Source organism: Dialister micraerophilus (assembly GCF_947090205.1).
Lineage (GTDB): Bacteria > Bacillota > Negativicutes > Veillonellales > Dialisteraceae > Dialister > Dialister micraerophilus.
The window spans coordinates 1-50,626 of record NZ_CAMUNF010000011.1 but is presented as its reverse complement, the minus strand read 5'-3'; the positions used below and the strand labels follow the sequence as shown (position 1 = coordinate 50,626).

The following is a 50,626-nucleotide window of genomic DNA, read 5'->3' as shown; positions in this document are numbered from 1 at the left end:
AAACAAAAACTTGAAAATTGGACTATATTTTTATGGAACAGATAAGAATAAACGGGCTTCCCGTTGCACCTAAAATATATGATCCGAGCAGTTTCAGTTTAGGAGAAAGTTTTGTGTCGGAAATTATCTCAAGTAAAGCTGACATGACACCCGAACTGATAATAATGCAATATGGAATAAATAATCCTTTGGCTAAAACAGTAGTAAAAGTAGGCGGAGTAACTCTACTTATGACAGGATATGAAATGTATCAAGATTATTATAAATATGACGGTTGGAACTTAGGTAAAGCTTGGGTTGCAGATGCTGTTCCTATAGGTGGAGCTATATTGGGTGACGGTATTGGTAATGCTTTGTTACCCGGTGTAGGTGCTGGTGCAGGGGCTTTTATTGGAAGTATAAACGGAGAATATTTTAAATTTCAAATAAAAGATGATATCCCGACTATAAAAGAAGAAAAAGCACGAGAAATATATGAAGGTGAAATAAGATGATAGATTTATTTCATAGGATTATACAAATAAATGATGTACGTATATGGTGCTTTTTTATAGGAATTTGGGTATTTATTTATCTGCTATTTACATATTTTTTAAAACAAAAAGAAAATAAATTAATTAAAGTGATTTTAATAGGTATACCTTCCGTTTTAATGATTTTAAGCTGTGTTATTGCATTTTTAGAAATGATAAATTCAATCAATTCTAACTTAAGCTTATTTAGCGCTATATGTTTCGAATTGGCAGGAATTACCGGAACAATATCGTTTAGGCTTCAAATGACTAAATATTCAAATATTTTTGTAAAAAAAGAATCTGATTATAAACGCTTAAGAGAAACATTTATATGTTGTTTTCTAGGAACAATAATTAGTATAATACCTATTATTTTATTGGGTTTATGTTTGAAAGATTAAAAGCCAAGTAATCTTATAGTAAAGAAATACACATAAACTCAAACAAAAACATAAATATAATAAGCAAAGAAAACACAACAACAAGAGAAACAAAAACGAAAAACGAAAACAAACAAATCGGAGCTGCAGTCGGAATACAAGGCATACAAGGAATAAATTTAAGTTACATGCAAAACAAAGGAAACTAAAAAGAGATAATACAAACACATACAATGTGCGAATAAAACACAAAACAACAAAAGAAACACAAAATAGTATAAATATAGGAATAGGAATCGACATACACAATGATGAAATATGATGTTTTGCGGCGTAAGGGTTTTGAATTGTTTAATACGTACCTTTCATCATAACTTTTTTTAAAAGAGATATTTACTACAGGTGTTTAAGTAAAAAATCGAAATAAGGATTTCTCCATATTCCGATTTTTTTATATTTTTAATTTTATTTACTTTCGAAGAATGCTTTGTATGCCAAGTATGTTCCGTAAATGTCCGCTTTTTCTACCAAATCGAACGGTGCGTGCATTGAGAGCATTGAAGTTCCGCAGTCTACTACTTCGGCGCCCCAGTTTGCTATCATGAATGCGATTGTTCCGCCGCCGCCTTGGTCTACTTTGCCGAGTTCGCCGATTTGCCAGCATACTCCCGCTTCGTTGAATATTGTTCTTATTTTGTGTAAAAATTCCGCATTTGCATCGTTACTTCCGGCTTTGCCTCGTGATCCTGTGTACTTTGTTACGCTTATTCCGTATCCGAGAAGTGCCGAGTTGGATTTTTCAGATACTTCGGGGAACATCGGATCCATGCAGCTGTTTACGTCTGCCGAGAGCATTTCACTGTTTTCCATTGTTTCGTAAAATTCCAAAAGGCTTCCTTGTCCTTGAAGTGCAAGCATTTTCATTACGAATTTTACAAAATATGAAGATTCCATTCCTGTGTTTCCGTAGGATCCTATTTCTTCTTTGTCGGTGAGCAGTGCGATTTGTGTGTATTCGCCTGCATTTGCGGCAAGTATTGCTTCCATATTGGAGAATGAGCATGCACGATCGTCTTGACCGTATGATGCGAGCATGGATTTGTCAAATCCTACGTCACGACTCTTCATTGCCGGTACGAGTTCAAGTTCTGCGGTTGCAAAATCTTCTTCTTCGATTCCGTATGTATCTTTGAGCAATTTCATGATTGCTTCTTTCGGTGTTTCACCGTCTTGTGAGTGTGTACCGATAAGTGCTTGTAATTGTTCTCCGGTTATTCCTTGTGCCATGGTTTTTTTCATTTGTTCTTGTGCCATGTGCGGAAGTAAGTCACTTATATAGAATACCGGATCGTTTTCATTCATTCCGATTGAAATTTCCACTTTCTTACCGGATTTTGTAAATACTACTCCGATAAGTGCAAGAGGAATACATGTCCATTGATATTTTTTTATTCCTCCGTAATAGTGTGTTCTGAAGTATACAAGTCCGTCTTGTTCATTTACGGGATTGGGTTTTAAATCCAGACGTGGAGAATCGATGTGAGATCCTACAATTTTTGTTCCTTCGTGTACCGGTTTTTTACCGATTACGGATAAAATTACGGATTTACCTTTTTGATTCCAATATACTTTGTCGCCGGCTTTGAGTGTTTTCATGTCGTATAGGGGTTTAAATCCGGCTTCTTTTGCACGTCTTATAATTTCCTCAGTTGCTAAACGTTCGGTGCGTGCGGTGTCCAAAAATTGTTTATATTTTTCACAAAGGTCAATTGCTGCTTGACGTTCTTTTTCGTTCATTCTTTGCCAAACTGTTTTTTTTCTGCTGTATGTTTCTTTCATTGCGTATCCTCCCTTTTCATTATGTACTTAGTATATATCTTTTCTTTTGTATTGTATACAATTTTCACTGATTTTCGGATTTTTATTGAATTATGACAACTTTTTCATGAGTTTTCTTATCATTTCTTCGTTTATCGCTCCGGGGATTATTTCTTTTACTTTACCTTCACTGTCGATAAATACGGATGTCGGGTATGCTTGTATGCTCATTTTTTTCGAAAGTTCACCGTCTTCGTCAAGAAGTACCGGTAAATTTTCAAATGTGTTTTTGTTGTACCATTGAATAAATTCTTCTTTTGTTTTTTCTCCATTTATACCGGGTGATACTACCGACAGAACAACAATATCTTCGCTGTTTTTTGCCATTGCATCGGTTTCCGGCAGTGTTTTGATACAAATTCCGCACCAGCTTGCCCAAAATTTTATATATACTTTTTTACCACGATAATCGGAAAGTTTGTATGTTTTTCCGTTAACGTCTTTAAGTTCAAAGTCCAACGGTTCGTCGTATACGGTACTTGTCGCTTCATCTTTATTTTCTACATCGTCAGATATAATTCCGCAGCCCGAGATTACACATATCATAAACATGGCGGCAAAAATCATCATTATGCTTTTTATTGTTTTATTCATGTTTTCTCCTTTTACGAAATGAGTGCGGTAAATGAGTTTATTTGTCCGCTTATAAGTAAAATTCCCATAAAAATAATTATCGCTCCGCCGATTTTTTTCAAAAGTACCATATGTTTTTTTATTGATGTAAAATAGTTCATACACCATGATGCCGCAAGTGTAATAATCATAAACGGTACTGCCATTCCTAATGCATATACGCCTGTAAGTATGAGTCCGTATATTGCCGATCCGTTTTGAGTTGCAGCTATTGCAAGTACGGATGCAAGTACGGGTCCTACGCATGGTGTCCAGCCGAAGCTGAATGTAAGCCCCAATAAAAATGAGCTTAGAATTCCGGTTTTTTCACTTTTTCTTGCCGTCATTGTTTTTTGTCGTTGAAGTATGCCGATATTTATGAGTTCCGTTTGATGTATTCCCAAAAGAATTACTATGAATCCCGTTATATATCGTGTATACGGATGATGTATCCATTTGCCCAAGACTCCGGCTCCCAATCCGAAGCTCAAAAAGACGGCGGACAGTCCCAGTATGAAAAATAGCGTTTTCAGTATCGAGTATATATTTACACTTTTTTCATGTTTTTCCGTTTCATCTGTAAGTTTTCCTATGTATACAGGAATCAAAGGAAATACGCATGGTGAAAAAAATGACAGTATTCCCGATATGAAAACCGTTCCGACAAATATGTCGTAATTTCCGTTCATGGTTCCTCCACTGTTTTACGAATTATTTCTTGCTTTTCAGAAGGTATTCGTAGCCTTCTTTTTCCATGTCTTTTTTCGGAATGAAACGAAGTGCGGCACTGTTTATACAGTATCTTTTGCCTCCGAGTTCGCTCGGCCCGTCATCAAATACATGTCCCAAGTGTGCATCTCCGCTTCTGCTTCTTACTTCCGTTCTGTGCATTCCGTAACTGTAGTCTTCGTGTTTTTTTATTACTTCGTCTGCAACCGGTTTTGAAAATGCCGGCCATCCGCAGCCTGAATCGAATTTGTCTTCTGATGAAAAAAGCGGTTCGCCTGTTGTTATGTCTACGTAAATACCTTCTTCGAATTTATCGAAAAATTCATTTTCAAATGCTCTTTCGGTTTTATTTTCACGAGTTACTTCATATTGGACAGGTGTAAGTTCTTTTTTCAGTTCTTGATCACTCTTTTTTGTGTACATTCCTTCATCTATTAAAGGTTCGTATGCTTTTGCTATGTTTATGTGACAGTAACCGTTAGGATTTTTTTCCAGATATTTTTGATGGTATTCCTCGGCTAAAATATAATTTTTCAACGGTTCAATTTTTACGAGTATTTTCCTTTCGTAATTTTTTTGTTTTTCGTCAAAAAATTTTTTTATCACTTGCGCATCCGCTTCATCTACATAAAAAATTCCGCTTCTGTATTGCGCTCCGTAGTCGTTTCCTTGTCTGTTGTATGTGGTCGGATTTACTACTCTCAAGTAAAAGAGCAGTATTTGACGAAGTGTAATTTCATTTTCATCATATATTACATGTATTGTTTCGGCATGTCCCGTCACAGCTACTTTTTCATAGTCAGTTTCATTTGTTTTTCCGTTTGCGTATCCGCAGTCTACATGTTTTATTCCATGAATTCTTGTAAAATATGCTTCCATTCCCCAGAAGCATCCTCCTGCCAAGTATATTTCTTTCATTTGTGCCTCCTATATCGAGATTTATATATATTATACTCATATTTGTTTATTTTACAAATTAATAAACAATGTTTTTATTTTTTTAACATATTTTTGCGTAAAAAAAAGACCCTGCTGTATAAGCAAGGTCTAATTTTAATTTCGGATTGCTTTCAAACGTACTATTGCACGTTGGAGTGCAAGTTTTGCACGTTCGATGTCCGTACCGGCTTTGCGTGCTTTAATTCTTTCTTGAGCTCTTTTTTGTGCTTCTATTGCACGAGCTTCGTCGATATTTTCAGCAAGTTCTGCCAGCGGTGCGATAATCGTTACTTTGTTATCTTTGTTTTCAAGAAAACCGCCGAATACCGCAACTTTCTGCTCTTTATTTCCTGTATGGATACGTACTGCGCACATATCCAATGCGGATGCTAAAGGCAGGTGATTTTTCATTATTGCAAATTCTCCGTCCGATGCACGAGCTACTACCATTGTTACGCCGTCGGCTACATATATCGGGCCATCCGGTGAAATGATTTCAACGTGCATTGGAGATGTAAGGGTATCAGCCATGGCTTATTCCCCTTTCTTCATCGATGCAGCCTTTTCAATTGCTTCGTCAATGGTACCTACCATGTAGAAGGCACCTTCCGGCAAGTCGTCATGCTGTCCTGAGAGTATTTCTTTGAAACCTCTGATGGTTTCTTTCAAAGGTACATAACGTCCCGGAGAACCTGTAAATTGTTCCGCTACGAAGAAAGGTTGTGAGAGGAATCTCTGAATCTTTCTTGCACGTGCAACGATGACTTTGTCTTCGTCGGACAATTCTTCCATTCCCAAAATTGCAATGATGTCTTGCAATTCTTTGTATCTCTGAAGTATTGCCTGAACTCCACGTGCTACTTCGTAGTGTTCTTCACCCAAGGTATTGGGGTCGAGTATACGGCTTGTGGAGTCGAGAGGATCCACTGCCGGATAAATTCCCAATTCTGCAATTGAACGGTTCAATACCGTTGTTGCGTCCAAGTGTGTAAATACTCCGGCCGGTGCCGGGTCTGTCAAGTCGTCTGCCGGCACGTATACCGCCTGAACGGATGTAATGGATCCGTCTTTTGTGGATGTAATACGTTCTTGCAGTTCACCTATGTCGGTTGCGAGTGTAGGCTGGTAACCTACGGCTGACGGCATACGTCCGAGCAATGCAGATACTTCTGAACCTGCTTGTACGAAACGGAATATGTTGTCAATGAAGAGCAACACGTCCTGTCCTTGTTTGTCACGGAAGTATTCAGACATTGTAAGTCCTGTCAGTGCAACACGCATACGTGCTCCCGGCGGTTCGTTCATCTGTCCGTATACCAGTGCGGCTTTGGACAATACGCCGGATTCTTTCATTTCACCCCAAAGGTCGTTACCTTCACGGGTACGTTCACCTACTCCGCAGAATACTGAGCATCCTGAGTGTTCGGTTGCAACGTTGTGAATTAATTCCTGAATTAAGACCGTTTTACCTACGCCGGCACCGCCGAACAGACCGATCTTACCACCTTTTGCGTATGGTGCAATCAAGTCTACGACTTTTATACCGGTTTCGAAAATTTCAGCCGCCGGTGCCTGATCTTTAAATGCAGGCGCAGCGCGGTGAATCGGCCAATAATCAGACGCTTTTACTTCTTCAGTACCGTTGTCTACGGTTTGTCCCAATACGTTGAATATACGTCCGAGACATCCGTCACCTACCGGTACTGCAATTGCGCGTCCTGTATCTACGGCTTTCATTCCTCTGACCATGCCGTCGGTGGAACTCATTGCTACCGCACGAACGACACCGTCGCCCAAGTGCTGCATGGTTTCACAGATGACATCAACAGGAACATTGCCGTTTTCATCTTTTACGTGAATTGCGTTATAGATGGCAGGGAGTTCCTGATCGTCCTTAAAAGCAATATCGACAACTGCGCCGATTACTTGAACGACCTTACCCACCTGCCCCTCATGTTCATTTGCCATGAAGAAGCATTCCTCCTTCTTTTATTTAGTGCAGATTATTCAAGAGCTGCCGCACCGCCGACGATTTCGGAAATTTCGTTGGTAACTTGTGCCTGACGTGCTTTGTTGTACGTAAGGTTGAGTTCCGAGATTTTTTCCGCTGCATTGTCGGTAGCTGCGGACATTGCCGCCATACGGCTGCCCAGTTCGGATGCCGCTGATTGCAGCATCGCATTATAAACTTGCACTTGGATATACTGGGGAAGCAGTTTGGATAATACTTCCGAAGCGTTCGGAAGGAAAATATATGGTTCTTCTTCCTGAACTTCTTCCATTTCAATATTTTCCGGTGCTGCCGCCTCATGATCTTTCGGAACTTCTATAGGAAGCAAGCGAGAAACCATGACCTTCTGGCGAAGAGCCGTATAGAATTTAGTATAAATAATGTATACCTCATCTACTTCTTCATCTGAGAATTGCTGAATCATTTGTTCAGAAAGTTCTATAGAATTGGAAGCTTGAGGTTTGTCTGAAAAGCCGAAGTGGTAAGAATCCGTCTTGTATCCACGGAAATTCAGGTATTTTTTAGCCTGTTTTCCGCATACAAAGAGTTTGTATGTAGACGGATCTTTGCCGGAGATCTCCTGGATAGTGCGTTTCATAACGTTAGAGTTATAAGCGCCCGCCAATCCTTTGTCACCGCAAATTACCAAGTAACCAACTTTCTTGGATTCACGTACGTCTAGCAAAGGACTGTCGAAATCCGGGGTCGCCGAAGAAGCACGGCGCATAAGCTCTCCGATCTTTTCAGCATATGGAAGGGAGCCTTTTGCTTTTTCTTCTGCTTTACGCAGACGTGCAGCAGCTACCATCTTCATTGCTTTCGTAATCTGTTGGATGTTGGTGACAGATTTAATGCGCCCTTTTATATCACGCGTACTCTCCACTCAGATCACCCCTCTACCGTTTCAGACTGCTTTGCTGATTTTATTGCATTGTAACGTTCTTTGAATTCTGCAATTGCTTTACGCAAGTTTTCTTCCGTTGCTTCGATGAGTTTCTTTTCCGTGCGGATAGATTCTCCTACTTCCGGATGGTTTGTATGCATAAAGTCGAGTAATTGCTTTTCAAAGTTTACAACTTCATCAACTTCAATATCATCGAGATATCCTTTAACACCTACATATATAGCCATAACCTGGTCTTCTACCGGATATGGGTTATATTGCGGCTGTTTAAGAATTTCCGTTGTTCTTTGACCACGGTCGATTTGTGCCTTTGTTGCGGCATCAAGGTCGGAACCGAACTGCGCAAATGCAGCCAATTCACGGAATTGTGCCAAGTCAAGACGAAGTGTACCGGCAACTTTCTTCATCGCTTTGATTTGTGCGGATCCACCTACACGGGATACAGACAAACCTACGTTGATAGCCGGACGTACACCTGAGTAGAATAATCCTGTTTCAAGGAATATCTGACCGTCGGTAATAGAAATAACGTTTGTAGGAATATAAGCACCTACGTCACCTGCCAATGTTTCGATAATCGGAAGTGCAGTAATGGAGCCGCCGCCCAATTCTTCGGACAAACGTGCAGCACGTTCCAACAATCTTGAGTGCAGGTAGAATACGTCACCCGGATAAGCTTCACGTCCCGGCGGACGACGAAGCAAGAGTGACATGGCACGATATGCAACAGCGTGCTTGGACAAGTCATCATAAATTATGAGAACGTCTTTGCCCTGGTGCATGAAGTGTTCCGCGATGGAAACACCTGAATACGGTGCCAAGTATTGCATCGGAGAACCTTCCGCAGCACCTGCGTGTACGATTACGGAGTAGTCCATTGCTCCTGCTTCTTTGAGTCTTTCATACACACGAACTACGTTGGAGTTCTTCTGTCCGATGGATACATATACACAAATTACATTTTGACCTTTCTGGTTCAAAATGGTGTCGATCGCAATAGCTGTTTTACCTGTACCGCGATCGCCTATGATAAGTTCACGCTGGCCTCTGCCAATCGGAACCATCGAGTCAATACATTTAAGACCTGTTTGCAGCGGTACATTAACCGGCTGTCTTTCGGCAATGCCCGGTGCTTTAATTTCAATGTCACGATAAGCATCAGTTTTGATATCGCCTTTTCCGTCGATAGGCTGACCCAGGGAGTTGACAACACGGCCGATAACCGCATTGCCTACCGGCACCTGCATCAAGCGATCGGTTCTTTTTACCGTATCGCCTTCTTTAATGGTTTCGTGTTTACCTAAAAGAACGGCACCTACGTTGCTTTCTTCCAAGTTTAACGCCATACCATATACGCCATTCGGCAGCTCGAGCAATTCGCCGGCCATACAGTTTTCCAATCCATAAATATGGGTAATACCGTCACCGACTTCCAGAACTGTACCTATTTCATCAACATTGAGGTCTACTTTGTAGTTTTCAATCTGTTTTTTAATCACAGATATGATTTCATCTGAACTGATTTTCATTTCCTATAAGTCACCTCAACCTCACTGTATCATCATCGCTTTAAGTGCATTCAGCTGTCTAACTACAGAACCGTCAATCAATCGGTCCCCAATCTGAATTGTGAAACCTCCGATAAGTGCCGCATCAACTTTTTGCTTCAAAATGATTTTGCAACCGAGCTGTGCTCCAAGTTTTTCTTTAATCATTTCCGCCTGTTCGTCTGTCAATGGAACGGCAGTTGTAACAATTGCCTCTTCCATTCCCAATCCGTGGCATGCCAAATTGTTATATATTTCCACCATATCACCGAAAAGATTCATATGTTCTTTATCAATGACTACATAGCAGAAATTCAGCACCAACGTTGAAACTTTGTCTGTAAATAGACTTTCTATAGTATTTTTCTTGATATTCTTTGCAAGAATAGGATGAGTCAGCAAATTTGAAAGTTCCGCGTTTTCCTTTAAGGTATCCGCAATCAATTTCAAATCGTTGCCGATCGATTCCAAACTCTGCGTTTCAGCGGCAATGTCATAGATAGCACGTCCGTACTTTTTTGCAAGGATTACGTTCTTATCCATAATCATTTACCCGATTTGACCGCACCCAATTTTGTGATGCTGTCTTCTATAATCCGGCCATTTTCTTCCGGAGTCATATTTTTGCTGATGATCTTCGCAGCAATATCGCAAGAAAGAACGGCAACCTGTGCTTTCAGATCATCAAGAGCATCCTTGCGTTCCCTTTCAATCTGTTTCGTTGCGTTTTCTTTTTCCTGCTCTATAGCGATATGAGCGGCCTCAATCTGTTCTTCAGCTTTGACTTTCGCTTCTTTTACCGCCTGAGTTACAATTTCCTGCGCTTTCGCCTGTGCGTTCCGGAGCTGTTCTTCATAACTGTCTTTCAACTTTGCCGCATCGGCTTTAGATGCAGCAGCTGAATCCAAGTCGTTTTGAATACGTTGCTTACGCGCATCCAATACCTTAATTATCGGCTTGTATGCAAAATGCCCCAAAATAGCGACGAGAATAATAAAGTTGAGGATCTGAATCAGCAGTGTACCATTAAGTTCTACCAATGAGCTCCCCTCCTTAGGCTAACAAATAAAATTGAATTAGCCGAGGAACGGGTTGGCGAATACAAGAACGATAGCGATAACTACTGCGATAATCGGAATAGATTCTACCAAACCGATAGCAACGAGCATGTTTGTGAAGAGCTGGCCTGCCAATTCCGGCTGACGAGTCATTCCGTCGATAGCACGTACTGCTACGCGGGAGTCACAAAAAGATGCAGAAGCTGCTGCCACACAAGCAATAATGGTAGCTGCAATAAGAGAAAACTGAACAACAATTGTCTGATCCATGATAATAATTCCTCCTGAGAATTAAACTTTTTTCTATTTTTACCGGATTTCGGCCGGCACCGTATTTCCTTTTACCGAAGGTACGGTTCGCGGTTTACTCGACACTCGATTTCAAATAAATCGACACGAGGGTGGTAAATATGTAAGACTGAATCAACCCCACGAAAAGGCTGAATGCAATCCAGATAATAGGTACTAACCACGGCGCCATGAAACACAAAATTTCAAGCAGAATTTCACCTGCCAAAATATTTCCGAACAGACGCATTGCCAATGTAATAGGCTTTGATATCTCTTCAACTACATTGATAACTACAAAGAACGGCATCGGTTGGAAAAAATGTTTAATCCAATGTCCAAATCCGCTGTTTTTAATTTTGAAGAAATGAACGAACAGCGATGATCCTATAGCCAGTCCCAATGTCGTATTTACATCGTTTGTAGGTGATGCCGTTAAATGTTCTGTCGGCAACAATCCTATTTCGTTTGCTACGAATATAAACATGAATAATGTAAGAAGTACATAAACTACTTGTCTGTAGTTTTTTCCCACATTCTTTTCAAACTGGTCACAGAGTGCTTCAATGACAAATTCTACCGCATTTTGAATTCCGCTCGGAACCAATGCTCTTCCTCTACTTGCCATAAAGACAACAATGAAAACTATAATAGCTGTAAGCCATGTAGTAAAGAGAGTGTCCAAATTGACACCCATACCCAAAAATTGTGCAACAACGTGTGTACCCGTATGAAGATGCATAATCTCACCTCCTCCCTCTTACGAGAATGTCAAGAAAAGATTTATTTCTTAATAACATTGACCGCACGTTCAAATAATGACGCCAGCGGCAATGAAAGTAAGCCACCTATAAGACCGATTACGTTAAGCGGTGTATAAATTACAACTACCGCCGCTATTACAATCTCAAGTATAAATCTCAATCCGGCATAACCTGCAATTTTTTTACCTATTGCGGTCGGTTCTGCATCTTTCGATACCCATTTAAAGTATCGAATTCTCAATACATAGAAAAAAGCAGCATGGAAAAATGATCCTATTGCCCATGCAAGACCGGCTTTCCAACCCCATATAACTGTAATTAATGCAGTCCCGATAATAAGCATGCCGGTAAGCCAAATAATCATTCGCTTTGCATACATAGGGAAAGTCTGATCATACATCATTTGTCATTTCTTCTCCAACATCTGCTTTATTAATGATAATAGTCCTAAAATCGCACCGAAAACCGTTCCGAGCATTACGCCGAACGGTCCTGATGCCAAATATTTATCACAAGTATCTCCGAGCCAAAATCCTATAGCTATAAAAATCAAAAGTGTTATTCCCGCTGCCGCTGCAGATGCAACGATATGTACAGGATTGAATTCGGATTTTTTACCGCTTTCTTTTTTAACTTTTTGTTTCATAACCGTACCTATATTTGCAACTCGGCCGATAAATGCAACTTATACAAATTAAAGGTTGTACGCAAACGGCATACAACTTCAATAAATAAGCATAACACCACTTACACATTCCTTATTGTATCATAAGAAATCTTACTTTGCTATAAATAAAGACGGTTTTTTATTACTTATTTTTTCTATATACAAGAGAGTTTGTGCAATTCTTTGTGACGACTTTCCGTCTCCGTAGGGATTTACAGCTTCCGACATTTTGCGGTATTCATCTTCCAAGGTCAATAATTTATACGCTTCATTGTATATTTTATCTTCATCGGTTCCCACGAGCTTTACGGTACCGGCATTTATTGCTTCCGGTCGTTCGGTCGTATCACGAAGTACAAGTACGGGTTTACCCAAACTCGGCGCTTCTTCCTGTATTCCTCCCGAATCCGTCAAAACTATGTCGCATCTTGACATAAGGTTGGTAAACGGTTCATATTCCATAGGTTCAACGAGGTGTATCTGAGGTATTCCCAAAAGTTCCTCTCTTACAGATTTTCTTACCAAAGGATTTCTGTGTACGGGAAATACTACTTCCGTATCCGGTACATCTTTCACGAGTCTTTTCAATGCACGATATACATGGTGCATCGGTGCGCCCAAGTTTTCTCTTCTATGTGTAGTCACAAGTATTACACGCTTGTGTTCTTCTATGTTTTGTATTTCTTTATCTTCAAATTCGTAATCTTTTTTCACCGTATGAAAAAGTGCGTCTATTACCGTATTTCCTACAACGAAAACGGTATCGGGATTCTTGCCTTCACGAAGAAGGTTGGATTGTGCAACTTCAGTGGGTGCAAAGTGTATGTTTGCAACAACTCCTGTCAATCTTCTATTTGCTTCTTCAGGAAACGGAGATCTCAAATTACCCGTACGAAGTCCGGCTTCCACGTGTGCAACTTTTATTCCTTTGTAAAATGCTGCAAGTGCGGCGGAAAACGTTGTAGTCGTATCTCCATGTACGAGTACATAATCAGGTTTTTCTTTTTCAAGAACTTCTTCAAGTCCGCAAAGCACACGTGAAGTTATATCGTACAAAGATTGACTTTTTTTCATTATGTCCAAATCGTAATCTACCGGCAAGTTAAATAAATCTACCACTTGGTCGAGCATTTCACGATGCTGTGCGGTTAAACATACTTTTACATCGAATTCTTCGTGTTTCAAAAGTTCTTTCACTACCGGTGCCATTTTTATAGCTTCCGGACGTGTGCCGAATATTGTCATAACCTTCACGACTTTTTTCCTCCGTTCGTTTCACATTCCTTTTTTTGATTTCTTTTACCGCTCATTACTCCCAATTTTTTTACCCATATAAGGAATAGAATTAGAGCAATCAACGCAAGCAATACACCTATCCACAAACTTAAATGTATAACGAGTAATGCAAAGCATGAGAAGAATGCCGTAAGCGCATACATTATCAAAACAACTTGTTTTTGACTCAAACCTTGCGCAAGCAATCTGTGGTGCAAATGATTTTTATCCGGTGAAAAAATCGGTACTCCGGACAATTTACGTCTTACAATCGCAAGAAGTGTATCCATAATAGGCACCGTAAGTGCTATAAGCGGTACCAAAAGTACTGCCATGGCGGCAGTTTTCACCGCTCCTATTACCGACACCGCAGCAATAACGTATCCCAAGAACATGGAGCCGGTATCACCCATAAATATTTTTGCGGGATTGAAATTGTACTGCAAAAACGCTATACAAGATCCCGACATTGCAATCATTGCCGCCGCCGGTATCCATTGTCCCATTTGAAATGCCATCAGTGCAATTGCAATGGATGCGATAGATGCGACTCCGGCAGCCAAACCGTCCAGTCCGTCAATCAAATTTACCGTATTTACAAATCCCACTATCCAAAATATGGTAAGAGGAACCGAAATAAATTCGGATAAATATATCATTCCGAAGTAAGGAAGTACCAACCATTTTATACTTACACCGAAAACACATACCAATACTGCCGCAGATATTATTTGTCCGGCCAACTTTACTTTTGCCGGCAATGAAAATTTATCATCCGATATACCCACAAGCACCAAAACGGTAGAACCTATAAGAATTCCCGTCATTTCATAAGTCAATCCTATGGTTGAAACAACGGAAACGACAAATCCTGCATATATCGCCAATCCGCCCAAACGCGGTATCAAACCATGATGAACTTTTCTGGCATTCGGCTTATCTACTGCTCCCCACTTTACTGCAAGAGTCTTGACTAACGGTGTCAATACAAATGTAACCGCAAGTGCAGTAATGAAGGTCCACACATATGCCAAAATAACACCTCCAAAAAGTTTATGTATTTAAGTTTACGTCTTTATACTACCATACAAAATAAAAAGGGACATATATATTTTACATTACTCATGTTATTATACAATTATTGTCTACTTGTATCAAAGAAATATTAAGATTTATAATCGACTTATGACATAAGTCCATGATGATTTATAATGTAAATGGTATTATATTAATAAAACATATAGAAAGAGCTTTAATTTTGAAAGAAGGAGCTTCAACTTTGAATTTTATAAAAAAACATCCATATATATGCTTGGGATTATTTTCACTTATAATTTTTTTACTCGGAAGTTACAATCTTCCCATAACCGATACGGTTGAGTCGAATTATGCTCAAACTGCAAAAGAAATGCTTATTGCAAAAGATTGGATATCACCGCAAATTTACGGAAGATATTGGTATGACAAACCGATTTTTTACTATTGGGAATTGATGATTTCATTTTCCGTCTTCGGTTTTACGGAAATTGCGGCACGTATACCCGGAGCCGTTTTCGGTATGATCGGAGTGCTTTTCACCTATGACTTCACCTCAAAAGTTTACAGTCAAAAAACAGGATTTCTTGCATCACTTATTTTAATTTCGTCTTTTGAAATGTGGCTTTTAACTCATTCGGTACTTACCGATGTAACGCTGTTTTTGTTTATGAGTATGTCGGTAGCGTATTTTTACTTAGGTTATACACGAAACAAAAATTATTATTACTTGTGCTACATTACCGCTGCACTTTCAACTTTGACAAAAGGTCCTGTCGGACTTGCACTTCCGGGACTTGCCTGTGTAATCTTCCTTTTGTACAAAAAAGATATTAAAGAACTTCTCAAGGTAAAACTCATCTTCGGAATAATTCTTTTCTTGATTATTACATCAAGTTGGTACGGAACAATGTACGGTATACACGGAAACGATTTTCTGCTTAATTTCTTCGGAGTTCATAATTACCTTCGTGCGACGGTTTCCGAGCATCCTGCACAAAATGTATGGTACTTCTACATACTTATGTTCTTTGTCGGATTTGCACCTTGGAGCTTTTTCCTTGTATACAAAATGTACAAAAAATATAAAGAAAAAACTCTTTCTTTCAAAAAATCTGACAGTTTATTTCAGCTTTTGATAATTTATTCCGTTGTTGTTTTTGCATTTTTCCAATGTATAGCTACAAAGTATACGACTTATACATTCCCGATGTTGTTTGCACTTTCCATAATGACGGCAAAATTATACACTTCGAATTTCAAAAAAATAATAAATGTCTCCGTTGTTTTTTCCGTAATTTATACTTTACTTTTAATTTTTGCTGCACCGCCTTACATGGCCATGAACGCCGGCAAAGAAACGGGAGAATTTCTGAAGTTTGAGGCTTCATCCGAAAAACCTGTTTACTTTTATGAAAATTACAGTACAAGTATGGTTTTTTACAGTGACAGAAAAATATATTCCACTGTCGAGGATAACGAGTTTGAAGATGTAAAACCCGGAAAATTGGATTGGAACGCAAAAAATGTTATGCCTCTTATAAAAAAGAGTACGGCATTAAACGACAAAGATTGCTACATAATCACGAAAAATAAAAAAATCGATAAATTTAAAAATGAAATAAGTAAAATAAAGGGTGCGAATATACAAATTGTAAAAAGTGATGCAAGTTATACAATTTGGCACAAAACACAGAAATAAAAAAAGAGATGACTTTGCAAAATGATACCTTATCGAATATGACGGTATATCAAATCGCATTGTCATCTTTTTTCATTATTTCATGATTTCATTTTTTCATATGTTTCATAATCCCGATAAACTCTCTTGTCTATAGGATCGTAGTGCAAATCGGTTTCTTTCATAAATTCTATTATTTTGTACATGTTTACATGTATGTTATAGTAATCGGCCAAAAGACGATGAAGTTCTTCAAGGGAAATATATTTTCTTGCCGAAAGCAGTACGGAAAGCATGTCCGACATTCTTATCTTTTCACGTCCTCTGTAAAACAGACGTGTTTTACCCATTCTTCTGCACGAGAAATGTTCATAATCTTCCGCAAGTATGGATACATAGAACCAATATCCGAATCCCGCATCGTCAATTTTGTGCGTAAATCCGTCTTTACGAAGTGATGTTACGGTGAAAAATTCTCCCGGTTTTACTTTTTCCGCTACCGCATTGCAATAGTCTTTCAATGTGTCTTTTGTTATTCCTTTTTCTTCCAATTTCCTTATATTTATGTATTTATGCGGTTCAAATTCAATTATTTCATATTTTGCACAAAGGTCATAAAGTGTCGATATAAATGTCACGCAATTTCTTATGTGTCTGTTCAAATTGCCGATGTCTATTATATCGTCTTTCGTAAGCATGTGTTTAAAATAACTCAATGCCGAATCGTATGTATTTTTTATAATGTAACCCGTATATACTTTAAATCCCAACGTTTTTAATGTATACGGATTTATCGCAGATATACTTTTATACGGAAATTGAGATTTGTATATTTGTTTTACTTCGAGTATCGCATAGCAATCTTGAGTAAGAAGTTCTTTCATCTTTTCAAATTCTTCATGAGGTAAATTGTCTGCCGACAATGTATAAACACCGTCATAAAAATAATCGTCAAAGTTCTTCATGTAACTTCCTATTACCGTTTCAGCTTTTACACCGTATTGCTTTTCATACATTTTTGCAAAATCTTTTACCGAAATCGGTGCATATTGCAAAAGCATTTCCAATACTTGATTGTCGGTATTCGGATTTCCGAATTCCATTGTGGGCATTCTTCCGAATTTTATATATGTATTTTCTTTCGGGATTATCTTTTTGAGTAAATTATGAAATTCGTATTCATCATGTATATCGTATCTTCCCATGAGTTTAGGATAGTCGTTTATAAATTTCAAAGTCGACAATTCCACGTCTTCGTATTGCTCCAAATCCAATGTGTCGAATAAATCTTCATAATCTTGTCCGGCTATATCGTAATATCTGAAGCTCTTTCCCTGATTCCATAAAACGTAATTGCATTCACTCAATTGATTTATATATGCTCTGTCCTCTATCCAAAGTGCCGTTTCGTTATCTATACCGTTTTCCTTTAAAAAATTCATGTATATTTCACGAAATTTGTCAAACCTCGTTTGTTCTTTGCAATACTTTTTCACTACGTACTTGACAAGTTCCGGACGATTTTTTCTTATTGCGGTCGCACCTATTCTTACATAATCTTTGTAAATTACGGGTTCGAGCATTTTTTTCATTTGCGAAGGTATGTTTTCGTCAAAAAGAATTTCTTCGTCCAGTTCTTTTTTGTCACCGTTTTTTACTCCGCATATGGTTTTCAAGTACATATACGTTTCTACCGGTTCGGAAAACGCTTCACAAAATTCGTCTTCGTTTATATGGTAATTTTCGTAAAGGTAAATATATTTGTTTTCTTTTACATCCGGAAAACCTGAAATTACCTTGCTTACTATTTGTCTTACACGTTCTCGTGTAAGATCGAATTCTTTTGCAACATCCTCAAGCGTTTTTCCGGAGAAACGGCTACGCACTATTTCTTTTGTCCTCTGTTTCGGTATTTTATCCAAAATTTCCGAAAAGGAAGGTAAATAAAGACATATTTTCCCTTTTTCAAAGCAAATTATTTTTCCTTTTTCCATATTTTTCAAAATATCTTCCATAATTTCCGTTTTTTGCAGACATTCCGGAATTATTTCAAATATTTCGCTTTTACTTGCATAATGATTTCTTTTCAGGAAAAATATTATTTTGCCGTTCAGAAACATTTTTATCGGCTCATATTCGATAAGCGATTTCAAAAATGTTTTTTCATCGTATCTGTTTGTGATGAATATGTGCAGAAGTTGCAATACTGCTACATTTTTATTTCTATTTACATACGGTACAAGTTCTTCAATTATACGGTTTAAAATTTTGTAATTTTTGAGAAGGAATTTCGCTTCTTCCGAGGTGGCTTTATCGTATAAATCTCTCGATTCCAAGGTTTTGTAAAAGAAGTCCCACATACTTTTATATTTCGCTATTCCCAGTGAATATATTTCAGATATGGATTTGTCCCACAATTGGGTATAAAGAAATATATTTTTTTCGCAGAGTTTTTCTTTCATCTCGTCATCGAAGTCGCCGGCGCTTATAAGTAAATTTTCTTTCCTTATATTTTCATCTTTTTCAGATCTGCACTTCGTTTTTTCTTTTATGTCCAACGTGCCTTTGTCTATAAGTATAAATTTGGAATTATCGCCCGTTTCAAGTTCTTTGAGAACTCTTTCCACTTCTTCCACACTGAGGCGTCCCATTCCGTAGATCATATTTAAATCATTGCTTTTGGCATATTCAATTAAACTTCCTATTGTATGAACTTCCGCTCGTCTTAAACAGTTGTTTGTTCTTGTTGAAAGCTCCAATACATCTATAAAATCATCTTTTGTTATGAATTTCATTTCCATTCTCCAAATAATTTTATTTCCGTTCTGCGAATAATTACTTTACCGTATATTTATTCATCTTTATAATAGAACTTTAACTAAATTACGTCAAGAATGTAAATATTTCATTTTTCAGGTAAAGAAAAAACGACCCCGAGGGTCGTTTTTTTCACTAGGAGTGTAAAAAATAAAGGGAGTTAGAAAGGAGTGAGATTTATGATTGGGATTTCATAATCTCTTAACGGATTTTGTCCGTCTTTCTCTAAAAGCGTGGTTTTCCATCGCTTCCGAATTCATTATAACAGATTTAAGTGTATTTGAAAAGTCTTTTTCAAAATATTTTTTAATAATAAATGAAATTTTAATTTTATTTATGTTTTCAAGTTGTTTAAGCTTTTATTTTAGCTTGTACCTAAATGTGTTTTATTTCATTTTTTCGAATGCGTCTTGCGCAGCTTCAAGGAATTGTTTGTAGGATATTGTTGCGCCGGATATTCCGTCCACTTTTGAAATTTCCTGTTTCTGCAAAAGTGCTTGTGCGTATTCACCGTTTGCTTTTACTGCCGCTTGCGCTTTGTTGTAAAATGCTTTGTTTTCTATTTCTCCGTTTGTTTTTCCGTAGTCTTCACCTTTTACGGTTCCGTCTTTTTGTATTCCTTCAAATTGCACATCGGCTATTTTGTGATCTTTTATGGTTACTGTGAGTTTTCCTATTCCGCCTCTGTTGTCCGGTGAGCTGGTTCCCGTATATGTTCCGTCTTTTGCTTTTTCGAGTATTTCTTTTGTATTGTTCAATACATTTTTTTCATTTTCGTTTTCAGGTTTTGCGGAGTCGTTGTTTCCGCATCCTGCGCTTGCAATTGCAAGTGCGCTTGCCATCAACAAAAGTGTGTATTTTTTCATTCGTTTTCTCTCGCTTTCCTCATATGTCCATGTTCGATTATTACTTTGTGTTTTGCCGCTCTTCCTACTTCGTCGGAGTGTGTAACGGTAATAATCGTATGTCCTTCGGCATTGAGTTCACGGAATATTTCCATTACAAGTTCCTGATTTTTTTCATCAAGGTTTCCTGTAGGTTCGTCCGCCAAAAGCAATACGGGGTAATTTATCAATGCTCTTGCTATACATACACGTTGTTGTTCTCCTCCGGAGAGTTCTCGCGGTAAGTGGTCGGCTCTGTCTTTGAGTCCTACTCTTTCGAGTACTTCCAACGCTTCCTGTTTGTCGGGTACGCTGTGATAGTATTGTGCAACCATCAGATTTTCAACTGCTGTAAGGTAGGGTATAAGGTGAAATTGTTGAAATACCATTCCTATTTTGTCTCGTCTTATACGTGTAAGTTCGTCCGTTGTAACGTCACGCAGATTTATTCCGTCAAGTATTACTTCTCCCGATGTTGCTCTGTCCATGCAACCTATTATGTTCATAAGAGTTGTTTTTCCCGATCCTGACGGTCCCATGATTGCAAGCCAGTCGCCTTTTTCAACTGTCAAGTTTACTTCTTTAAGTGCCGGCACTTTCCCTCCATATAGCATGGATACGTCTTTTAATTGTAATAAACTCATATTTTCTCCTTATTCGCCTCGTAAAACTATCGCCGGTTCTATTTTTACCGCAGTTCTTACCGGTATAAGACTTGCCAGTGATGTAATCAATATGGAAATTATTATTGAAAATATTGCCACGCTGAATGAAAATCCTATTTCTCTTCCGAATACGTTCATTCCTACCGCTTGTGCAAATATATATCCGCATGCGGTTCCTACTATTCCTCCGAAGAGTCCGAGCATTCCGCTTTCGCCCAAAAATTCAAATGCTATATTTTTGTTGCTTGCTCCGAGTGCTTTTTTCAGTCCGATTTCTTTTCTTCTTTCGGATACCACTTCCGTCATTGTAGTGCCTACGCATACCAATGTAAGGAGCAATACGACAAGTGTTACCAAAAGTACCAATGCTTGCAATTTTGCCAGCACCGCAGCTTCCGATCCTGCAATTTGTTTGACTATTTGTGATTGTACTTCTTTGTCTTGCGAGTGAAGTTTGTTTTCAAATGCTTGCAGTTTGCTTTCGTCCGCCACTACAGATACTTGTACAACGCTTACTTGTCCTTCTTTTTCCGTCATTTGTTGAAGTATCGAAAGGTCGACATATGCAAATTGTTCTTCTTTACCGCCCGTTCTTACTATTCCGCTTACGGTAAATTTTTCTTCCACGTTTCCGTCATGTGTGCTTACTATTAAAGTGTCTCCGATTTTTGAACGGTATTTTTGTGCTATGTCGTTTCCGAGAAGCATTTCTTTGCTGCCTTTTTTAGGCATTTTACCTTCTATTTGCCAGTACGGACTGACTTTCTTCAAAACGTCGAAGTCCGTTCCGCCCGTAAGTACGGGACTTTCATTTATTTTAAGTCTTTCGTATAGGAACGGTGATGCTCCTACAAGTTCTTTTTTGTCCAAGAGTTTATATATTTCAGCAAGTTTGCTTTGATCGAATGTCTTTTTTCCGTCTGCCGGTATTAAAAGCAGGTTCGCACCGTAAGCACGAAATTCCCTTCCCATTTGTTCGGGTACTTCTTTGTATACCGTCATCATTCCGGATATTATTGTCGCTCCGATTGCAACTGCAAGGAGTGCAATGAACATACGTAATTTTCTTCGCATCAATGCATTAGTTACCAAAACCAAGTACATTTTAAGTTTCTTTATATTCATTTCATCACCTGCCATGCAATACATTTGCCGGACGTAATTTGAGTATCATACGGATTGCGGGCAAACTTCCCAATAAAATCATAAATACAAGAAGTAAAAATAAAATAGGAATGACTCCGCGATTTACAGCGATTGCGGAGTTGAATACCGCATGTCCGATAATTTGTGCAAATCCCAGTCCTACTATGTATCCGACAACTGCACCTATAAGTCCCGCTATAAAAATTTCCGTCAGTACATAGATTGCAACAGCTCTGTCGGTAGCTCCGAGTGCTTTCAAAAGTCCGAGTTCACGACTTCTTTCCATAATGTTTGCGCTTACAAGGTTTGATACTCCCATTGTTGCGGAAAGAAGTGAAAGTATGGTAATCAGCAACATGAGCATTTCGGTTTTGTTCAATATTTTACCTTCGGATTCCGCTATTTGTCGTACGGGTCTTGCTACCGAGTCGGGTATTACTTCTTCTATTTGGAAAGCTATGGATCCTACGTATGCCGTACAGTACCACACTTCGTATTCTTTCAGCGACAGACTTTTCGGGTTTGCCGCAGCTTTTCTTGCCAAATCGTTTTCCGGTGTGGTTATCGCACTTACCGTTATGGAGTCCACTTTTCCTTCAAGTCCCAACATTTTTTGTACTGCAGGAAGTTGTGCGACAATTTCTCCGTCTTCTTCGCCTCCGCCGTTTACTATTCCTACGACTTTCAATTTTTCTTCTCCGCCTTTTCCTTGGCATGAAAGTTCGTCACCGTTTTTAATATTCATTTTATCGGCGAGTTTTTTCCCGACAAGTACTTCGGAGGGATTGTTTTCGCTCGGCCAACTTCCGGATACTTGCCACCATGATTTCATATATTGTTCACCTGTGGAAAATATATCATCGGTAGGAAGTACCATGTTGTGGTCGAACCATGTTCCCGTAACGGAAACTTCATTATTTCCTTTGAGTGTTACTTTCCCGTTAAGATGCGGAGAAAGTGCCACAATATTATTTGCCCAGAAAATCGTTTTCAAACTTCCTATTGCCGAATCGGGCAAGTATTCTTTCGGTGCTTTTTCATCGTCAAGTCCGTATATGTCTTTGAGTATAGATGAATTTTTGGGTGTTACGGTAATGTTTGCGCCGAATGCTTTGAGTTCCTGATTTACTTTACTTCCTACGTCAAACATTACATTAAGCATCGCTGTAGCAAGCGATATACCCAGTGCAACCGTCAATGCCACGAAAAGAAGTTGTCTTCCCTGTCTTAACATGGCATTTTTCACCATTTGCCAAAACACTGTTTTCTCCTTTCTTTAACGGAAGTATTTTTCACCTTCGTCCAATAAATTTTGCTCTATTTGTAAATTACCGTCATTTACCGAGTATTTAAGAGGAATGGGGTTACATCCGCCCTTCATTCCTATTGTGGACTTGTTCATAACTACGTCACAGAGTTTACATACTATTTGTCCTTCACGTTCAATGTAACCGGTAGCTCCGCAAATTTCACATGCGTCAAATCCCACACCGTATGCCGAGCCGCCTTTCAGTACAACGATAAATCTTACCGCCGTACCTTTTTGAGTGTGATATGCAAATCTGTGCAAGTGTCCGTCATTTACTTTGCTTAGCGGTATCGACACGACATTGTTTACGGCTGTTACGTTTACTGCCGGAACAAGTTCTTCTTTTTTGTGCGCATACATATTTCCGACACTTGAAATCAAAATCATTGCGACAAGGTATACAACCATCGCCTTACCCCATCTCTTCTTATGTATGTCGGATGCAATGACTTTTCTATATTGTGCCGGATTTTCATTATCTTTACGTGCCGGCCTTTTTTGAAGAAAGAGTGCAAAAGGTACTGCAAATGCAACTGCAAAAACTATAAATACAAATTGCGATTGATGATCTATGAGCGGACCCATTATGTTTATGAGTTTTTGCAAAGGAAGTATGTTTCTTGCCATCAATATTTGTACTATGTATACAATTTGCTGGAAAAGAAGTGCCGCCGTTTGAATTGCAAATACGACATAGAGTCTTTTACTTCTCAAGGAACGTGCAGAACGATAAACAAAAATCGAACCCATCCATGCAAATAAAAGTCCTACAACCGCTCCCAAAATTTTTATTGCGGTTTCAATTGAAACAATTACTTCGGCAGTGGTTACAGTCGTCACCGGCACAATCAAAATTTCCATTCCGTAATACAGGAAAAGTGATACGACCGTAAGCATTATGGAATTTCTGAATAATTCCTTTCTTAATTCACTTACAGTTTCCGATCTCAAAAATTGCAGCAGCAGTACTTCACCGCAAATTGCCGTAAATGCCGTTATTCCTTCAAAAACTTCACGACTTACGGCAGTTCTCGTGCCTTGTTTTACCGCCATAATGAAAATCGAACCCCAAAATCCCCAGTATGCAGCTTTTTTAAAGTAACGTACAAATCGACCTTTTTCACGATTGTCAAGCATTGCCGCCAATACGGAAAGCGGTATCAGAAGTGCTATACCGTGTTCCATGACAGGTATTAATTGTCTCAAAAACAATTGCAACATTTGCATTCGAGGTTTCCTTTCAAATAAATAACCGACCGAGGGTTTCCCCGCCGGTCGGCTGAATTTCAATTCGGAAAAAACGTTTTCTCCGTCCGGCAAAAATTACCAGTGACGCGGAACGTAGTTAAATACCCACTTCATAACTACCGGTTCTTTCCAAAAATGTCCTTCTACTCCTGTTTCTTTGTCTACATGGAGCAAGTAATTTTGTCTTTCAGGACTGTCGATTGTAAATTCACAGTCGTATGTTCCGGCACCCAACATTTTCACGTTTGCACCGTAGTGCGGACCGTCATCTGCACTCATCGGCATGAATACACCTTCAATCGATTCTCCTGTTTCCTGTTTCGTCATTTTGTAATGAACCGTAAGGTACGGTATCCATTCACCTACACCGAAGCCGCATTCATTGCCTTCCGTTGCGTGAATATCGGTTTCTATATGTATATCGGCTTTGTCCGGCGGAAGTTGAGATGTTGCCGGTTCCATTTGTACCGGTTGGAAGTAAACAAGTGCTACCTTGAAATGATTTTCGGGGCTTTCTTGTTCATCTCCGATAGGATATTCCTGAAAACCTGCAGCCATAACGGATGCACCTGTCATAGTAAGAGCAGTTGCCATTGCGGCAGCCAATAATTTCTTGTACATTTTAAACCTCCTGTTACATCATTTTTTGATGTAAAATTAAATATTTTTATTACGACGTTTTCTTACAAAATGCGTAATAAGACCTGAAAGTAATATAACAATCTGTATACCCACGGTTTCATAAGTCGGATACAAACCCAACCAGTCTGCATTCGGGAAATACTCCCATGCTATAACAGATTGCGGTATAATGCCGGCTTCCTGTAATTCGCTTACTCCTCCACCGGCAAATGCTACGGCCATGATGAACATCAAAAGGCTCGTAACTATAAAGAACGGTCGCAAAGGTATACGTACCAAACCTTTACGGATTACAGCAAATATAATCAAAAGCAGAATACATCCCGTACCGAATCCGAACCAAATCATTTCGGTATCTCCGCTCGAGTTGTTGAATAGTGCCTGATAGAACAGAATTACTTCGGCACCTTCACGATACACTGCAAGGAATGCTGCAATACCCAATGCTCTTGCATGTTTGGAAGTTATACTGTGATTAATCATATTTTCAATGTATTTCTTCCATTCTCTCGCTTCGGATTTTCCGCTCATCCATATACTTACGGACAAGAGTACGCATACGGCCACGAGTGCCGTTATACCTTCGATAAGTTCCTGATTTGCTCCTGCGGCAAACTTATCCATAAGTTCCGAGAATATATAGGCGGTTATAAAACTTGCAACCACAGCACCTATGGCATAATTATATACCATTCCCATGTACTTCGTATTTCCGGATTTCTGAAGGTAGGCGATAATTGCGACAAGCATCAAAATCGCTTCCATACCTTCACGTAAAAGCAGAAGTAATGACGTAAAGAACGATGCCCAACGTCCTCCTGCGACATTTTTGTTTTCAAGAGTGATCACATCGGATTTAATCATTGTGAGCAAAGTTTCGGCTTCACTCTTTACCGATGCTTCACCTTGGTCTTCTCTTATAGCTTTTTTCAATTTTGAAAATTGATATTCGGTCAAATTCGCATTTTTTGATGCAATTGTGGAACGTATCGCTTTTTCAAGTCCGTCTTTTTCATATACTCCGTAGTAAGTGTCGTTGACGGTTTTTTTCGAACCTTCAAGGTCACCCGATGCATATTGCTCTACGGAAGTGTGTATCATACTGTCTATATGATCATATATTTGTTCCCAATCTTGAGATGCTCTTGACGAGAAAGGCACTAAAACCAATGATGCCGCAAAAATTACGGCAAACAATATTTTCTTTATCAAGTCGCACATCCTTTCCATATTTAATCGGAGTATTTACGTTCATTTATTTGCCTTGCTATATTCGGTCTGTTAAATGAAATTGAAATAACTCTCGTAACTTCCATAGGCTCACCGTTTTCATCAAGTGCCGGCTTGAATCTCCATTTTCTTGCCGCCGACATTGCTATTTCATCATAACTGCGTTTACCTGATGTAACTGCAACACTTGTTTTGTGAATCAGTCCGTCTTTACCGATTGTCGCAAATACACGTATACGTCCCTTGAACGGAACAAGATTGTTCGGCGGATAAAAATCTTCTATAAGTTTCGGAGGTGTACCTATTTGAGGTTTTCCGCCTCCACGACCGTTTCCGCCGCTGCCGCCTCCTTCAGTGCCTTTTCCTATAATAATTACACTTGAAACTTTCTTTGTCGAGTCTTTTTTGGCTTGTTTTACCTGCTCTTCAAGCTGAGCAATGGCATCGGCTTCGTTATCCGCAATAATAGGACTTGTTTCGGTATCTTCGGCATTCTCTTCGGAAGAATCCAATACTTCGTCATCGGACTCGTCATAATTCATGGCGTCGCCCGTATTGTCTTCTGAAGTAGTGCTTTCACCTATTTCCTTGTTTATGGCTTTATCATCCTCATTTTGAGGTGCTCCGACTCCCGTTCCGTCACCGGAACCCGTACCTTCACCTTCACCGTTTCCCCATCCGGGGCCTTCATATCCTGTCGGAAGATCTTCAAGCATTATTGCATCATCCGAAACTTTGGCAGATGAAAAATCCAAAAGCGGTACGACAAATGTCAGAACCGACCACAATATAAAATGCACAATGAGCGAAACTATAAAGCATAATCGCCAATTTGCCGAATATTTCATTTCTTATCAGCCTTCACTTCCGTTGCGAGTGAAATATGCTTGGCCCCCGATTGTTTCAAAGCATCAAGCACTTTCGTCACATCATCGTAATTCGTACTCTTGTCGGCACGAAGCACAAATACAACTTCAGGATTTTCGGAAATATTTTTCTTCATACGTTGAACCACATCTTGGGACGGAGAGGTGTCTTTATCATAATAAACTTCTCCGTTGTCCAGTACCGTTACGGGGATAACTTCGGGTTTCGTTTCACGTTTCGATGCGGACGCTTGAGGCAAATTTACCGACATTGTATTAAGTTCGGTCATATACATTGTCGCCATCATGAAGAACACGAGAAGAAAAAGCATAATATCTATCATCGGAACGATAATTATCGACGGTTCTTTCACTTTGTGAAAATTACGTTTACCAAACATGATTAACCTCTCTTTCTTACTTCAGAAAGAAGAACGGCTCCTGTTTTTTCCATTATCGTAAGTGCATTATCCATGCGTGAAGCAAAATACGTGTGAACTGCAAGTGAAAAAACGGCAACGATCAATCCGAAAGCCGTAGCTGTAAGCGCTTCACCTATACCTCCGGTAATCGCCATAGGCTGTCCGGCTTGCAAATTGAAAATCTGAAATGAGTTTATCATACCGAAAATTGTACCCAAAAGTCCGAGCAAAGGTGAAAGTGTGACAATTGCGGAAAGATAATTCAAGTTTCTTCTGAACTGTGCAGCCAAAGCGGTGTATGTACGATCCAAAGCAAGTTCCGCATCATACCCGTTCAAAACTGCTTTTGCGGTTTCATTCATCATAATAACCGCTACATTGTTGTATATAAGTGAACTTTGCATAATTTCTTCCCAAGATTTGCCGGAAAGAATTTTCTCCAAATTGTCGGTATAAGGTACAATACCTTTCAAAGCTTTTCTATAAAACATAAAACGTTCCGCCAAAATCGCTATCGTGCATATAGATGCAAGAAGCAACAAGTACATGACGAAACCGCCTTTTTGAAATAATTCTATAATTTCCACTTACTACACCCCTTTTATAAATCAAGTAATATTTTTTCCGAATTATCGGAAATCACATTACAGTAATCATACAGATTTTTCGTAACAAAAACTTCAAACTTTTCAGTTATCAAAATCGCTTCCATCCCCTTGCATTTTTTAAGCATTCTTTTTGAAAAGTCCAATCCTCCGGCAAGCAGCGCAGAAGATGTCAAGGAAAAATCGTAATTTCCGTCATATACCAATGTCGCACTTAAAAGCTGCACTCTTTTTTCGTTGTTTACTGAAAAAATATGACTTTGAAATAAATCGTCATTCTTTATAAAACGTCTGTAATCTCCGGAAGTTTCAACCGTATTCCAAGATGCAAGAACAACGGAAGCAATCAAATTATTTCTTCTGCGCGGATGTTGTATACCTATACGCCAATCGCTTCCGTCCGGTTTTTTCCCTACGGTCGAAATATCGCCTCCGCAATCAATTATAATTCCTTCAAGCTTCTTTTTTCTGCAAAAATTTGCAGCTTGATGAATTGCATACTCTTTTGCAATACCGCCCAAATCAAGCGACATGCCTTTATTCTCAAGAAATACGGAATTTCCGTCAATCAGTATATTGCGATAATCTACAAGGCTCCATGCCTTTTGTATTTCTTTTTCGGTCGGAACATATTCACCTTCACTTCCTATATTCCACAAAGATGACATTGCACCGATTGAAGGATCGAAAACTCCGTTTGTAAATTCTGCAACTTGCATGGATTTTTTTATAATGTTCATGCAAGTTTGTGAAACTTTTACGGAGCGAATGCCGGAATTTTCATTTATTCGTGAAATTTCGCTTTCTTTCAAAAATCTGCTGCACACAGCTTCAATATCTCCGAAAATTTTTCGTATGTGCAACGATACATCGCAAGGGATTTCATTTTCGGATCTTACTTGCAAAAATGTCCCCATCGCTTCACCGGATTCTACGTGCAATATTGCCTCCCGAAAATAGTTGTCCTTTTATCTATCCGATTTTTGATAATATTTTGATAACATTTTTATAAAACTAAAATATGTGCTTTAGTTATTTTACAAAACAAAAAAAACCATGTCAATAATGATTATCATTTAGACTATCAATTACGAAAATTGTTTAATAATTCAATTATGTTAGAATAAAAAAGAAAGGAGTTTCATATGCTTACAGCTTACGAGTCTATCGAAAAACTTACAAAGCAAAATACCGAAATAAAAAAATCTTTATTCATTGCACAAATCGCTCCCGTAAACAGTGAAAAGGAAGCGCAAGATTTCATACTTTCAGTTAAAAAAGATATGCGTGACGCCACTCACAATTGTTCGGCTTATCGTATCGGGATAAAACAAATTGCGGAACGTTCAAGCGATGACGGCGAACCTCAAGGTACCGCCGGCCATCCGATGCTTCACGTTTTACAGGCAAACAATCTTACAAATGTGGTTGCAACCGTCACAAGGTATTTCGGAGGAATAAAACTCGGTGCCGGAGGATTGACACGTGCTTACTCATCTTCACTTGCAAATGCACTCAATGACTCGAAAATTATACGATTTACTCCGCATCAAAAAATTATTCTTACCGTAAACTACACTTTTGTAGGTGCGTTTGAAAATTACATAAAAGATACGGACATTATAGTCACCGACAGACTGTTTACAGATAAAGTGAAAATTTCTATGTTGTGTTTGACGGAAAATTCGGATAAACATATTGAATTTTTCACAAATATGACAAGCGGAACCGCAATTATCGAAACTCCAAGCGAAGAATACGTAAAACTTCCGTTATAATGTTTCCTTTCACAATATTAATATAGACAAATAAAAAAGACCGGATGAATTTAAGGGGGATTAACTGAAATTCAATCCGATCTTTTTTTATTTAATTACTTTACACTGTAAAGTCCTTTTGTTCCTTCTTTGAGGTTTATAATAACGCTCTTTGTCTGTGAGTATGCACTCATAATCATCTTGTGTGTTTCACGACCTATTCCCGAACGCTTGTATCCGCCGAACGGTGCACCTGCCGGAATGTCGTTGTATGTATTTACCCATACACGTCCTGTGTGTACTCCACGAGATACTTTCATTGCGGTTTGCAAGTTGGTTGTAAATACTCCGCCGCCCAAGCCGTAGTCGCTGTCATTTGCAAGTGCTATAACTTCATCTACAGTCTTAAACTTCTGTACAACTACTACCGGTCCGAATATTTCTTCCTGACATACACGATCGCTGTTGCTTGATGCCGTCAAAATTGTCGGACGAACGAAGTAACCTTTGTCACATCCGTTTTCCATGTATCTTTCTCCGCCGGTGATAAGCTTGCAGCCTTCTTCAACTCCGACTTTTACGTAGTCAAGAACTTTCTGCATTTGCCTTTCATATATAGCCGAACCCATTTCGGTACTCATATCGAGCGGACTTCCGATTTTTACTTTTTCAAACGCCGTCTTCAAACGGGCAAGGAATTCGTCATAAATACCTTCCTGAACGAATACACGGGATCCTGCGCAGCAGACCTGTCCCTGATTGAAAAGTATACCGATTTGTACACCTTCAACAGCCTGATCTATATCGCAGTCATTGAAAATCATGTTTGCAGATTTTCCGCCGAGTTCCAATGTTGCCGGAATAAGTTTGTCGCAAGCTGCTTTGTATACCTTGTAACCTACCTGAGTAGATCCTGTAAATGCGAGCTTGTCAAATCCGTCATGTTCCAAAATCCACTGTCCGGACTTGTTGCCTGCACCTGTAATTACATTCAATACACCCTTCGGAAGTACGTCTTTAATCAAACGTACAAGTTCAAGAAGTGACAATGATGTGTGTGAGGACGGTTTCAAAACTACCGTATTTCCTGCCGCCAATGCCGGAGCAAGTTTCCATGCCGCCATAAGGAAGGGGAAGTTCCACGGAATAATCTGACCTACAACACCAATCGGTTCCTTCAATACAAGTGACATTGTATTGTCATCAATCATTGTTGCAGTTCCTTCTTCTGCACGTATAACGCCTGCAAAGTAACGGAAGTGATCTGCACTCATCGGTATATCTACCGTACTTGTTTCTCTGATCGGCTTACCGTTGTCCAAAGTTTCAACCATTGCGAGATGCTTTGCGTTCGCATCGATAATATCTGCAATCTTGAGTAATAAATTCTGTCTTTCAATCGGAGATGTCTTTGACCATGAAGGTAATGCCTTGTGTGCTGCAGCTACCGCAAGATCCACGTCTTCCTTGGTAGCTTCGGCAATTTCCGCAAGCATTTCTCCCGTAGCCGGACTGTATGACTTGAACAATCCGCCGTCGGAAGCATCTTTCCATTCACCGTCAATAAACAAACCGTACTGTTTCTGAAGATTTACCTTTTCCATAGTTTCCATCCTTTCGGAAATATATTTAAAAAAATTATTATATAATTTTAGCTCGCTTATTTCTCAAGCAAACAAAGTATATCACAAAATATTTTTATATTCAAGTATCTTGATTTACTTTTTTTCTATAACTTTTTGTAATCTTATAATTAAAATGCTTTTGATGTGCCGTTTTGTATAAATTACTCCGTTAAAATTATGCCTTACTTATTTAAAATAATATTATTTTAAATCGTTTTATAGTTGTCGGTACTACATTGTTGTATTTACATACCGAATACGGAAAACATACAAAAATTTGTAAGCAAAGTTATCATTCCTCATGTAAAGCAGTTTCGGTAAGAGCTGCAATCCTTCAGTAAATGCAAATTCAGATAGAGCCATAAAAGGTATAAATGAAATTCTTTATAAATAATAAATGCACTTCCAAAAATCGGACACGATCTTCAAAAGTGCTTTATATCAAAATCAAAAATTTATAAAAATATTTATTTCCGAAAAATTAAACTTTTCAAAATTGCCAAATTTTAAGTAACGCAAATTCGGTCACTTAATTTCAAAAAATCAAATCAAGCAAAAGGAGACCGGCTTTATTCGCCCGTCTCCTTTTGTATCAGACATATCTGTATTAAAATTTATAAGTTAAATCTATACCCCATGTATTTTTGATAGGAAGTACTTTGTCAACACCGGGATAAAACTTAGTCTTATAAGTTTCACCGTCAAAATTCAAGTATGCTTGGAGTTCTACATTTTTCATAGGTACATACTGTACTCGTGCCATCCAGAATTTTGCTCCACCCATCGTTGCCAATCCTATTACAAACGGTGTACCGTTCGGATGATTACTGCCGATGATATAGGATAACGGCGGTGCATCATAGTAATGCAATCCTAATTTGTATGAACCGACTTCATTCAAATTTATATTACCGTAATCGATTCCTGCATGCTTAAAGGTTGATAAACCTTCTCTTAACAGCTTGGGACTGTCCACTTTGACCCAATCTCCACTTACAGACAGACGATCTGAAAGAGCTATATCGGTGAAAAATCCGCGTGCAGTTATCGGATATTTTCTTGATAAAAACCCTTGAGGTATCGTAACATCACCGTCTACGTAAAAAGCACCTGCAGTCACATTATTGAAATGCGCCTTTGCTTCTGCAAAAGATTGTTTTACGGGATAGGCTACTTGAGTCATTCTTCCTTTTCCCACTTTCAATCCGAACTTCCCGTTGTCATAGGATGTTACTATACCTTTAAAATCGCTGTCGTACCATGCACCCGTACCCAAGGTTAATTGTGTACTGCCCACATCTACCAAAGTATCTTTTGTAGGTGCATATTCGATGTGCATACGATTTACGCCTGTATGCTGTGTACCCGCCGGGTAAAATTCACCGCCGACCGGATCTTCATATCCTATAAAATCATATTCATGAAGCAAACTTGCTTTTACATGAGTACGGTCATTCACTTTTGCATCCGCATTCAGTCTTAAACGAACGGACATCGGATCCGCTTTATAAACTTCACCGTCTCCACTTGCAAAAAATCCAAAAGCATTCACAGAAAACGGTGTCAAAAATTCTTCATGTGCATAACGAAAACGCACATCACCCGACCATGCAACATTTCCTACCTTCTTTTCAACATTGGAAACACGTACGCCCAGATTTGAAAGTTCCTGAGAATATTCATTTGCCAATTTTGTTACCGTTGCTTTTTGGCTTTCATTGAGCTGATTTTCTTGTGCCAACAGACGTGCAACAATCTGTGCCATTTCAAATCTTGTTAAATGATTGTTACCTTTAAATGTACCGTCTGAATAACCTTCTATAACGCCTTGCTTAGACAGTTCCGATACCGCCTGATATGCCCAACTTGATTCCTTCACATCGACAAACGGGTTGGCGGCATAAGCGGATGCTCCCGCAGATAAAGCAATAACGGCCAACATACTTGCAATTTTCTTCATATATCTAATCTCCTTTAACTCAAAATTTCCCTTTAGTCTTTACTTGTAATTCGAATATTATGAATATAACATATTAATAACGTAATTTCAATAATATTAACATTTTTTATAAAAAAATAATTTTTTTCTGTAAAATTTATAATTTTTCTGTTTCATTTCATAATATTTAAACCGATATTTATTTTTGCAGCATAAAAAGCACAGAGTCCGGGAGGTCGCCCGACCATGTGCTTTCTACACAGTGTTTTACTACAAGGAGTATTAAATTATTGTGTAATATAATGCGTTTATATATTACCCGGCAATTTATTTTGCCTTTTCCACAAAAATTGCCGAAACATGGAAAAGGTTTATTTTTCTTGATGAATACGCACGTAAATGCTCCCGTAAGTACGCCGGCATTCATCAAGATTTCGGCAACAAAAAAACATCCACTTAAATTCAATCCGAATTTATAGTGCATGCCTACAATCACTACTTTTCTTCTGTTTTTACTTCGATTGCCGTTTCATGCTTTTTTATGTACTGCCTTTTTATCGCCTTCATATTTTACTACTTTACTACGCTTTATGTTGTATAAAACATTATCATACTTGTTATTTATTGTCAATTATATTTCTCATTTTATGAGATTGATTTTATTTATAGCATTCTCTAATTTAAATTTATAATAAATTAAAAAGAGTCTTTGACGATATGCCCTGTTTGTGACAAGGCATATCATGCAACAGACTCTTTTCTTTAGAACCATTCGGTGTGGAATGTACCTTTTTTATCGTTTCTTTCGTAGGTGTGTGCACCGAAGTAGTCTCTTTGTGCTTGTATAAGTGATGCACCTGATTGTGATTTTCTGTATGCATCGAAGTATTGAAGTGCCGAGCTAAGTGCCGGAACTGCAACTCCCGACAGTACTGCTGTCGATACGATGCGTCCCCAGCCTGCTCTTGATTCTTTCAACGCTTTTGCAAAGTAGTCGGTGAAAAGCAAGTTTTCTATTTCTTTTTGCTTTTCATATGCTTCGGTTACGCGATCTAAAAATCCTGCACGTATTATGCAACCGTTTCTCCATATTTTGGCAATGTTACCGAGTTTTACGTCCCAGTCGTATGTTTTACTTGCTTGCGCTATGAGATTGAATCCTTGTGCGTATGCACAAATTTTCGCTCCGTAGAGTGCATTTTCCAAATCGTCTATAATTTGTTTTTTGTCTATATCCGTTTTCGGCAAGTTTACCGTTTCGTAAATTTTTGCAAGTGCCGTTCTTTCTTCTTTGTTGCTTGACATTATTCTTGCAAATACCGCTTCGGTTATGGTAGGTGCCGCCGTACCCAATTCGAGTGCCGAAAGGCTTGTCCATTTGCCTGTGCCTTTTTGCATTGCTTTGTCGAGTATGACGTCTACCATCGGTTTACCCGTTTCATCATCTTTTTTACGGAGTATTTGAGATGTGATTTCTACAAGGTAGGATGAAAGTTTTCCTTTATTCCATTTTTCCCATGTATTTGCCATCTCATCGGTTGTCATGCAAAGGATTTCTTTCATGAACATATATACGTCGGCAATCATTTGCATGTCTGCGTATTCTATTCCGTTATGTACGGTTTTTACGTAGTGTCCTGCACCGTCTTTTCCTATGTAGTCCACACAGGGTTCACCATTTGCTTTTGCCGATATGGCTTCCAAAATCGGTTTGAGTTCGTTGTAAGCTTTACGGTTTGCACCGGGCATGAGGCTCGGTCCGTTCAATGCTCCTTCTTCTCCGCCGGATACTCCCATTCCTACGTATTCGATACCTTTTTCCGAAAGGTATTTTTCACGTCTTTGCGTGTCTTTGTAGTAGGAATTTCCTCCGTCTATAATTATGTCGCCTTTTTCTATGAGCGGAAGAATTTGTTCGATTGTTTTGTCGACAGCTTCTCCGGCTTTGATCATGAGAAGTATTTTACGCGGCTTTTCGAGTTTTCCTACAAGCTCTTCCAATGTTTCCGCACTTACAAGGTGAGGATTGTTTCCGAATTCTTTCATGAAGTTTTCGGTTTTTGCGTATGTACGGTTGTACACACAAGTTGTAAATCCGTTTCTTGCTGCATTACGTGCTAAATTGGCTCCCATTACCGCCAATCCGATAAGTCCGAGTTTTGCTTTTTGCGTCATTTATTATTCCTTCGTTTATTATTCTTTTACTGCTGCATTCCATGCTTCCAAAAGTCTTCCGCGATTGTCGCCGGACCACTGGAAGTCGTACTTCATTAACTTAGCATCTTTGAATTTCATTGCTTCTTCCGGCGGATTTGCATCCGGATTTGTCAAGAACTGGTAGGAGTTGTTGTGCTGTCCGATTTCCTGTGCTTTCTTTGTCAGACACCAGTCAACGAACTTCTTGGCATTTTCCATGTTCGGTGCGTTCTTTATAATTGCTACTGCGCCCAATTCGTATGCAGTTCCTTCTTCAGGTAATGAAAGTCTTACGTTTGTATTTCCTTCTTTCATCAAACGGATACCGTTGTGAATGTATGTAATTCCGATTGCAGCTTCTCCCAATGCGGCACTTCTTGCCGGAGCGGCTCCCGCCTTGGTGTACTGCTTGATTTGCTTGTTCAACTTAGCGAGATATTCCATACCTTTTTCTTCGCCCATGTTCTGAACGATTGCAGATACGATTACGTATCCTGTGGATGCCGATCCCGGGTTACCCATTACGATTTGTCCCTTGAATTCGGGTTTCAAAAGGTCGTCCCATGATTTCGGTTCTTGAAGGTTGTGTTCATCGAAGTATCTTCCGTCAAGAATAAATCCCAAGTATCCTTGGTAAATACCGGTCCAGTATCCGTCAGCATCTTTGAACTCGGGTTTTATTTTTTCCGCATTCGGTGATTTGTATGCCTCAAGAAGTCCTTCTTTCTTTGCCATGATGAATGAGTCGGCACTTCCGCCGTACCATACATCGGCTTGAGGATTGTCTTTTTCTGCACGGATACGGCTCAATGTTTCTCCGCCGCTCATACGTACGAAGTTTACATGTATACCTGTATCTTTTTCAAATTCTTCAGCAACTACTTTTGCCGACTGTTCGACAACGCCCATATAAATGGTTACTTCTTTGCTGTTGTTTGCTTTTGCAGCTTCTTTTTCACTGCCGCAGCCTGAAAAACTCAACGCCACCGCACCTGCCAATACAGCTGCAATTGTCGTTTTCAAAAAACGATTCATACTTTTCCTCCTTTGGAAAATAGAGACTTTAGTCTCGAAAATTGAATATAGAATACTAGCTTTCAGCTATTTATTCACTGCATGCAAGGCTTCTCTGTGTATCTTAAGCCATACTTTGTCGCCAACTTCGTATATTTTCTTTCCTATAGGATTGTAAGCTTCAGCTTCCAGTTCATAGTCGCCCGCTTTTACTACGTATTCCTGCAACGCTCCCATGTATGTGGATGTGATTACTTCACCTTCAATATCTCCGCTGTCGGCAAGCTCAATCGCTTCAGGTCTTATTACTATGTCTACAGTATCATTTACTTTTACATCGTCTGCGGAACAGTGTACCGAAAATTTGCTTCCCAGTACATCCACTTCCAATTCTTCATCACAGACTTTTTCAACTTTTGCCGGTATGAAGTTCGCATTTCCTATGAAGTCCGCCACAAACTTTGTTTTCGGATAATGGTAGATTTCACGAGGTGTACCGCATTGTTCGATTTTACCTTTATTCATTATTATTATCATGTCCGACAAGCTCATCGCTTCAGATTGGTCGTGTGTTACGTATATACTTGTAATTCCTATACGTTGTTGTATTTTTCTTATTTCTTTACGCATGTAAATACGCAATTTGGCATCAAGGTTTGAAAGCGGTTCGTCAAACAGCAACATTGCCGGTTCCATTACAAGCGCACGTGCAAGTGCTACACGTTGCTGCTGACCGCCGGATAATTGATTGGGAAATCTGTGTTCCAATCCTTTCAATCCTACGAGTTCGAGCATTCCCAATACTTTTTCTTTTATAAGTTTCTTGTCCATTTTCTTGTTGACAAGTCCGTATGCCACGTTTCCGAATACGTCATAGTGCGGAAAAAGTGCATAACTTTGAAATACCATTGATGAATCACGTTTGTCGGGTGTCATTTCATTTATTCTTTTGCCGTCCAAAAGTATTTCTCCGTCCGTTATAGTTTCAAATCCGGCAACCATACGCAATGTAGTGGTTTTTCCGCAGCCGGAAGGTCCCAAAAGGGTTACGAATTGTCCGGCGGATATATTTACATTTATGTGATCTACGGCAAGAAATGTGCCTTTTCCGTCAGGACTTTCATATTTTTTTGTCAAGTTTTTCAACTGTATATCTACCTGTTTTGTCATGTTCTCTCCTTAAAAACTTGCCGGTTCCGTTTCCGGTGTTACTTGCTTGGAACCTAAGCGGCTCAAAATCAATTGTATAAAGAGTACGGCAATGTATACTATCAAAATAAGCAATGTGGAGAATGCGGATGCAACTCCGAATTGGTTGTCTTCTACCTGGTCAAGTACAAGAACCGTCAAAAGACTGTATTTTGCCGATACCAAGAATATTACCGCACTGATACTTGTCATACTTCTGATAAATGAGTAAACAAGTCCGCTGAAGAATGCACTCTTTATCAACGGAAGTGTGACGGTTGTAAATACACGTGTGGAATTACTTCCCAAGTCCGCTGCCGCTTCTTCTATGCTCGGATCTATTTGCTGAAGGCTGGATACTCCGGCACGTATACCGATAGGAAGCGATCTTACTACAAATGCTGCTATCAAAATTGCAGCAGTACCTGTAAGCTGCAACGGTTCTTCATTGAATGTCAGTATATATCCTATACCGATAACTGTACCCGGTACGGCAATACTCAAAAGTGATGCGAAGTTTATGAACATTCGTCCGATAAATTTTTTACGTACTACAAGGTATGCAACTATCATTCCTAAAATACCTGCAATAGGTGTTGCGACAATTGCAAGCCATGTCGTATCTTGGAACGCACTCTTACCTACACTCAACGCATATTTGTAATGGTTTAAAGTAAATGAATAATCCACTCCCCACATTTTTACAAACGATGCGACCGGTATAAGTACGTATATAGCTATAACGATTGCCGATACCAAGAAACAAAATCCGGCTATCGGGTACACTACGTGAGGATCTGAAATCATTGTACGTTCACGTGATGCTTTACCCGTAACGGTTACATATGTTTTCTTTTCAATCCAATACTTGGATAAAACGAAGAGTACCATTGCAATATCCAAAAGCATTACCGCAACTGCCGCTCCGCCTTGTACGTCATAGCTTCCGATGGTCTGCAAGTAAACTTGTGTCGCCAATGTCGAGAAGTTTCCGCCGATTGCCATAGGGTTTGCAAAGTCGGCGATAGATTTTATAAATACAAGCAAAAACGCATTTGCAATACCGGGACTTACAAGAGGTACGGTAACCGTTTTGAATGTACGCCATTTGGAAGAACCCAAATCTCTTGCGGCATCTTCAATTGACGAGTCTATTGAACGAAGCATACCCGCAAGAAGAAGAAATGCTATCGGGAAGAATGAAATGGTCTGTACGAATATCAAACCTTTCAATCCGTAAATGTTCGTATTGCTCCAACCTAAAAGATTGTATGTAATAAGTCCACGACTTCCGAAAAGCATTATAATCGACAATGCAACCGAAAACGGCGGTGATACCATCGGCATCATCGCTATCAAACTGAAAAGTCTTTTACCGCCCATTTTCAGATGCGATGTGCAATATGCAAAAAGAAATCCTATTGCAGTTGCAAGCACGCTTACTATTACTGCAAGAAACAGAGTATTTATGAGAGCGGTATATGTCGCACTCATTGTGAAAATATTCTTGTATGCGGTAATAGATACATTTCCGCTTGTATCTACAAAACTTTGTTTTACCACTTCAAGAAGCGGCCAAACTACAAATACGCACAGTCCTATAATAACCGCTACGGTTACTATGGCTATCACAGGATCGCGAAATGTATTTTTCGTGATTTTTATTTGATTTGACAAATAAGATGAAACGCGATTCAAAAGAAAACCCCCTAAAACATTTTATCCAATATTTTTAACATAACTCTCTTACTTTTGACTTTACAATTATACCATTAAAAGGTTAATAAGTATACCATATCTATTAAATTGAATAATTGTCACAAAGCACATCAAATTATACTTTTTTTACTTGTAAATATCATTTAGGGTAATAAAAAGGGACTTTTTTATCGTATTTTTTGCTTTGTTTTCAAAAACTTTCGAGGTTGTTTTATTTTGTGTATCGTGAAAATTTCCCGATAAAAAACATAAGTATATACTTATTCATCAATTGTCGACTTAAAAGGGTTATTTTGCAGGTTTCATTTGTTATAAAACTTTTTTCTATACACTTATATTTTTGTTTTCAAATATGTTTTCAATCATTTCACTTCATAATTTATTTCATAAAAATACCCTCTCTACCGATTTGTTCGGTAAAGAGGGTTGATTTATTCGCTGTCTTCTTGCGAGTTTTTTCCCGCTATTCTATCAAGAAGTTTTTCTCCGGCTTGTTTTACATTTGATTTTGCTTTATCTGCCGTTTGTTGCAATTTTTGTTTTTTGTCTTTTTCTTTCTCTTTCTTTTCTTTTTCGTCCTTTTCCTTTTGCGACATGTATTGAGTCTGCTGTCTTATACTGTCGGAGATTTCAAATCCTTTTGAAGGATAAATTCCTTCCGCAACTCTCATGTAATCTTTCCAGATAACCGCCGGTATGGTTCCTCCCGTATATCCCGCATTTGTCGATGTATCGTCACCTATCCATACGACCGTTAAAAGATGGGGAGTGTATCCTGCAAACCATGCATCGTGTTCATCGTCCGTTGTACCTGTTTTTCCTGCAGCCGCTCCTCCGATGTATGCACCGCCGCCGGTACCTTTCGTTATTACCTGCTCGAGCATGCTTGTGAGTTTGTCCGCAGTTGTTTGGTCAAGTACATGTTTTCCTTGCGGTTTTTCGGAGTGATCTTCGAGTGTATTTCCGTTTTTGTCTACAACTTTTATAATTGCTCTCGGTTCTACAAGTACACCGTCATTTGCAAATACGCTGTATGCCTTTGCCATGTCGATTACCGAAACACCGTTTGTAAGTCCGCCGATGGATGCTGCAAGGTTGTTGTCCGAGTATTTTCCGTCTTTTACAAGTGTGGATATTCCGCACGATTCTGCAAGTTTCAGAATTTTACTCATTCCGACTTTATTTGCAAGGTCGATTGTAGGTAAGTTCATCGAGTGTACAAGGGCTTCTATCATGCTGACTTTTCCGCCGTATGTTCCGTCGTAATTCTTCGGTACCCATCCGCCGGCATATTCTTTCTTTTCGTTGCTGAGTATGGTTGACGGACTTAATCCGCTGTCCAATGCCGCAGCATATACGAAAGGTTTGAATGCCGATCCCGGTTGACGTATCATCTGCACCGCACGGTTGAAGTGGTCTTCGCCTCTTCCGCCTACCATCGCTTTTACGTATCCTGTGCCTACTTCCAGTGAGAGTAATGCCGCCTGAGGCTGACTTACTCCGTTTTTGTCTTTTGCTCCCGGAGGCAAGTCATTTCTTACTGCCGATTCTGCAGCTTCCTGCATATCCAAATCAAGCGTTGTGTAAATCTGAAGTCCTTCTTTGTAAATCGCTTCGGAATCGTACTTGTCGCTTATTTCCTGAATTACATAATTTACGAAGTAAGGCGCTTTATTTACATCGCTCTTTACTTTGGAAGGTTTCATGAGTCCTACATCCGCAACTTTTGCAGCTTCGGCCTGTTCTTCGGTAATGTATCCGTACTTCGCCATTTGGTCAAGTACTACCGCCTGTCTTGACTTCGCCGCTTCAAGACTTCTGAACGGAGAGTAGTAATTCGGACTGTTGGGCAATCCTGCAAGCATCGCACATTGTGCAAGAGTCAAATCTTTCGCATCTTTGCCGAAGTATACTTTCGATGCGGTCTCTATACCGTAGCAACCTTGTCCGAAATATATTTGATTCATGTACATTTCAAGTATTTTCTGTTTGTCATACTTGCTTTCTATTTCAAATGCAAGGAACACTTCCAATATTTTTCTCTTAATTGTTTGTTCCTGACTTAAAAACGCATTTCTTGCAAGCTGCTGAGTTATCGTACTTCCGCCCTGTCCCGTCGCTTGTCCATGTATGATATTGCTGAAAAGCGCTCTCAATATTCCTCTGGGATCTATTCCGTGATGTTCATAAAATCTCACGTCTTCAGCGGCAATAAACGCATTTTGCAAATTTTCCGGTACTTCCGTAATAGGTACCGGTATACGGTTTTCCTCGGCATGTACGGTTGCAATCAATCTACCTTTTACATCATATATTCTCGAGGAAATATTCGGTGTCATATTCGATTCGACATCAGGCAATCCTCTTAGTGAAAATGCAAGTCCTGCACCTATACCTGCCAATGCAATTATGCAAACTATTATAATTACTCTTAAAAATTTGCCGAATACCGACTTTTTTTTGTTTCGGTTTCTGTGAATTTCCGAATTTTTCATGTTTCTTTCGCACCTCTATGATAAAGACTTAAAGTCCATTACGCAGTTTAGCTTATTATATCATATTTTTTGCATTTATATACATTAGTGTTTTACTTCATATACGTTAATATTTTACTTTATGTGCATTGATATTTTATTTTGTATACATTCGTACTTCACTTTGTATACATTCATATTTTACGCATGAAAAAAACTTCCGCAAGTTTCCCTCACGGAAGTTTTTCGTTTTATAATCCCATTTCTTTAAGCACTCTTGAACATCTTGCGCATACTGTCGGGTGTTTTTCGTCATTTCCTACACTCGGCAAATGTTTCCAACATCTTTCACATTTTTCACGTGTTGAAATTTTTACGTCGACTTTGAGTTCTTCGTCATCGCTCTTTTCTACTTTTATTGTAGAAACTATGCAGAAGTCCGCAAGTTCTTTTTCCATTTCAACAAGTGTATCGTATGCTTCGCCTTTTGCATATACCGTTACATCTGCATCCAAGGAATGTCCTATTTCTTTCAATTTACGTTTTTCTTCCAACGCTTTGGTGATTTCGCCTCTGAGTGCAAGACGTTTGTTCCATTTTTCTTCAAGTTTTTCATCAAGGTATTCCGGTTTTGCTTCAGGCCAGTTTTCAAGATGTACACTCTTCTCTTCTTTTGAGGTGTGTTTCATTGCCTGCCATACTTCTTCGGTCGTGAATGCCAATACCGGTGCCATGAGTTTTGTAAGTGTTACGAGTATTTCATGAATTGCAGTCTGTGCACTTCTTCTTTCTTTTGAATTCGGTACTTCTTCATAAAGTTTGTCTTTCAATATATCGAGATAAATTGCCGACATATCTACCGTACAGAAGTTATGTATTACATGGTACATTACATGGAATTCATAATTTTTATATGCTTTCGTCACTTGATCACGCACTTGTTCCAAGCGGAGCAATGCCCATTTGTCGATTTCTTCCATTTCATTGTACGGAATTGCATCTTTTTCTACATCGAAGTCGTAGAGATTGCTCAAAAGGTATCTGTATGTGTTTCTGATTTTACGATATACATCGCTCATCTGCTTGATGATTTCGTCAGAGAGTCGTACATCGCCTTGGTAATCGGAGCTTGCAATCCAAAGTCTCATTACGTCCGCACCGTATCTGTTTATGATTGTCTGAGGTGCAACTACGTTACCTACGGATTTACTCATCTTTCTGCCTTCACCGTCTACGGTAAATCCGTGTGTGAGTAATGCTTTGTAGGGAGCTTTTCCGTTTACGGCAACCGAGGTGAGAAGTGAACTTTGGAACCAGCCGCGGTGCTGATCGCTTCCTTCAAGGTACAAATCACAAGGGAATGACATGCCCTTCCATTCTTCACGAGGTTGTTTTACAACTCCGTTCCATGTAGATCCGGAGTCGAACCATACGTCCATGATGTCCGTTTCTTTTCTGAAATTGGATTTACCGCTGTATGGAGATTTGAAACCTTCCGGAAGAAGTTCTTTTGCACTGTGTGTCCACCATGCATCGGAGCCTTCCTTTTCAATCCATGCTTTTACTGATGCTATAGTTTCATCGGTAATAATCGGTTTGCCCGTATCTTCACAGTAGAATACCGGAATCGGCACGCCCCATGAACGTTGACGTGAAATACACCAGTCTTGTCTGTCACGTACCATGTTGTACAATCTGTCGTGTCCCCATGAAGGAATAAATTTCGTATCGTTTACCGCCTTGAGTGCCGCATCTCTGTAATCGTTGATTGATGCAAACCACTGCTCCGTCGCTCTGTAAATTACCGGATTTTTGCAACGCCAGCAATGCGGATATTGGTGACGCATAGATTTCTTTCCCAAAAGACGTCCCGCATGTGCAAGAAGTGAAATTTCCTTGCCCTGTGCATCCCAGACAAGCTGCCCTTCAAGCTCTTCTCCGGCTTCTTTTGTCATTCTTCCTTTTGCATCTACCGGACAAATTACTTCAGCATCAATTTTTCCGGCATGTACATATTTCAAATGTATGTTGAAGTCGTCACTACCATGTCCCGGTGCTGTATGTACACAACCTGTACCTGCATCCAAAGTTACGTGATCGCCTTCAAGCACATGTACTACTCTGTCGGTAATAAGAGGATGAGAAAATTCTATCATATCGAGTTCTTCACCCTTCATCACACGATCGACAAATTCATAATTTTCAACTTTGCATTCTTCGAGCGCTTTCGGTGCCAATTCCTTACTCATAAGGTAGTATTCATCGGCATCTTTATTATGTACCCATACATAATCGAACTTGGGATTTACACAAATGTGCTGGTTTGCCGGAATTGTCCAAGGTGTGGTTGTCCAAATTACGGCAAAAGCTTTTTCCTTTGAAACGCCTTCCGGTAAAAGATTTTTCACATCACGTACCGGAAATTTTACATAAATACTCGGAGACTTGCTTTCCTTATATTCAATTTCAGCTTCGGCAAGAGCGGTTTCACAATTTGCACACCAATAAACGGTTTTCTTACCCTTGTAAATATAACCGCGCTTTGCCATTTCTCCGAAAACTTCAATCTGTCTTGCTTCCAAATGCTTGTCATAAGTTACATAAGGATTATTCCAATCACCGATTACACCCATACGGATAAAATCTTCTTTTTGAATTGCAATCCACTTCTTTGCATACTCAAGACATTTTCTGCGTAATTCAATCGGAGTCATATTTGCACGATCTTCGCCCGATTCCTTCAAAACCGCATATTCAATCGGAAGTCCATGAGTATCCCAACCGGGAACGAAATTTACATTGTTCCCTTCCATAAACTTATAACGAACAATAATATCTTTCAAAGTTTTATTCAACGCATGACCGATGTGAATTTTGCCGTTTGCATACGGAGGTCCATCATGAAGAACAAATAACGGTGCATTTTCACTACTTCTTTTTTCAATTCTTTTTTCATACAAATTGTTTTCTTGCCAAAACTTTACAAACTCCGGTTCCCTTTTAGGCAAATTACCGCGCATAGGAAATTCTGTCTGCGGCAATTGCAGTGTTTTACTATAATCCATTCTTTACCTCCTAATAAAAAAATCCCGCCCGATAAGGGGCGAGAATATTCCCGTGGTACCACCCTAATGACAAAAATGCCACTCGGAACACGTAACGTGTGCAACGTCGGAGCATTTCCTCTCCGCGGCTCAAAAGTGATTTATTTGTCGTATTGCCGTCCCTTTTCACCAAACGGAACTCTCTTTTGACAAAATATCGACAAAACGTCTTTCTCAACGCCTTTAGTAAATATTTCCTATAATATACAAATATCGGCGCAAAATGTCAAGAAATTTATACCGCTTTTTTTCTTCTGTCGGTTATAAAGAACAATATTCCTCCTAAAAAGAAGGCAAATGCCGTAAGCCAGAATACGGATGCATAGCCCATGTACATTGCAAGCACACCGCTGGTAGCAGGACCGGCAACGTTTCCGAGCATGGAAATACTTGAAACCACGCCGAACACTATCGAACGCTTTTCGGGCGGTACGGATTTTGCGATAAGTGTATTTGTAATCGGCATGATTATACCTATACCCAAGCCGGTAACTACACGAAATGCACCCAATCCCCATACTGTAGTCATAAGGTATTGGAATATGAAAGTAAATCCTACGAAAATTGTAGAAACAAACAAAACTTTTTTCATATCAAATCTTTGTGTAATCGTTCCGGCGGACAAAGACGCAAGTGCATCCGCTCCACCGGAAAGGAATATAAGAAATCCTACCAATGAAGCAATGGCGGTAGCTTCACCGCCCACCATCTTCTCGAGATACAAAGGAAATATAGGTCCCATACCGGTAATGCCGAAATTACACAAAAATTGTATCGCCGCCAAAACACGAAATTCAGGAATTTTTATGAAGTAAGCAATTTGTGAAAACATTGAACTGCCGTCTTCTTTTTCATCGGACGTTTTATTAACTTCCGGCAAAAAGAACTTCGTTGCCAAAGCGCAAAGCACAAGCAATAGTGCAAAAAACAAAAACGGTGCACGATATCCGAATATGTCGGCTACAATACCGCCCGCAAGCGGTCCGAGCATCGTACCGGCAACAAGTGCCGCTTGGAAAAATCCCATAGCCCAAGAAGTTTTTTCCTCGGGTGTTATTTCAGTAACGATAGAAAGTCCTATCGGTATGAAACCGCCCGCCAACCCCTGAGCCGTACGCAAAACAAGCAGCTGCCAGGGTGAATTTGTAAATGAACACAAAGTCGCTGAAACGGCAACCACAAGCAAAATCATTACCATAACCGGTTTGGCTCCGCGCTTTTTGGCTTCAAGCGACCAAAACGGTGAACTTATAGCTAAAGTAAGCGGTGTAACTGCTGTAAGAATACCGGACCAAAATGCCGCTTCACCGCTGTCAGTTATACCTATCTGACTTAAAAAAAGCGGTAAAAATGCCATTACACCGATAATGGCCATTCCGGCACCGATCTGTATTGCGGATACAACATACACCGCAGATTTCCAATTTTTCATCTTATACCTCTTCGCACATTTATATAGACTCTTTCAAATATATACATTTATCAAAAGAAAAAAGAAACCTTCCATAAGGAAGGGTTTCTTTGTTTACTTCAACGAGATGACGATATGTCTGTATCGTCCTTCTCCTTCACTTTCAGTAGTAACTTCATTGTCGTTTTGAAGTGCCAAGTGAATTATTCTTCTTTCGGCCGCATTCATCGGCTCAAGCTTTACAGCTTCACCGGTGCGCTTTGCCTTCTCCGCCAATCTTCTTGCCAAAGATTCCAATGTACGGCAACGTCTTTCCCTGTAATTCTCCACATCGAGCATTACAAAGTAATGATTGAAATACTTCTTTCCTGCAGCAAGATTTGTAAGATACTGCAAAGCGTCCAATGTCTGTCCGTGTTTTCCTATCAAAATACCCAGACCTTCACCATGAAGATTGAACAATATACGTTCACTGTTTATCATCTTCTCCATAGTTACATCAATATTCATACCTTTGAAAACGTTTGTCAAAAATTCTTTTGCAATTTCCGCCGTTTCAGCCTGTTCTTCTTCTGAAAAGACAAATTCACGCTTTTCCTCTTCCTTTGCGCAAACCTCTTCACCTTTTGCATCTTCAAGTGCATCTTTTTGAACTTCAACAGGTTCAACTTCGGAAATCACTTCTTCAACTTGAGAAGACGTTTCATCCGAAACATCGGCTTTCGAATCTTCGATATCGGAAGATACCATATCCTTTGCCGAAACTTCATCCGTTTCAACTTCAACGGGTTTTGACAAACTTTCGATAGAGTCAGGAGCCGAAACTTCCACTATTGCGGGTTTTTTATTAAGCAATCCGAACAATCCGCTTGAAGGTTCTTCTACAACATTTACAATTGCCTCACAACGATCTACCCCTAATTCTTCGAGACCTTTTGCTATAGCTTCATCAATCGTTTTTCCTTCTGCTCTTACCGTTCTCATTTATTTTCCGCCTCCTCGGAGGAACCTACCTTGTCGGACTTTACGGAATCCGACGTCTTCAAAACTTTCTTACGGATAACCTTGCGAACAACTTTATTTCCGTTTTGAGGAGTTGCAACTTTCTTCACATTCTTGTCACTTCCCCAAAACATTATTGTCTGCTGAATACCTTGGAACAAGTTACTTACAATCCAATAAATAACAAGACCGCTCGGAAATTTTACCGAAATATAACCGATCATAAGCGGCATAACCATCATCATCATTTTCTGCTGACCGGCTACATTTTCACCGCTCGTCTGTTTTGAAATAATCCAAGTAGAAACTGCGGAAATAACCGGAAGAATATATGTCGGATCCGGTACAGCCAAACTCTCCAACCACAAGAAACTTACATGATTGGGATCATAAGGAAATCCCTGCAACGCATAAAATATTGCGATAAGGAAAGGCATCTGTATCAAAAGCGGTAAGCAACCGGACAAAGGCGAAACACCTTTTTCCGCATACAAACGCTGTATTTCCTGAGACTGACGCATCTTGTCATTCTTATACTTTTTCTGAATTGCGGCAAGCTGAGGTTGAACTTCCTGCATCCCCTTCATCGACTTGATTTGCTTTATAGCAAGAGGAAGAAGAATAACCTTGATAATAACGGTAAGCGCAATTATCGCAATACCGTAACTGGGATATCCTAAATCCTGAGTAATGCCGTAGCAAAACTGCAAGCAAAACCTCATAATTTCCGCCAAATATCCCACCAGTGTACTCAACACCGGAATTTGAAAATCAGCCATCTTTTACTCCTTATACGGTCTTGATTTCAACCGTTTAATCATTCTGTCGTCTGAATTTCATCGACAAAACGCAAATTAACGTATTGCAAATGCAAAAAAGCAGCCATTCACGGTACCGGATCATAACCACCCCTATGAAAAGGGTGACACTTGCATATCCGCTTAACTGCTAAGTAGCTGCCTTTAAGGGCTCCATATTTTTTTACGGCCTCCAACGCATACTCACTGCAAGTAGGAACAAAACGACAACAAGGACCCTTCAAAGGAGAAACAAAGAAACGATACCCCTTAATCAATCCTATAAAAATTGTCCTCATACCTGCTCCAAAAGTCCGGCCTTATGCCATAAAGAGAGAATAGCCTCTTCCGCTTCCTCATAAGTTGCCCTCGTAAGGAAAGCATTAGCCAGCATAATCGCATCATGTCCGCTCTTAAGCTCATGGCGATGTAAACGATATACTTCCTTCATCAATCTTTTCGCACGATTTCTCATAACCGCCGTACCGATTTTCTTTGTCGCTACAAAACCGATACGCACACCGCTACGCCTTACATTAAAGACATACATAAGTGCTGAACGATTACTGAACCGCCGCCCTCGGGAATAAATTCTGCGAAACTCCTTACTTCGGCGAACACGATAAGAACGATGCAACGAAAAATCCGGTTTAAAATCTTTCATAGCCGGATTAAGCACTCAATACCTTTCTGCCTTTTGCTCTTCTTCTCTTCAATACGATACGACCTGCACGAGTCTTCATACGCGCACGGAATCCGTGAGTCTTCTTACGCCAGTGATTATTAGGCTGAAATGTTCTCTTTGTCATGTTTACACCTCCTCACAATGACATGGCAGTGCTTACCACACATACCATAACGAATTAATTATAGCTAAAGTCATCGTCCATGTCAAACAAAAACATGCTTTTCAAATACAAAATCAACGTCTCTTTTTACGTAAGCGGGAAGCCTTCATAATATACTGACGGCGATTAAGCTCGACAGCCTTCTTTGCCAAACGCTCATACTCTTTTTTCTGCTCCATGCGCTTCTTATAAAACTTGCGGAAATATATCGCCCCTGCAATACATATAACGACAAGTACGGCGACAAGCACATTTATCCAAATCGAACCGAACATATAAATCTCCTTTAAACATATTAAATATCATAATGTTGCTTGTATTTATCGTTGTTTTAATATTTTCCGTGTAACTCATTATATTTATACATACAACGACATCATACCGTCTATTTTACATTGTTTTGAATTTATTTGCACTACCGCTTTTTATTATTTCACAATATTATATCGATACAAAAACGTAATTTTTAAAATATCCCTGTGCCTCATGCGTTTTCTTACAGCGTGCCTTTACCGCTTTATACCGCAAAAATTATGTTCGATTAGCCTTTTACCTGTACTTTCGATGTTATTAATTTGTTTTCATACGACCTTACGATATTATCAAAACTTCCGTCAAGATCGTCTTTGTTCCGTTTGTGCTTTTAAGATTTCTTTCGCTTTTGTATGTTGTGTAATCTGCTCCTAATTGTGTTCTATTTCGCTTTTCTTGATGTCCCCTGTGTTTATAAGTGTTTCTTTTTCGGTTTTGCTTGTTGTTTTTATGTTTTCATAGAGTTGTTCTATGTTTGTTTTTATGTTTTCAATGTTTTCTTTATATGTTTGATATTGTCCTGTAAGGTTTTGTTTTTGTGTGTCACAAAGGTTGTTTATTGCTTTTTGTTGTTCTTCGCTTGTTTCGGTGAGTGCTTTTAATAAGCCTTCTTTGTTTTCTTTTGCCCAATGGAGTGTCAACACGTCTTGGTCTTCTTTCGGGTCTTGAATGTTTTTTATTCTCGAGTATCTTCCGTCCCACGTGTTGTCTCTTTCACTTCTTGCCATTCCTCCGTCTTGTACTTTGTCAAATGTTTCTTCTGCAAGGTGAAGGAGTTGTATTTCTTGAAGTGAGAGGTCTTTTGCTTTGAGTACTGGCCATGTAACAAGGGGTTCGGTTGTTGTTTTTCGATAGATTTCTATGATGTCCGAGGGGCTGTTTTGAGGGTTACTTGTTTATTGTGTACCGTATAGTCTTTCCCTTGTACAAGGTGGTTTCTTTTGTGTGAGCTTACAACCGTTATTTTGATGAATGCTTTTCTGAGGTAGTCAAATGGAAAATTGTATGTTTTCTGCCTTTATAGGTTATTTGTGCTTTTCTTTCTCCAATCATTTATATTCCTTTCGTGTAAAAATAAAAGAGAAGTAGAGTTTTTGTTTCTCTACCTCTCTATATCTTTGTT

General features: G+C 39.2%; 49 protein-coding genes. 5 read left to right on the top strand and 44 right to left on the bottom strand.

Annotated features, from left to right (window positions below; all coding sequences use genetic code 11):
• Positions 1–32: 32 nt before the first annotated feature.
• The 3 genes from P6922_RS05755 to P6922_RS06025 are packed head-to-tail and all read left to right on the top strand — an operon-like array spanning position 33 to position 1,104.
• On the top strand, positions 33–494 hold the full coding sequence (locus tag P6922_RS05755) for a hypothetical protein (RefSeq protein WP_276875011.1): 462 nt from the start codon (positions 33–35) through the stop codon (positions 492–494).
• The gene (locus tag P6922_RS05750; RefSeq protein ID WP_276875010.1) at positions 491–916 is read left to right on the top strand and encodes a hypothetical protein; all 426 of its coding nucleotides are present in this window, start codon (positions 491–493) and stop codon (positions 914–916) included. Before P6922_RS05755 ends, P6922_RS05750 begins: the two co-directional genes overlap by 4 nt.
• 26 nt (positions 917–942) lie before the next feature.
• Positions 943–1,104, top strand: a complete 162-nt coding sequence (locus P6922_RS06025; RefSeq protein WP_423777938.1) for a hemagglutinin repeat-containing protein — start codon at positions 943–945, stop codon at positions 1,102–1,104.
• Positions 1,105–1,360: 256 nt separating this feature from the next.
• On the opposite strand, the gene P6922_RS05745 is transcribed toward P6922_RS06025, so the two are convergent.
• The 16 genes from P6922_RS05745 to P6922_RS05670 form a co-directional block, all read right to left on the bottom strand.
• Positions 1,361–2,734 carry an aminopeptidase gene (locus P6922_RS05745; protein WP_276875009.1) on the bottom strand — a complete coding sequence of 458 codons (1,374 nt, stop codon included), beginning with the start codon at positions 2,732–2,734 and terminating at the stop codon, positions 1,361–1,363.
• A gap of 90 nt (positions 2,735–2,824) precedes the next feature.
• A complete protein-coding gene (locus P6922_RS05740) occupies positions 2,825–3,367 on the bottom strand; it encodes a TlpA family protein disulfide reductase (RefSeq protein ID WP_276875008.1) in 543 nt (180 codons plus the stop codon).
• A gap of 11 nt (positions 3,368–3,378) precedes the next feature.
• Positions 3,379–4,074, bottom strand: coding sequence for a thiol-disulfide oxidoreductase-associated membrane protein CcdA2 (gene ccdA2 / locus P6922_RS05735; protein ID WP_276875007.1), 696 nt, complete (start codon positions 4,072–4,074; stop codon positions 3,379–3,381).
• Between the two features lie 22 nt (positions 4,075–4,096).
• On the bottom strand, positions 4,097–5,032 hold the full coding sequence (msrB, locus tag P6922_RS05730) for a peptide-methionine (R)-S-oxide reductase MsrB (RefSeq protein ID WP_276875006.1): 936 nt from the start codon (positions 5,030–5,032) through the stop codon (positions 4,097–4,099).
• A gap of 135 nt (positions 5,033–5,167) precedes the next feature.
• Positions 5,168–5,584: an ATP synthase F1 subunit epsilon gene (gene atpC / locus P6922_RS05725; protein WP_007555845.1), complete on the bottom strand. Its 417-nt coding sequence runs from the start codon at positions 5,582–5,584 to the stop codon at positions 5,168–5,170.
• 3 nt (positions 5,585–5,587) lie between these two features.
• The gene (gene atpD, locus P6922_RS05720; protein WP_007553602.1) at positions 5,588–7,021 is read right to left on the bottom strand and encodes a F0F1 ATP synthase subunit beta; all 1,434 of its coding nucleotides are present in this window, start codon (positions 7,019–7,021) and stop codon (positions 5,588–5,590) included.
• A gap of 35 nt (positions 7,022–7,056) precedes the next feature.
• Complete coding sequence (gene atpG, locus P6922_RS05715) at positions 7,057–7,947, bottom strand: ATP synthase F1 subunit gamma (protein WP_007553673.1); 891 nt, start codon at positions 7,945–7,947, stop codon at positions 7,057–7,059.
• A 5-nt stretch (positions 7,948–7,952) separates the two neighbouring features.
• A complete protein-coding gene (atpA, locus tag P6922_RS05710) occupies positions 7,953–9,497 on the bottom strand; it encodes a F0F1 ATP synthase subunit alpha (protein ID WP_276875005.1) in 1,545 nt (514 codons plus the stop codon).
• A gap of 21 nt (positions 9,498–9,518) precedes the next feature.
• Positions 9,519–10,058 carry an ATP synthase F1 subunit delta gene (gene atpH / locus P6922_RS05705; protein ID WP_276875004.1) on the bottom strand — a complete coding sequence of 180 codons (540 nt, stop codon included), beginning with the start codon at positions 10,056–10,058 and terminating at the stop codon, positions 9,519–9,521.
• A gap of 2 nt (positions 10,059–10,060) precedes the next feature.
• Complete coding sequence (gene atpF, locus P6922_RS05700; protein WP_276875003.1) at positions 10,061–10,555, bottom strand: F0F1 ATP synthase subunit B; 495 nt, start codon at positions 10,553–10,555, stop codon at positions 10,061–10,063.
• A 36-nt stretch (positions 10,556–10,591) separates the two neighbouring features.
• Positions 10,592–10,843, bottom strand: a complete 252-nt coding sequence (gene atpE, locus P6922_RS05695) for an ATP synthase F0 subunit C (RefSeq protein ID WP_276875002.1) — start codon at positions 10,841–10,843, stop codon at positions 10,592–10,594.
• A 94-nt stretch (positions 10,844–10,937) separates the two neighbouring features.
• Positions 10,938–11,603 carry a F0F1 ATP synthase subunit A gene (atpB, locus tag P6922_RS05690; RefSeq protein WP_007553795.1) on the bottom strand — a complete coding sequence of 222 codons (666 nt, stop codon included), beginning with the start codon at positions 11,601–11,603 and terminating at the stop codon, positions 10,938–10,940.
• A gap of 41 nt (positions 11,604–11,644) precedes the next feature.
• Positions 11,645–12,028 carry an ATP synthase subunit I gene (locus tag P6922_RS05685; RefSeq protein ID WP_007555850.1) on the bottom strand — a complete coding sequence of 128 codons (384 nt, stop codon included), beginning with the start codon at positions 12,026–12,028 and terminating at the stop codon, positions 11,645–11,647.
• Between the two features lie 3 nt (positions 12,029–12,031).
• The gene (locus P6922_RS05680) at positions 12,032–12,271 is read right to left on the bottom strand and encodes an AtpZ/AtpI family protein (RefSeq protein WP_007553628.1); all 240 of its coding nucleotides are present in this window, start codon (positions 12,269–12,271) and stop codon (positions 12,032–12,034) included.
• Between the two features lie 132 nt (positions 12,272–12,403).
• Positions 12,404–13,546: a non-hydrolyzing UDP-N-acetylglucosamine 2-epimerase gene (gene wecB / locus P6922_RS05675; protein WP_276875001.1), complete on the bottom strand. Its 1,143-nt coding sequence runs from the start codon at positions 13,544–13,546 to the stop codon at positions 12,404–12,406.
• Positions 13,543–14,601, bottom strand: coding sequence for a glycosyltransferase family 4 protein (locus P6922_RS05670; protein ID WP_423777904.1), 1,059 nt, complete (start codon positions 14,599–14,601; stop codon positions 13,543–13,545). The genes wecB and P6922_RS05670 overlap by 4 nt, the downstream gene beginning before the upstream one ends.
• A 245-nt stretch (positions 14,602–14,846) precedes the next feature.
• Between P6922_RS05670 and P6922_RS05665 the strand changes: the two genes are divergently transcribed.
• Positions 14,847–16,304: an ArnT family glycosyltransferase gene (locus P6922_RS05665; RefSeq protein WP_276875000.1), complete on the top strand. Its 1,458-nt coding sequence runs from the start codon at positions 14,847–14,849 to the stop codon at positions 16,302–16,304.
• Positions 16,305–16,384: 80 nt separating this feature from the next.
• On the opposite strand, the gene P6922_RS05660 is transcribed toward P6922_RS05665, so the two are convergent.
• The 12 genes from P6922_RS05660 to P6922_RS05605 all read right to left on the bottom strand — a co-directional run bounded on the left by P6922_RS05660 (position 16,385) and on the right by P6922_RS05605 (position 29,058).
• A complete protein-coding gene (locus P6922_RS05660) occupies positions 16,385–19,078 on the bottom strand; it encodes a DNA-directed RNA polymerase subunit alpha C-terminal domain-containing protein (protein WP_276874999.1) in 2,694 nt (897 codons plus the stop codon).
• A 408-nt stretch (positions 19,079–19,486) separates the two neighbouring features.
• Positions 19,487–19,966 (bottom strand): FMN-binding protein, encoded by a 480-nt coding sequence (locus P6922_RS05655; protein WP_007553606.1) that lies wholly within the window; start codon positions 19,964–19,966, stop codon positions 19,487–19,489.
• A complete protein-coding gene (locus tag P6922_RS05650; RefSeq protein ID WP_007553765.1) occupies positions 19,963–20,628 on the bottom strand; it encodes an ABC transporter ATP-binding protein in 666 nt (221 codons plus the stop codon). Before P6922_RS05650 ends, P6922_RS05655 begins: the two co-directional genes overlap by 4 nt.
• A 9-nt stretch (positions 20,629–20,637) precedes the next feature.
• Positions 20,638–21,774 carry an ABC transporter permease gene (locus P6922_RS05645; RefSeq protein WP_276874998.1) on the bottom strand — a complete coding sequence of 379 codons (1,137 nt, stop codon included), beginning with the start codon at positions 21,772–21,774 and terminating at the stop codon, positions 20,638–20,640.
• Positions 21,775–21,778: 4 nt separating this feature from the next.
• A complete protein-coding gene (locus P6922_RS05640) occupies positions 21,779–23,056 on the bottom strand; it encodes an ABC transporter permease (protein ID WP_276874997.1) in 1,278 nt (425 codons plus the stop codon).
• 15 nt (positions 23,057–23,071) lie between these two features.
• Positions 23,072–24,331, bottom strand: a complete 1,260-nt coding sequence (locus tag P6922_RS05635; protein WP_256998182.1) for a DUF2318 domain-containing protein — start codon at positions 24,329–24,331, stop codon at positions 23,072–23,074.
• A gap of 96 nt (positions 24,332–24,427) precedes the next feature.
• Positions 24,428–24,973 (bottom strand): iron transporter, encoded by a 546-nt coding sequence (locus P6922_RS05630; RefSeq protein ID WP_007553681.1) that lies wholly within the window; start codon positions 24,971–24,973, stop codon positions 24,428–24,430.
• A gap of 36 nt (positions 24,974–25,009) precedes the next feature.
• A complete protein-coding gene (locus P6922_RS05625; RefSeq protein ID WP_276874996.1) occupies positions 25,010–26,215 on the bottom strand; it encodes an FTR1 family iron permease in 1,206 nt (401 codons plus the stop codon).
• An 11-nt stretch (positions 26,216–26,226) separates the two neighbouring features.
• A complete protein-coding gene (locus P6922_RS05620) occupies positions 26,227–27,072 on the bottom strand; it encodes an energy transducer TonB (protein WP_276874994.1) in 846 nt (281 codons plus the stop codon).
• On the bottom strand, positions 27,069–27,491 hold the full coding sequence (locus P6922_RS05615) for an ExbD/TolR family protein (RefSeq protein WP_007553623.1): 423 nt from the start codon (positions 27,489–27,491) through the stop codon (positions 27,069–27,071). Before P6922_RS05615 ends, P6922_RS05620 begins: the two co-directional genes overlap by 4 nt.
• A gap of 2 nt (positions 27,492–27,493) precedes the next feature.
• A complete protein-coding gene (locus tag P6922_RS05610) occupies positions 27,494–28,099 on the bottom strand; it encodes a MotA/TolQ/ExbB proton channel family protein (RefSeq protein ID WP_276874992.1) in 606 nt (201 codons plus the stop codon).
• A gap of 14 nt (positions 28,100–28,113) precedes the next feature.
• Positions 28,114–29,058, bottom strand: a complete 945-nt coding sequence (locus tag P6922_RS05605) for an FAD:protein FMN transferase (protein ID WP_276874990.1) — start codon at positions 29,056–29,058, stop codon at positions 28,114–28,116.
• A gap of 204 nt (positions 29,059–29,262) precedes the next feature.
• Between P6922_RS05605 and P6922_RS05600 the strand changes: the two genes are divergently transcribed.
• Positions 29,263–29,895 carry a YigZ family protein gene (locus P6922_RS05600; RefSeq protein WP_276874988.1) on the top strand — a complete coding sequence of 211 codons (633 nt, stop codon included), beginning with the start codon at positions 29,263–29,265 and terminating at the stop codon, positions 29,893–29,895.
• Positions 29,896–29,990: 95 nt separating this feature from the next.
• On the opposite strand, the gene P6922_RS05595 is transcribed toward P6922_RS05600, so the two are convergent.
• The 16 genes from P6922_RS05595 to P6922_RS05520 form a co-directional block, all read right to left on the bottom strand.
• Positions 29,991–31,478 carry an aldehyde dehydrogenase family protein gene (locus P6922_RS05595; protein WP_276874986.1) on the bottom strand — a complete coding sequence of 496 codons (1,488 nt, stop codon included), beginning with the start codon at positions 31,476–31,478 and terminating at the stop codon, positions 29,991–29,993.
• A 628-nt stretch (positions 31,479–32,106) separates the two neighbouring features.
• A complete protein-coding gene (locus tag P6922_RS05590; RefSeq protein ID WP_276874985.1) occupies positions 32,107–33,459 on the bottom strand; it encodes an S-layer homology domain-containing protein in 1,353 nt (450 codons plus the stop codon).
• 741 nt (positions 33,460–34,200) lie between these two features.
• Positions 34,201–35,613, bottom strand: coding sequence for an NADP-dependent phosphogluconate dehydrogenase (gene gndA, locus P6922_RS05585; protein WP_276874983.1), 1,413 nt, complete (start codon positions 35,611–35,613; stop codon positions 34,201–34,203).
• Between the two features lie 18 nt (positions 35,614–35,631).
• Positions 35,632–36,669, bottom strand: coding sequence for an ABC transporter substrate-binding protein (locus P6922_RS05580; RefSeq protein WP_007553719.1), 1,038 nt, complete (start codon positions 36,667–36,669; stop codon positions 35,632–35,634).
• 66 nt (positions 36,670–36,735) lie between these two features.
• Positions 36,736–37,818 (bottom strand): ABC transporter ATP-binding protein, encoded by a 1,083-nt coding sequence (locus P6922_RS05575; protein WP_276874981.1) that lies wholly within the window; start codon positions 37,816–37,818, stop codon positions 36,736–36,738.
• 9 nt (positions 37,819–37,827) lie between these two features.
• Positions 37,828–39,534 carry an ABC transporter permease gene (locus P6922_RS05570; RefSeq protein ID WP_276874980.1) on the bottom strand — a complete coding sequence of 569 codons (1,707 nt, stop codon included), beginning with the start codon at positions 39,532–39,534 and terminating at the stop codon, positions 37,828–37,830.
• Positions 39,535–39,986: 452 nt separating this feature from the next.
• Positions 39,987–42,050, bottom strand: a complete 2,064-nt coding sequence (locus P6922_RS05565) for a transglycosylase domain-containing protein (RefSeq protein WP_276874979.1) — start codon at positions 42,048–42,050, stop codon at positions 39,987–39,989.
• Positions 42,051–42,280: 230 nt separating this feature from the next.
• On the bottom strand, positions 42,281–45,094 hold the full coding sequence (ileS, locus tag P6922_RS05560) for an isoleucine--tRNA ligase (RefSeq protein WP_276874977.1): 2,814 nt from the start codon (positions 45,092–45,094) through the stop codon (positions 42,281–42,283).
• Positions 45,095–45,368: 274 nt separating this feature from the next.
• Positions 45,369–46,565 (bottom strand): MFS transporter, encoded by a 1,197-nt coding sequence (locus tag P6922_RS05555; protein ID WP_276874975.1) that lies wholly within the window; start codon positions 46,563–46,565, stop codon positions 45,369–45,371.
• Positions 46,566–46,658: 93 nt separating this feature from the next.
• On the bottom strand, positions 46,659–47,528 hold the full coding sequence (gene jag / locus P6922_RS05550; RefSeq protein ID WP_276874974.1) for an RNA-binding cell elongation regulator Jag/EloR: 870 nt from the start codon (positions 47,526–47,528) through the stop codon (positions 46,659–46,661).
• The gene (locus P6922_RS05545) at positions 47,525–48,325 is read right to left on the bottom strand and encodes a YidC/Oxa1 family membrane protein insertase (RefSeq protein WP_276874972.1); all 801 of its coding nucleotides are present in this window, start codon (positions 48,323–48,325) and stop codon (positions 47,525–47,527) included. The genes jag and P6922_RS05545 overlap by 4 nt, the downstream gene beginning before the upstream one ends.
• A 107-nt stretch (positions 48,326–48,432) precedes the next feature.
• Complete coding sequence (yidD, locus tag P6922_RS05540) at positions 48,433–48,642, bottom strand: membrane protein insertion efficiency factor YidD (protein WP_040013894.1); 210 nt, start codon at positions 48,640–48,642, stop codon at positions 48,433–48,435.
• Complete coding sequence (rnpA, locus tag P6922_RS05535; RefSeq protein ID WP_155800580.1) at positions 48,639–49,022, bottom strand: ribonuclease P protein component; 384 nt, start codon at positions 49,020–49,022, stop codon at positions 48,639–48,641. Before rnpA ends, yidD begins: the two co-directional genes overlap by 4 nt.
• Complete coding sequence (gene rpmH, locus P6922_RS05530; protein WP_007553759.1) at positions 49,015–49,152, bottom strand: 50S ribosomal protein L34; 138 nt, start codon at positions 49,150–49,152, stop codon at positions 49,015–49,017. Before rpmH ends, rnpA begins: the two co-directional genes overlap by 8 nt.
• A gap of 113 nt (positions 49,153–49,265) precedes the next feature.
• The gene (locus P6922_RS05525) at positions 49,266–49,466 is read right to left on the bottom strand and encodes a hypothetical protein (protein ID WP_007555880.1); all 201 of its coding nucleotides are present in this window, start codon (positions 49,464–49,466) and stop codon (positions 49,266–49,268) included.
• A 408-nt stretch (positions 49,467–49,874) separates the two neighbouring features.
• A complete protein-coding gene (locus P6922_RS05520) occupies positions 49,875–50,231 on the bottom strand; it encodes a hypothetical protein (protein WP_485442258.1) in 357 nt (118 codons plus the stop codon).
• Positions 50,232–50,626: the final 395 nt, after the last annotated feature.

Excerpts from the sequence above, each read along its gene's own strand:
- P6922_RS05555 (WP_276874975.1), bottom strand. The coding sequence starts at position 46,565 with ATGAAAAATTGGAAATCTGCGGTGTATGTTGTATCCGCAATACAGATC.
- P6922_RS05645 (WP_276874998.1), bottom strand. The coding sequence starts at position 21,774 with ATGAATATAAAGAAACTTAAAATGTACTTGGTTTTGGTAACTAATGCA.
- P6922_RS05620 (WP_276874994.1), bottom strand. The coding sequence starts at position 27,072 with ATGAAATATTCGGCAAATTGGCGATTATGCTTTATAGTTTCGCTCATT.
- P6922_RS05685 (WP_007555850.1), bottom strand. The coding sequence starts at position 12,028 with ATGATGTATGATCAGACTTTCCCTATGTATGCAAAGCGAATGATTATT.
- yidD (WP_040013894.1), bottom strand. The coding sequence starts at position 48,642 with ATGAGGACAATTTTTATAGGATTGATTAAGGGGTATCGTTTCTTTGTT.
- atpD (WP_007553602.1), bottom strand. The coding sequence starts at position 7,021 with ATGGCAAATGAACATGAGGGGCAGGTGGGTAAGGTCGTTCAAGTAATC.
- P6922_RS05565 (WP_276874979.1), bottom strand. The coding sequence starts at position 42,050 with ATGAAAAATTCGGAAATTCACAGAAACCGAAACAAAAAAAAGTCGGTA.
- atpH (WP_276875004.1), bottom strand. The coding sequence starts at position 10,058 with ATGGATAAGAACGTAATCCTTGCAAAAAAGTACGGACGTGCTATCTAT.
- P6922_RS05595 (WP_276874986.1), bottom strand. The coding sequence starts at position 31,478 with ATGGAAAAGGTAAATCTTCAGAAACAGTACGGTTTGTTTATTGACGGT.
- P6922_RS05520 (WP_485442258.1), bottom strand. The coding sequence starts at position 50,231 with ATGGCAAGAAGTGAAAGAGACAACACGTGGGACGGAAGATACTCGAGA.
- P6922_RS05575 (WP_276874981.1), bottom strand. The coding sequence starts at position 37,818 with ATGACAAAACAGGTAGATATACAGTTGAAAAACTTGACAAAAAAATAT.
- P6922_RS05740 (WP_276875008.1), bottom strand. The coding sequence starts at position 3,367 with ATGAATAAAACAATAAAAAGCATAATGATGATTTTTGCCGCCATGTTT.
- msrB (WP_276875006.1), bottom strand. The coding sequence starts at position 5,032 with ATGAAAGAAATATACTTGGCAGGAGGATGCTTCTGGGGAATGGAAGCA.
- P6922_RS05680 (WP_007553628.1), bottom strand. The coding sequence starts at position 12,271 with ATGAAACAAAAAGTTAAAAAAGAAAGCGGTAAAAAATCCGAATTCAAT.
- ccdA2 (WP_276875007.1), bottom strand. The coding sequence starts at position 4,074 with ATGAACGGAAATTACGACATATTTGTCGGAACGGTTTTCATATCGGGA.
- P6922_RS05615 (WP_007553623.1), bottom strand. The coding sequence starts at position 27,491 with ATGTTTGGTAAACGTAATTTTCACAAAGTGAAAGAACCGTCGATAATT.
- atpE (WP_276875002.1), bottom strand. The coding sequence starts at position 10,843 with ATGGATCAGACAATTGTTGTTCAGTTTTCTCTTATTGCAGCTACCATT.
- P6922_RS05660 (WP_276874999.1), bottom strand. The coding sequence starts at position 19,078 with ATGAAATTCATAACAAAAGATGATTTTATAGATGTATTGGAGCTTTCA.
- P6922_RS05750 (WP_276875010.1), top strand. The coding sequence starts at position 491 with ATGATAGATTTATTTCATAGGATTATACAAATAAATGATGTACGTATA.
- P6922_RS05745 (WP_276875009.1), bottom strand. The coding sequence starts at position 2,734 with ATGAAAGAAACATACAGCAGAAAAAAAACAGTTTGGCAAAGAATGAAC.
- rpmH (WP_007553759.1), bottom strand. The coding sequence starts at position 49,152 with ATGACAAAGAGAACATTTCAGCCTAATAATCACTGGCGTAAGAAGACT.
- atpC (WP_007555845.1), bottom strand. The coding sequence starts at position 5,584 with ATGGCTGATACCCTTACATCTCCAATGCACGTTGAAATCATTTCACCG.
- P6922_RS05600 (WP_276874988.1), top strand. The coding sequence starts at position 29,263 with ATGCTTACAGCTTACGAGTCTATCGAAAAACTTACAAAGCAAAATACC.
- P6922_RS05650 (WP_007553765.1), bottom strand. The coding sequence starts at position 20,628 with ATGAGTTTATTACAATTAAAAGACGTATCCATGCTATATGGAGGGAAA.
- ileS (WP_276874977.1), bottom strand. The coding sequence starts at position 45,094 with ATGGATTATAGTAAAACACTGCAATTGCCGCAGACAGAATTTCCTATG.
- P6922_RS05625 (WP_276874996.1), bottom strand. The coding sequence starts at position 26,215 with ATGTGCGACTTGATAAAGAAAATATTGTTTGCCGTAATTTTTGCGGCA.
- P6922_RS05545 (WP_276874972.1), bottom strand. The coding sequence starts at position 48,325 with ATGGCTGATTTTCAAATTCCGGTGTTGAGTACACTGGTGGGATATTTG.
- gndA (WP_276874983.1), bottom strand. The coding sequence starts at position 35,613 with ATGACGCAAAAAGCAAAACTCGGACTTATCGGATTGGCGGTAATGGGA.
- P6922_RS05655 (WP_007553606.1), bottom strand. The coding sequence starts at position 19,966 with ATGAAAAAATACACACTTTTGTTGATGGCAAGCGCACTTGCAATTGCA.
- P6922_RS05525 (WP_007555880.1), bottom strand. The coding sequence starts at position 49,466 with ATGTTCGGTTCGATTTGGATAAATGTGCTTGTCGCCGTACTTGTCGTT.
- atpB (WP_007553795.1), bottom strand. The coding sequence starts at position 11,603 with ATGCATCTTCATACGGGTACACACGTTGTTGCACAATTTTTGGGTATG.
- jag (WP_276874974.1), bottom strand. The coding sequence starts at position 47,528 with ATGAGAACGGTAAGAGCAGAAGGAAAAACGATTGATGAAGCTATAGCA.
- P6922_RS05580 (WP_007553719.1), bottom strand. The coding sequence starts at position 36,669 with ATGAATCGTTTTTTGAAAACGACAATTGCAGCTGTATTGGCAGGTGCG.
- P6922_RS05635 (WP_256998182.1), bottom strand. The coding sequence starts at position 24,331 with ATGCAAATGTTGCAATTGTTTTTGAGACAATTAATACCTGTCATGGAA.
- P6922_RS05590 (WP_276874985.1), bottom strand. The coding sequence starts at position 33,459 with ATGAAGAAAATTGCAAGTATGTTGGCCGTTATTGCTTTATCTGCGGGA.
- atpA (WP_276875005.1), bottom strand. The coding sequence starts at position 9,497 with ATGAAAATCAGTTCAGATGAAATCATATCTGTGATTAAAAAACAGATT.
- P6922_RS05755 (WP_276875011.1), top strand. The coding sequence starts at position 33 with ATGGAACAGATAAGAATAAACGGGCTTCCCGTTGCACCTAAAATATAT.
- P6922_RS05630 (WP_007553681.1), bottom strand. The coding sequence starts at position 24,973 with ATGTACAAGAAATTATTGGCTGCCGCAATGGCAACTGCTCTTACTATG.